This is a genomic window from Alteromonas aestuariivivens (assembly GCF_003367475.1).
Taxonomy (GTDB): domain Bacteria; phylum Pseudomonadota; class Gammaproteobacteria; order Enterobacterales; family Alteromonadaceae; genus Alteromonas; species Alteromonas aestuariivivens.
In genome coordinates this window covers 1-57,671 of the sequence record NZ_QRHA01000009.1, presented here as the reverse complement: position 1 = coordinate 57,671, position 57,671 = coordinate 1, and the positions used below count along the sequence as shown (strand labels likewise).

51 protein-coding genes and 4 tRNA genes (1 of these 55 running past the window's edge) are annotated in these 57,671 nt (G+C 51.8%); 24 read left to right on the top strand and 31 right to left on the bottom strand.

Going from position 1 to position 57,671, the window contains the following annotated elements; translation table 11 throughout:
• A protein-coding gene (locus DXV75_RS12920) for a GntP family permease (protein ID WP_115593840.1) crosses the window boundary here: on the bottom strand, nt 1-1,063 show its 5' portion. It extends 233 nt beyond the left edge of the window; only the first 1,063 of its 1,296 coding nucleotides appear in the window; it begins with the start codon at nt 1,061-1,063; its stop codon lies off the left edge, out of view.
• 216 nt (nt 1,064-1,279) lie between these two features.
• Here DXV75_RS12920 and DXV75_RS12915 point away from each other — a divergent pair, with 216 nt between their 5' ends.
• On the top strand, nt 1,280-3,577 hold the full coding sequence (locus tag DXV75_RS12915) for a TonB-dependent receptor (RefSeq protein WP_115593839.1): 2,298 nt from the start codon (nt 1,280-1,282) through the stop codon (nt 3,575-3,577).
• A 207-nt stretch (nt 3,578-3,784) separates the two neighbouring features.
• On the opposite strand, the gene DXV75_RS12910 is transcribed toward DXV75_RS12915, so the two are convergent.
• Nucleotides 3,785-4,969, bottom strand: coding sequence for an FG-GAP repeat domain-containing protein (locus tag DXV75_RS12910; RefSeq protein ID WP_181898421.1), 1,185 nt, complete (start codon nt 4,967-4,969; stop codon nt 3,785-3,787).
• A 416-nt stretch (nt 4,970-5,385) separates the two neighbouring features.
• Between DXV75_RS12910 and DXV75_RS12905 the strand changes: the two genes are divergently transcribed.
• Nucleotides 5,386-6,033 (top strand): response regulator, encoded by a 648-nt coding sequence (locus tag DXV75_RS12905; protein ID WP_115593837.1) that lies wholly within the window; start codon nt 5,386-5,388, stop codon nt 6,031-6,033.
• Between the two features lie 170 nt (nt 6,034-6,203).
• Nucleotides 6,204-7,235, top strand: coding sequence for a DUF2860 family protein (locus tag DXV75_RS12900; RefSeq protein ID WP_115593836.1), 1,032 nt, complete (start codon nt 6,204-6,206; stop codon nt 7,233-7,235).
• Nucleotides 7,236-7,266: 31 nt separating this feature from the next.
• Here DXV75_RS12900 and DXV75_RS12895 read toward each other — a convergent pair whose 3' ends face one another.
• Both DXV75_RS12895 and DXV75_RS12890 read right to left on the bottom strand, forming a co-directional pair.
• The gene (locus DXV75_RS12895; protein WP_115593835.1) at nt 7,267-7,701 is read right to left on the bottom strand and encodes a hypothetical protein; all 435 of its coding nucleotides are present in this window, start codon (nt 7,699-7,701) and stop codon (nt 7,267-7,269) included.
• Between the two features lie 435 nt (nt 7,702-8,136).
• Nucleotides 8,137-11,508 carry a PAS domain-containing hybrid sensor histidine kinase/response regulator gene (locus DXV75_RS12890; protein WP_115593834.1) on the bottom strand — a complete coding sequence of 1,124 codons (3,372 nt, stop codon included), beginning with the start codon at nt 11,506-11,508 and terminating at the stop codon, nt 8,137-8,139.
• Nucleotides 11,509-11,754: 246 nt separating this feature from the next.
• Between DXV75_RS12890 and grpE the strand changes: the two genes are divergently transcribed.
• The 4 genes from grpE (at nt 11,755) to DXV75_RS12870 (ending at nt 16,363) form a co-directional block, all read left to right on the top strand.
• Nucleotides 11,755-12,381 carry a nucleotide exchange factor GrpE gene (gene grpE / locus DXV75_RS12885; protein WP_115593833.1) on the top strand — a complete coding sequence of 209 codons (627 nt, stop codon included), beginning with the start codon at nt 11,755-11,757 and terminating at the stop codon, nt 12,379-12,381.
• A gap of 99 nt (nt 12,382-12,480) precedes the next feature.
• Nucleotides 12,481-14,406 (top strand): molecular chaperone DnaK, encoded by a 1,926-nt coding sequence (gene dnaK / locus DXV75_RS12880; protein ID WP_115593832.1) that lies wholly within the window; start codon nt 12,481-12,483, stop codon nt 14,404-14,406.
• A gap of 191 nt (nt 14,407-14,597) precedes the next feature.
• Nucleotides 14,598-15,728, top strand: a complete 1,131-nt coding sequence (dnaJ, locus tag DXV75_RS12875; RefSeq protein ID WP_115593831.1) for a molecular chaperone DnaJ — start codon at nt 14,598-14,600, stop codon at nt 15,726-15,728.
• A 155-nt stretch (nt 15,729-15,883) separates the two neighbouring features.
• Nucleotides 15,884-16,363 (top strand): c-type cytochrome, encoded by a 480-nt coding sequence (locus DXV75_RS12870; RefSeq protein WP_115593830.1) that lies wholly within the window; start codon nt 15,884-15,886, stop codon nt 16,361-16,363.
• Here the strand turns inward: DXV75_RS12870 and DXV75_RS12865 are convergent.
• Nucleotides 16,348-17,172: a substrate-binding periplasmic protein gene (locus DXV75_RS12865; RefSeq protein ID WP_115593829.1), complete on the bottom strand. Its 825-nt coding sequence runs from the start codon at nt 17,170-17,172 to the stop codon at nt 16,348-16,350. The two genes, DXV75_RS12870 and DXV75_RS12865, sit on opposite strands and share 16 nt — an antisense overlap.
• 200 nt (nt 17,173-17,372) lie before the next feature.
• On the opposite strand from DXV75_RS12865, the gene DXV75_RS12860 reads away from it, so the two are divergent.
• A complete protein-coding gene (locus DXV75_RS12860) occupies nt 17,373-18,062 on the top strand; it encodes a hypothetical protein (protein WP_115593828.1) in 690 nt (229 codons plus the stop codon).
• A gap of 30 nt (nt 18,063-18,092) precedes the next feature.
• Nucleotides 18,093-20,099: a propionyl-CoA synthetase gene (locus DXV75_RS12855; protein ID WP_115593827.1), complete on the top strand. Its 2,007-nt coding sequence runs from the start codon at nt 18,093-18,095 to the stop codon at nt 20,097-20,099.
• Nucleotides 20,100-20,164: 65 nt separating this feature from the next.
• On the opposite strand, the gene DXV75_RS12850 is transcribed toward DXV75_RS12855, so the two are convergent.
• Entirely contained in the window at nt 20,165-20,845 is a 681-nt protein-coding gene (locus DXV75_RS12850; RefSeq protein WP_115593826.1) for a cytochrome b/b6 domain-containing protein, read from the bottom strand.
• A gap of 189 nt (nt 20,846-21,034) precedes the next feature.
• Between DXV75_RS12850 and dapB the strand changes: the two genes are divergently transcribed.
• From dapB to katG, 6 genes are all read left to right on the top strand, one after another.
• Nucleotides 21,035-21,844, top strand: coding sequence for a 4-hydroxy-tetrahydrodipicolinate reductase (gene dapB, locus DXV75_RS12845; RefSeq protein WP_115593941.1), 810 nt, complete (start codon nt 21,035-21,037; stop codon nt 21,842-21,844).
• Nucleotides 21,845-22,119: 275 nt separating this feature from the next.
• Nucleotides 22,120-23,250, top strand: coding sequence for a glutamine-hydrolyzing carbamoyl-phosphate synthase small subunit (carA, locus tag DXV75_RS12840; RefSeq protein WP_115593940.1), 1,131 nt, complete (start codon nt 22,120-22,122; stop codon nt 23,248-23,250).
• Nucleotides 23,251-23,263: 13 nt separating this feature from the next.
• Nucleotides 23,264-26,488, top strand: a complete 3,225-nt coding sequence (gene carB, locus DXV75_RS12835) for a carbamoyl-phosphate synthase large subunit (RefSeq protein ID WP_115593825.1) — start codon at nt 23,264-23,266, stop codon at nt 26,486-26,488.
• Nucleotides 26,489-26,618: 130 nt separating this feature from the next.
• The gene (gene greA / locus DXV75_RS12830) at nt 26,619-27,095 is read left to right on the top strand and encodes a transcription elongation factor GreA (protein WP_115593824.1); all 477 of its coding nucleotides are present in this window, start codon (nt 26,619-26,621) and stop codon (nt 27,093-27,095) included.
• 132 nt (nt 27,096-27,227) lie between these two features.
• Nucleotides 27,228-27,773, top strand: a complete 546-nt coding sequence (locus DXV75_RS12825) for an NUDIX domain-containing protein (RefSeq protein ID WP_115593823.1) — start codon at nt 27,228-27,230, stop codon at nt 27,771-27,773.
• Nucleotides 27,774-27,936: 163 nt separating this feature from the next.
• A complete protein-coding gene (gene katG / locus DXV75_RS12820; protein WP_115593822.1) occupies nt 27,937-30,117 on the top strand; it encodes a catalase/peroxidase HPI in 2,181 nt (726 codons plus the stop codon).
• Between the two features lie 65 nt (nt 30,118-30,182).
• Here katG and DXV75_RS12815 read toward each other — a convergent pair whose 3' ends face one another.
• From DXV75_RS12815 to miaB, 7 genes are all read right to left on the bottom strand, one after another.
• Nucleotides 30,183-30,626 carry an Hsp20 family protein gene (locus DXV75_RS12815; RefSeq protein WP_115593821.1) on the bottom strand — a complete coding sequence of 148 codons (444 nt, stop codon included), beginning with the start codon at nt 30,624-30,626 and terminating at the stop codon, nt 30,183-30,185.
• 141 nt (nt 30,627-30,767) lie between these two features.
• Nucleotides 30,768-32,042 carry a Xaa-Pro dipeptidase gene (locus DXV75_RS12810; RefSeq protein ID WP_115593820.1) on the bottom strand — a complete coding sequence of 425 codons (1,275 nt, stop codon included), beginning with the start codon at nt 32,040-32,042 and terminating at the stop codon, nt 30,768-30,770.
• 136 nt (nt 32,043-32,178) lie between these two features.
• Entirely contained in the window at nt 32,179-33,711 is a 1,533-nt protein-coding gene (gene lnt, locus DXV75_RS12805) for an apolipoprotein N-acyltransferase (RefSeq protein WP_342767313.1), read from the bottom strand.
• Between the two features lie 6 nt (nt 33,712-33,717).
• Nucleotides 33,718-34,575 (bottom strand): CNNM family magnesium/cobalt transport protein CorC, encoded by an 858-nt coding sequence (gene corC / locus DXV75_RS12800; RefSeq protein WP_115593939.1) that lies wholly within the window; start codon nt 34,573-34,575, stop codon nt 33,718-33,720.
• Nucleotides 34,576-34,608: 33 nt separating this feature from the next.
• Nucleotides 34,609-35,094: an rRNA maturation RNase YbeY gene (gene ybeY / locus DXV75_RS12795; RefSeq protein ID WP_115593818.1), complete on the bottom strand. Its 486-nt coding sequence runs from the start codon at nt 35,092-35,094 to the stop codon at nt 34,609-34,611.
• The gene (locus DXV75_RS12790) at nt 35,091-36,152 is read right to left on the bottom strand and encodes a PhoH family protein (RefSeq protein ID WP_115593817.1); all 1,062 of its coding nucleotides are present in this window, start codon (nt 36,150-36,152) and stop codon (nt 35,091-35,093) included. The genes ybeY and DXV75_RS12790 overlap by 4 nt, the downstream gene beginning before the upstream one ends.
• A gap of 30 nt (nt 36,153-36,182) precedes the next feature.
• On the bottom strand, nt 36,183-37,619 hold the full coding sequence (gene miaB, locus DXV75_RS12785) for a tRNA (N6-isopentenyl adenosine(37)-C2)-methylthiotransferase MiaB (RefSeq protein WP_115593816.1): 1,437 nt from the start codon (nt 37,617-37,619) through the stop codon (nt 36,183-36,185).
• A 369-nt stretch (nt 37,620-37,988) separates the two neighbouring features.
• Between miaB and DXV75_RS12775 the strand changes: the two genes are divergently transcribed.
• The 3 genes from DXV75_RS12775 (at nt 37,989) to DXV75_RS12765 (ending at nt 40,027) form a co-directional block, all read left to right on the top strand.
• Entirely contained in the window at nt 37,989-39,167 is a 1,179-nt protein-coding gene (locus DXV75_RS12775; RefSeq protein WP_115593814.1) for an FAD-dependent oxidoreductase, read from the top strand.
• Nucleotides 39,155-39,334 carry a hypothetical protein gene (locus DXV75_RS12770; RefSeq protein WP_115593813.1) on the top strand — a complete coding sequence of 60 codons (180 nt, stop codon included), beginning with the start codon at nt 39,155-39,157 and terminating at the stop codon, nt 39,332-39,334. The genes DXV75_RS12775 and DXV75_RS12770 overlap by 13 nt, the downstream gene beginning before the upstream one ends.
• Nucleotides 39,335-39,469: 135 nt before the next feature.
• Nucleotides 39,470-40,027: a carboxymuconolactone decarboxylase family protein gene (locus DXV75_RS12765; RefSeq protein WP_115593812.1), complete on the top strand. Its 558-nt coding sequence runs from the start codon at nt 39,470-39,472 to the stop codon at nt 40,025-40,027.
• A 44-nt stretch (nt 40,028-40,071) separates the two neighbouring features.
• Here DXV75_RS12765 and DXV75_RS12760 read toward each other — a convergent pair whose 3' ends face one another.
• The 8 genes from DXV75_RS12760 to DXV75_RS12725 form a co-directional block, all read right to left on the bottom strand.
• On the bottom strand, nt 40,072-41,475 hold the full coding sequence (locus DXV75_RS12760) for an alanine/glycine:cation symporter family protein (protein WP_115593811.1): 1,404 nt from the start codon (nt 41,473-41,475) through the stop codon (nt 40,072-40,074).
• Nucleotides 41,476-41,629: 154 nt separating this feature from the next.
• A tRNA-Gln gene (locus DXV75_RS12755) sits at nt 41,630-41,705 on the bottom strand.
• A gap of 39 nt (nt 41,706-41,744) precedes the next feature.
• Nucleotides 41,745-41,820: transfer RNA gene (locus tag DXV75_RS12750), tRNA-Gln, on the bottom strand.
• Nucleotides 41,821-41,824: 4 nt separating this feature from the next.
• A tRNA-Leu gene (locus DXV75_RS12745) sits at nt 41,825-41,909 on the bottom strand.
• Between the two features lie 41 nt (nt 41,910-41,950).
• Nucleotides 41,951-42,027: transfer RNA gene (locus DXV75_RS12740), tRNA-Met, on the bottom strand.
• 309 nt (nt 42,028-42,336) lie between these two features.
• Nucleotides 42,337-43,428 carry a redox-regulated ATPase YchF gene (ychF, locus tag DXV75_RS12735; protein ID WP_115593810.1) on the bottom strand — a complete coding sequence of 364 codons (1,092 nt, stop codon included), beginning with the start codon at nt 43,426-43,428 and terminating at the stop codon, nt 42,337-42,339.
• A 32-nt stretch (nt 43,429-43,460) separates the two neighbouring features.
• A complete protein-coding gene (pth, locus tag DXV75_RS12730; protein WP_115593809.1) occupies nt 43,461-44,048 on the bottom strand; it encodes an aminoacyl-tRNA hydrolase in 588 nt (195 codons plus the stop codon).
• Nucleotides 44,049-44,053: 5 nt separating this feature from the next.
• On the bottom strand, nt 44,054-44,689 hold the full coding sequence (locus DXV75_RS12725; RefSeq protein WP_115593808.1) for a 50S ribosomal protein L25/general stress protein Ctc: 636 nt from the start codon (nt 44,687-44,689) through the stop codon (nt 44,054-44,056).
• 57 nt (nt 44,690-44,746) lie between these two features.
• Here DXV75_RS12725 and DXV75_RS12720 point away from each other — a divergent pair, with 57 nt between their 5' ends.
• The gene (locus tag DXV75_RS12720; protein WP_115593807.1) at nt 44,747-45,160 is read left to right on the top strand and encodes a DUF3604 domain-containing protein; all 414 of its coding nucleotides are present in this window, start codon (nt 44,747-44,749) and stop codon (nt 45,158-45,160) included.
• Nucleotides 45,161-45,211: 51 nt separating this feature from the next.
• On the opposite strand, the gene DXV75_RS12715 is transcribed toward DXV75_RS12720, so the two are convergent.
• The 4 genes from DXV75_RS12715 to DXV75_RS12700 all read right to left on the bottom strand — a co-directional run bounded on the left by DXV75_RS12715 (nt 45,212) and on the right by DXV75_RS12700 (nt 50,134).
• The gene (locus DXV75_RS12715) at nt 45,212-46,096 is read right to left on the bottom strand and encodes a 5'-methylthioadenosine/S-adenosylhomocysteine nucleosidase (protein ID WP_115593938.1); all 885 of its coding nucleotides are present in this window, start codon (nt 46,094-46,096) and stop codon (nt 45,212-45,214) included.
• Nucleotides 46,097-46,151: 55 nt separating this feature from the next.
• Complete coding sequence (locus tag DXV75_RS12710; RefSeq protein ID WP_115593806.1) at nt 46,152-46,562, bottom strand: VOC family protein; 411 nt, start codon at nt 46,560-46,562, stop codon at nt 46,152-46,154.
• Nucleotides 46,563-46,690: 128 nt separating this feature from the next.
• The gene (locus DXV75_RS12705; RefSeq protein ID WP_115593805.1) at nt 46,691-47,983 is read right to left on the bottom strand and encodes an NAD(P)/FAD-dependent oxidoreductase; all 1,293 of its coding nucleotides are present in this window, start codon (nt 47,981-47,983) and stop codon (nt 46,691-46,693) included.
• A gap of 81 nt (nt 47,984-48,064) precedes the next feature.
• Nucleotides 48,065-50,134 carry a TonB-dependent receptor gene (locus DXV75_RS12700; RefSeq protein ID WP_425451711.1) on the bottom strand — a complete coding sequence of 690 codons (2,070 nt, stop codon included), beginning with the start codon at nt 50,132-50,134 and terminating at the stop codon, nt 48,065-48,067.
• 240 nt (nt 50,135-50,374) lie between these two features.
• On the opposite strand from DXV75_RS12700, the gene DXV75_RS12695 reads away from it, so the two are divergent.
• The gene (locus DXV75_RS12695; protein ID WP_115593804.1) at nt 50,375-51,493 is read left to right on the top strand and encodes a TonB-dependent receptor; all 1,119 of its coding nucleotides are present in this window, start codon (nt 50,375-50,377) and stop codon (nt 51,491-51,493) included.
• A 4-nt stretch (nt 51,494-51,497) separates the two neighbouring features.
• Nucleotides 51,498-52,301 carry a substrate-binding periplasmic protein gene (locus tag DXV75_RS12690; RefSeq protein WP_115593803.1) on the top strand — a complete coding sequence of 268 codons (804 nt, stop codon included), beginning with the start codon at nt 51,498-51,500 and terminating at the stop codon, nt 52,299-52,301.
• Between the two features lie 31 nt (nt 52,302-52,332).
• Here DXV75_RS12690 and DXV75_RS12685 read toward each other — a convergent pair whose 3' ends face one another.
• The 3 genes from DXV75_RS12685 to DXV75_RS12675 all read right to left on the bottom strand — a co-directional run bounded on the left by DXV75_RS12685 (nt 52,333) and on the right by DXV75_RS12675 (nt 54,170).
• Entirely contained in the window at nt 52,333-52,740 is a 408-nt protein-coding gene (locus DXV75_RS12685) for an MAPEG family protein (protein ID WP_115593802.1), read from the bottom strand.
• 298 nt (nt 52,741-53,038) lie between these two features.
• Nucleotides 53,039-53,653 (bottom strand): class I SAM-dependent methyltransferase, encoded by a 615-nt coding sequence (locus tag DXV75_RS12680; RefSeq protein WP_115593801.1) that lies wholly within the window; start codon nt 53,651-53,653, stop codon nt 53,039-53,041.
• 55 nt (nt 53,654-53,708) lie between these two features.
• Complete coding sequence (locus DXV75_RS12675) at nt 53,709-54,170, bottom strand: GNAT family N-acetyltransferase (protein WP_220272531.1); 462 nt, start codon at nt 54,168-54,170, stop codon at nt 53,709-53,711.
• 180 nt (nt 54,171-54,350) lie between these two features.
• Here DXV75_RS12675 and DXV75_RS12670 point away from each other — a divergent pair, with 180 nt between their 5' ends.
• The gene (locus DXV75_RS12670) at nt 54,351-55,793 is read left to right on the top strand and encodes a BNR-4 repeat-containing protein (protein ID WP_245953209.1); all 1,443 of its coding nucleotides are present in this window, start codon (nt 54,351-54,353) and stop codon (nt 55,791-55,793) included.
• Between the two features lie 34 nt (nt 55,794-55,827).
• Here the strand turns inward: DXV75_RS12670 and DXV75_RS17175 are convergent, their stop codons facing one another.
• Together DXV75_RS17175 and DXV75_RS12660 are read right to left on the bottom strand one after the other, a co-directional pair.
• Nucleotides 55,828-56,142, bottom strand: coding sequence for a DUF6122 family protein (locus DXV75_RS17175; protein ID WP_115593799.1), 315 nt, complete (start codon nt 56,140-56,142; stop codon nt 55,828-55,830).
• A 102-nt stretch (nt 56,143-56,244) separates the two neighbouring features.
• Nucleotides 56,245-56,562, bottom strand: coding sequence for an antibiotic biosynthesis monooxygenase family protein (locus DXV75_RS12660; RefSeq protein ID WP_115593798.1), 318 nt, complete (start codon nt 56,560-56,562; stop codon nt 56,245-56,247).
• Nucleotides 56,563-56,712: 150 nt separating this feature from the next.
• Here DXV75_RS12660 and DXV75_RS12655 point away from each other — a divergent pair, with 150 nt between their 5' ends.
• Together DXV75_RS12655 and DXV75_RS12650 are read left to right on the top strand one after the other, a co-directional pair.
• Complete coding sequence (locus DXV75_RS12655; protein WP_115593797.1) at nt 56,713-56,997, top strand: type II toxin-antitoxin system RelB/DinJ family antitoxin; 285 nt, start codon at nt 56,713-56,715, stop codon at nt 56,995-56,997.
• Nucleotides 56,994-57,275, top strand: coding sequence for a type II toxin-antitoxin system RelE/ParE family toxin (locus DXV75_RS12650; RefSeq protein WP_115593796.1), 282 nt, complete (start codon nt 56,994-56,996; stop codon nt 57,273-57,275). Before DXV75_RS12655 ends, DXV75_RS12650 begins: the two co-directional genes overlap by 4 nt.
• Before the next feature lie 308 nt (nt 57,276-57,583).
• Here DXV75_RS12650 and DXV75_RS12645 read toward each other — a convergent pair.
• On the bottom strand, nt 57,584-57,671 hold an 88-nt coding region (locus DXV75_RS12645; protein ID WP_147291831.1), incomplete at its 5' end, for an integrase core domain-containing protein.

The following is a 57,671-nucleotide window of genomic DNA, read 5'->3' as shown; positions in this document are numbered from 1 at the left end:
GTGGCAGAACAATGGCCTGGCCTCCGGAGGCCGAACCGGTCAGCCCGGCAATTACGCTTACGGCGATGGCGGCGCCTATGAGTTCGTTACCGGGGATCTGGGTCATGAGTGCTACGGTTTGGCTGAAGGCTTCGGTATTTTTGGCAATGGCACCAAAACCCACGACGGCTGCGGTATTGCCGATGGCGACCAGTGCGCCTGTGGTTCCTTGGTTAATGGCCTTGGGCAGATTGTGGAAGTGGCGAAAGTTAATCACCATCAGTGTCAGCACACCCCCGGTGAGAGCCACAATCAGCGCCAGTTGGGCCAAGGCATCGTGCAGCAGGAACGACAGTACCAGCACAACCAGTAGTGGGATGATACCCGTGATGGGATTGGGGTAGTCCCGCTCCGGTATGATCGGGTCCTCGCCTCTCGCTTCAAACCGTTCGCCGTTGGCAACCGCCCGCCCAATCATTTTTTTCAGCCACCAGTAGCCAAAACACGCCATAAATACGGCCACCACCAGGCTGACTTCCCAGGCCGCAAACGGCGAAGTTCCCAGGTATTTGATTGGGATCCAGTTCTGAATTTCAGGTGAACCGGCAGAGGTCATGGTGAAGGTTACCGAACCAAAAGCCAGGGTGGCAGGAATGAACCGGCGCGGCAGATTGGCGTCTTTAAACAGGCTCAGTGCCATGGGGTACACTGAAAAGGCCACCACAAAAAGACTGACGCCGCCGTACGTTAATATGGCGCAGGCCAGTACCACTGCCAGTACGGCATGACGAAAGCCCAGTTTGTCGACTATCCAGCGCGCAACCGAATCAGCCGCACCGGTGTCTTCCATGAATTTTCCGAACAGCGCGCCAAGCAGGAACATGAAAAACCAGGCCGAAATGAAACCTGAAAATCCGCTCATATAGGTGCTGACAAAGTTAGTGTCGCCGACGAACACTGGCATGCCGCCAGACAGGGCAACCAGCAAGGCGCACAGGGGCGCGGCAATAAACAGGTTCATTCCCCGGATGGTAAGTACAATCAGCAGCGTTAAGCCACCAACCAGACCAATCAAACTTAACATAATGGTTTTCCTTTAAAAAATCTGTGACCGCAGATCTTCAGGAATGACAGGCATTGTGGCTGGCGGGGAGGAGCTTTCCCATAGTACCTTAGTACGTAGCACTATGGTGCTACGTACTAAGGTACTACATACGAAGTTTCCCATCTGGCCTAGAGTACGTTGTGACCGCAACCCTTCAGAAAGAAACGTTACTATTTACAAGAAAAGGGACAACTTATGTCACACTCTACGAGATACGCACGCGGATTCCATCATACCCTTTGCGCGGCCGCCGTTGCGGCCGGGCTGGGTACCTCAACTGCCTTTGCCCAGGCCACTGCAGAAGGCACCGACGCCAATGCGGAGCAGTCCAAATCCAAACTGGAACGCATTGAAGTTACAGCCCGTAAAACCCAGGAAAATCTTCAGGAAGTACCCGTAGCCATTACTTCTATCGGCGCTATGGAACTGCAGGAAAAAGGTATCAGCGTACTGACCGAAGTACAGCAGTTCTCGCCAAATACCACGTTGCAGACCAGCAGGGGTACCAACTCTACTCTGACCGCATTTATTCGTGGTGTGGGTCAGCAGGATCCACTCTGGGGTTATGAGCCCGGCGTTGGTATTTATATTGATGATGTGTATATGGCCCGTCCCCAGGGCGCGGTGCTGGATTTGCTTGATGTAGAGCGTATTGAAGTGCTGCGCGGCCCGCAGGGTACACTTTACGGTAAGAATACCATTGGTGGTGCGGTTAAGTACGTAACCAAGGAAATGTCAGGTGGCACCGAATTTAACCTTGAAGGTACTGTTGGCAGTTACAGTCAGCGTGACGTGAAAGTCACCGGTCAGTTACCGCTTATTGACGACAAACTGTATCTGGGATTCGGATTCGGTGATTTCAATCGCGACGGATTCGGTGAATTTCTGGTCGCGCCGGAAGGTCAGGATCGAGAAAACTATAATAAAGATCTGACCGCTGCACGGGTAACCCTGGAATATCACCCTACCGATAACCTGTTCATGCGCCTGAACTGGGATAAAACAGAAGATGATTCCAACGCCAAAGGGGGCTACCGCCTGGTGCCCAGCCTGTTGACTGATGCGCCGGTGCCAGACAATGTTTATGATTCATACACCAGCCTGCCGACCTGGAACAAGGTGGAACTGGAAGGCCTCAGCCTGATGATCAATTGGGATGTAACCGATGCATTGTCTTTGAAATATATCGGTGCCTCCCGCGAAAGCTATTCACCCACCAATATCGACTTCGACAATACCGGTAACAACCTGTTCGACGTACCGGCAGTTTACGATGACGAAAATACCAGCCATGAACTGCAGGCCAATTATTTGGGAGACAGTTACACTGTCACCGGTGGTTTGTATGCCTATGACAGCGAATCCTGTGGTCAGTTTGACGCCATACTCGGTGGCCTGGGCCTGACGCTGGAAACGTCAGGTTGTAATAACAGTAGCTCTTATGCCGCCTACGTGCAGAGCAGTTTTGACCTGACGGAAAAACTGTCGATGACACTGGGTGCCCGTTATACTGACGAAGAAAAACAAGCCAGCGTATTCTACGGCTTCTTGCTGGGTTCTGTGTATCCCTATAGCAACTGGGTAGACGGCTATGATCGGGGCGCAGACGTGGGTGTGCCCATGAGCCTGGGAACCGATACCGATGGTGACGGGGTACTGGATGCACCAAAAACAGCCGACTGGAGCCGCTTTACTCCGCGGGTTGGGCTAGAGTACCAGATGGATCGCGATACTTTGCTGTTTGCCAGCTACTCGCAGGGCTTCAAGTCGGGTACGTTTAACCCCCGAGCCAGCACTAATGAACGAGCAGCGGATCCGGAAATTGCTGATTCCATCGAATTTGGTATCAAAAAAGATTGGGGCGATTCAGTGCGTACCAACGTGACGCTGTTCTGGCTTGACCACAAAGATCGTCAGTACATCGTGGTTGAGGCCGATCCGAATGACCCTACCGTACTGGGTCAGAATCTGGGGAACGCTGCGAAATCTGAGAACAAAGGTATCGAAGCGGAAATTACCTGGGCTGCCACTGATAACCTGACACTGGATATGGCGTTTGGCTATCTGGATGCGGACCTGGAGCAGGATGAGAATATTACGGTGCCATTGGTTGGCCTGTCCAACACCCCGGACTATACCCTGGCGCTGTCAGCGAACTACCAGTTGGATACCGACTTCGGACCAGTGGCGTTTAACGGAGGCTATTACTACCGTGACGATTACCTCCTGTTTGAAGATAACGCAGTACTGGAGCAGGACGGTTACGGAATGGTTAACCTGAGTGTGACCTGGGAGAGTGTGAACGGCCAGTGGTATGGTGGCCTGCATGCCAAGAACCTGACCGATGAAGAGTACATGGTCGGCGGCTATTCCTTTATTGGTGGTATTGCCGATGACGGTTCTTACCTGCCGGGCTTTGGTGGCGACACCACATTGGTTGGCTACTATGGTGACCCCAGAACCGTGCACCTGACCCTGGGCTACCGTTTTTAACAATAATTAAGCTCACGAAAATGCCAAAAGCCGGTTTGCGTTCAGCGAACCGGCTTTTTTCGTTGTGACGGAAAGTATCACGTGGGGCCTTTTCGGTTAAAGCTACAGAGCAAAAACAAAGCATAAAAAATCCGATGCTCCTGTGAACATCGGATTTCAGTGTTACCGGCCTTCAGGCAGGCAACGATAGTTTCAGGGCGTTACGGATTACTGAAAGTTGCCCACACTGTCGTTGTACCAGACCAGGTCGCGGCTGGCATCGTCAACAACAATGTCAATATCACCGTCGGAATCAAAATCCACCAGCCTGATCCAGTCGAACCATTCGTCACCGTCATTACGCCCGGTTACCAGGCGCATGTCAGATTCGTCTTTGAACTTACGGCCACCTTCGTTGATCAGTAGTTGAAGATAATAGCCCTGATAAAAATCGACACTTCCTGTACGGTCACCGGTTCGGTTGAGCACTATATCCAGGTCGCCATCTCCATCGAGATCTGCCACATCGATGTCCAGTACCGTTCCGTGCAGAGGTGTGGCCGGTAATACGGTCGCGTTTGACGAGCGATAGATACCGGAACTGTCGCCCCAAATCACCTGGCTGGCAAATCCGTCCTGTTCATGCCCGGCTGCCAGAATGTCCACATAGCCATCGCCATCCACATCCAGCAATTCGGTAGTAAACCAGTTGTAGTCATTCAACCCCTTTAACACGGAGGTATTTTTGGTGAAGTTGCCTTTGCCGTCATTGTAAAACACTGCCGGTGTATTATTGTCTGCTACCAAAATATCCAAATCGCCATCGTTATCCAGATCGGCCGAGGCCGCAGCGTGGTGGAAGCCAACGTAATCACTGAATCCTGTGCCCAGGGTATACCCTTGGGAGCCACTGAGGATCACATAGGGAGCCTCGCCGGGAAAGGGCTCTCGGTCATAACCGTGGCCCACCACAAAAATATCCATGGCACCATCACCATTAAAGTCGCCAGTCAGCGCTTTGCGGGCATGAACCTGGCCGGGCGGGTTACCGCCAAAAAAGCTTTCGTCCAGGGTAAAATCACCGTTGCCGTCATTCAGGTATAGTTCTGACGCAGTTACATTTTCAGAGCTGTCACCCGAGTTAATGAAAACATCGGTGTCACCGTCCTGATCAAAGTCCGCATAACTCACGGCGTGAACAAAATTGCCCCAGGTTTCAGTGCTGATGGTGCGCTTGGCAATATACAGGTCACTGGATTGCAGGGCGTGTGAAGATGTTTCGTTAACCGAGCGATTGGGCGTGATCCCGCCGGATGTAGAACCGGGGTTTGAACCAGAGTCCGACTCAGAGCCCGAACCGCCACAGCCGCTCAGTAAAGCGATGGAAAGAAGTGAAAGAGTAAATAGTCTCATGCGACATCCATAATTCTGCATAATCAAAGGTTTAGTGTGCGCATTTTTTAACCACCCCTCAACCTAGATGCCGCGCTGCGAGACCCGCGCGTTGTTTAGTGAGCGCGCTGAGACAGTCTGATTGGGCAGTGGGTAATGGGGCTGAAGCCCTGAGCAATAAAGGGCTTGGGTGAAACTGCGCATAAATGCGGGAGTGCGGGAGTTAGTTATTGGTTGATATTCATGGGTATGAATGATTGTAACTGTGTTGATGGTCTTTCTGGCTGATTTTTGGGTATTAACCAGATCAAATGCGCGTTAGCCCTTATCGGGTCACCAGGTTGTTAATTTTTTGTTTTTACCCCTTGACCAAACTGGCCAGATTGGCGACATTGACCCACCCGTTGTAATCAGTCAGTTCCAGAACCCCAATAACTATGCAGTCAAAAGTTCTTATCGCCGACGATCATCCCTTGTTTCGCGCCGCAATGCGCCAGGCTTTGAGCGAACTGGTTGGCAATGCCATTCTTGAGGCTTCCAGTTATGAAGAGGCCCGCAGTTGTCTGGAACAGCATGACGACATCGATTTGGTCTTTCTCGACATCAGAATGCCCGGGAATGAAGGGCTGACCGGGTTAGGTGAAATCCGCAGCCGCTTTCCCGACGTGCTGGTGGTGATGGTATCCGCCGAAGACGCGCCAGCACTGATAAGCAGGGCGATGGATTTGGGTTGCAGTGGGTTCATCCCTAAATCGACTCCGCTGCCGGTCATTCTTGAGGCAGTGCAGAAGGTACTGGATGGCGACCGATGGCTACCGGATGATTATGATGCCGCTGCCGGCGGCGTGCAGGACGAGCAGCAACAGGCGTTTGCAGAAGGTTTGGCACAGCTGACGCCGCATCAGTTTAACGTACTCAAAATGCTGGCTGACGGTTTGCTGAATAAGCAGATTGCCTATGAACTCGATATTTCCGAATCCACCGTTAAACAGCACGTATCGGCTGTGCTCAAGAAGCTGCAGGTCAATAATCGAACGCAGGCCGGGATCATATTTCGCCAAATGATGGATGTCGGGCAGCCTTAAAGTAACTTTTTTGCATGGATTGAATGCTGAATTTCAGGCCGCTCCTGAAACCGATGTACCGTTAAAAATATTTCAAGGCATTTCTAAAAAATATGTAATGCCAATAATTATGCCTAATCTGCTAATGTTATTAGGATTTTCCCTGGTTAGATTGACGGAGTACTCTCAAAATGTTCCTAACGGCAATGCGGTTGCTGGTGTGTGGTTTCGCTTTAACGTCTGTGTGTTACGCTCAGGATGCCAGCAAGATCCCAGAGCAGGGTGGCTGGTCGGGCCGAATTGGCGGTGGCATGTCGTATCAGAGCTACAGTTCCAATGTGATTGCCGGTTCCGGGTTCGACACCATCAGCGACCAGACTATAACCAGTCTGGAACAGAAGCCTGATGCTCAACAGGAGTTTTCGGGTAACCCCTTTTTTGACATCCGCTACACCTTTGAAAAGGCGAGAGGTCAGGCTTATATAGGTTTCCTCATACAGGATGCCGTGCGGCTTGATTTTGCCCAGTCACTGGGTTATCGCCAGCAGGTTGATGGCGTGGGTATCCTGTCGGGTGCCTACGTGTTTTCCGCTTTCCCGAATAAAATCTATCAGGATACTTACCTGGTAGGGCAGCCCAGGCAGGACACTGATCGTAAGTCCCGGGGCTTTCGTATCGGTTGGCAGTCGGTGTTTGAATCGCCATTCAGCATGAATTACACCTTTCGTACCATCCATATTGATGAAGACTCAAATGGCCAGAGCGCATTTGAGACTGGCGTGATTTCCGCACAGCAGCAGGCGTTGCTGGCAAGGGAGGGCCGCACGCACAGACTGGAGCTGCAGTACGATTTGATTTTGGGGCGGGGAAAAATCCTTAGCCCCACTTTGCTTTACCGCAAACGGGATCTGGATGGCAATGCCATGGCGGGAGAGTCTTATGGTGCCCAGCTCAGCTATGCACTGTTTGCACCCAAATGGAGTGCCATTCTGAATGGTTACTACGGTAAGCGCACCTACAATGCAGCCAACCCTCTGTTTGATGATCAGTTTGCCGATGCCAACGAATACAGTCTCAACGCCAATCTGGTGTTTCGCCAGCCTTTCAACTGGCAAAACTGGAGCACTATTGTGTCTGCCTCCTTGCTGCGGTCCGATTCAGAACTGAGCTTTTTTGATATGGATGCCCAGTCAATCGGTCTGAACTTGCTGTACAGCTTTTAGGCACTCCGCGCAGGTCATTCTGAAAAAAACGTTACAGGCAGTGGCCGGTGAGGCGAATGCGGTTTGAATCCCAAATTACCGAATCCAGCTTGTGACCACTGTCACACAGTGCTTCCTCGGCCAGCCTGGCGTTCAGGGCTTCCACTGCCTTGTCTTCCAAAGCGAGTTTTTGTTCGTTGGAAATGCCGTAGCCAGGGTTTGGTCGGTAGCCTTCCTGAACCGGGCTTCGCTGGCTGCCTCGATTGCCCCGTTCACGTACCCTTGGCTCCCGCATGGTATCGGGTGTGGGAGGGAGGGATACCCAACCAAAGCCAAATGCAAATTCCGTCTCCCCCTGGTCATTAATCCGGTGGGCAAAGCGTTGCTGATATTCCATTTGTGGTGGCTCTGGAGCGGAGGCGCAACCAAAAGTCAGTGCGGCCACTAAGCCTGTAATAAATAACCCGGGATGCTGGCTCAGTTTCATTGCATACTACCTTGATTTTTGCTGTAACCGTTCGAAATATTGACACCAACCTAGGGCCTGTTGATCTTTGTTGTTCGAAATTTGTTCTCTCTGAGTGGTTTCAGGGCATCGCGAGAGTCATGAAGCTTAGTCAGCTAAGTAAATGGCGAACAACGCAGCCCTGGGAGCACTCAGAGTGAACCCGAAGGGCAGCGTTTGTCGCGCTTTTCTGCTGCGTTAGAGACTATTCATGTAGGTGACTACACTTCATAGCTTCTGTCTTGCATAAATACACAACAATTCGCTGCAAAATCGAACACCAAAGATCAACAGGCCCAAATGATGCTACTGAGATTTACAATACACAAAAAAGTGCTGTTATTCAGTTAACACGAACAAATTTGTTTGTGTTCGATGCCAGTGAAGGTTTTATAACCGCCTGTGCCCGGCCTAATCTTATGTAGCCTGTTTTTTTATGAGTCGTTTTAACATTAATGGTTTAACCGGTTTTGGCAGATACAGCAGATTGGCAGCCTGTGCCTGCTCCCGTATGTCTTCACTGCGATTGGCGGTAACCAGTATACCGGGTACATTCCTTTGCCAACCTTGGCGAAGTTTTATTACTGCATCTATGCCATTCTGGCCATGATCCAGATGATAATCAGCCAGAATCAAATCCGGCGCATCGGGGCACAGGACGCCGGCCTCAGAGGCTGATGTCGCGGAGATGACCTGCGCACCCCACTGTGACAGCAAGGTGGTCATTGCCAGGGTTACCTGAGGATCGTTTTCCACCAATAAAATCCGCTTGCTGTCCAGCACCCGCTGATTGGGCTCTGCGCTTGAGGGCGGGCGGGCCGAAGCGGCGATCACTGCCTGGCTGGTGTCGTGGCAGCGTGGCAGTGTTACTTTGAACACCGTGCCTTGGTTAACTTGCGAGGACAACCCCACAGGGTGGTCGAGCAGTTTACTGATCCGCTCTACTATGGTCAGACCCAGGCCGAGCCCCTGATTGCTTTGCCTGGGGTCAAGCTGATGAAATTCATTAAAAATATCACTCTGCTGATGAGCGGCAATACCCGGGCCCGTATCAACCACCCACAGTTCAATCCGATTTACTCCGCGTCGGCGGGCACCCACAAGTACACCACCATCGTGGGTATATCGAATGGCGTTGGAAAGCAGATTCTGGGCAATTCTGCGCAGCAGCTTTTTGTCAGAGTGCACAACCATGTGGGTTTTCACGTAGCGCAGGCGCAGTGCCTTTTGTTCTGCAATTACCGAGAATTCCTTAACCAGAGGCGCCAGAACATCATCCAGGCAAAAGTTTGCAGGCTGGGGAACCAGTACACCTGAGTCCAGTTTGGTCATGTCCAGTAACATTGACAGTAAAGATTCAGCACTGGCCAGTGAATTTACCAGCCCGGAGGTGATCCCGTGCAGTTCTGAATTTGCATTTTTTTGCTCCAGCATGGCAGCAAACAGGGTAGCGGCATTGAATGGCTGCATCAGATCATGGCCGGCAGCGGCCAGAAACTTGGTTTTACTCTCATTGGCCCGGTCTGCTTCCAGCTTCGCCTGGTGCAGTTCTTCGGTGCGCCTTTGAACCCGTTCTTCCAATTCGGTTTTGGCCCGTTTGAGTTCATCCTGAATGGCAATGTGCTCGGTAATATCACTGTAGGTTGTCACATAGCCACCGCCTGGCAGGGGGCTGCCGCTGAGTTCAATTACCCGGTCATCGGTTTGTTTACGCACATATTTATAACGGCTGCCCTGCTGCATATATTGCACCCGCTTATTGATTTCCTGCTCAAAGTCCTGCTTGTTGCCCATCAGGCCACGCTGGGCGTTATAGTGCAACAGAGACTGAATCGACATTCCCACCTTCAGAAAGCCTCTGGGGTAATCGAAAAGCTCGACATAGCGTTCGTTCCAGGCCAGCAGGTTAAGGTGTTGGTCCAGTACACTGATCCCTTGCTGAATATTCTGTACTGACGACTGCAAAACCTCATGGTTAAACTGGAATGACTGGGAAGCTTCTTCCACCCAGTCCACCAGTTCTGGCAGTGTGTCCTGGCCCGGTTCTGAAATGGCGGTAAGCAGAATTCGGGCGCTGGGGCTGCCGACCTGGGCGGCAAGCAAATTTTCCACCCGGCTCAGCAGTGCGTGGCTGGCAAATCCTTTGCCATTATGGTGCTGAACGGACAGTTGATTGATCAGCGCCTGATGCACTTTCGGCTCAAGTACCCTGGCCGTCAGTTTGGTCAGTTCACTAACCCGAACGACGAGTTCCGGGGGGCTTTGTGGATTGTCCTGGTCACTTTCAGCAGAGGAAGATTGAGGCGCGGGCAGGAATAAGCTCACCAGCAGGAACATGCCACAGTTGGCCGCCAGGCTTATGACAAAGCCAAGTCCTAGGTCGCCGTCACTGGGGGCCGGATTGAAATAGTAGCTCGACATCAGGCTGGGGTAGAGCAGCCAGATAACCCAGCAAACAAAGCCGGCCGTTAATCCTGCCTGGGCCGCCAGCTTGTGGCTGCGTCGCCAGTAAAGCCCGAACAGCAGGATAGGGAACATCTGTGCCAGTAACGCAATGGCAATGATGCCGCTTTTTACCAGCGGGGCAGATTGGCTGACATTCAGGTGATACCAATAGGCTACCGATAACACTACCAGTACGGTAAGGCGACGGATGGTAAGAATACGGCTGGCCTGCATTGCTGTGCCTGACTGGTGTTTGAGCCGTATTTTGAGCCACAGAGGGGTTACCAGGTTGTTGGCAATCATGATCCCCAGCGCGAGGGTGGCCACAATCACCATGCTGGTGGTGGCTGAAAGGCCGCCAATAAATGCCGCCAGGGAAACAGACATATTGTTGGCGTAGAGAGGCAGGGCCAGGACAAAGGCGTCAGAACTCACTTTACTGGTATCCAGCAGAATGTTGCCTGCCAGCGCAATGGGTAACACAAACACTGTCATACCCAACAGATACAGCGGCAACAGCCAGCGTGCGGTGCGCAGTTCACTTTCTCCGTTAAGCTCGACAAAGTTCATGTGAAACTGGCGGGGCAAAACGAACAGTGAACACACCCCAAGCAATACATGGCTGGCATACACCCAGGGAGCGGCATCGGCACTGAGCAACTTCTGACCTTCAGGGTGCGCCCCGGCTTTCACAATCAAATCAGTCACACCGTCAAACAGGCCGTAGCAAACAAACAGCCCAACTGTGACAAGTCCAAACAGCTTGATCAGGGACTCAAAGGCGATGGTCAGCAGCAGCCCGGGATGCTTGTCGGTGAGGTTAAGTGTTCGGGTACCAAACAAAATAGCAAACAGTGCCATCAGCGCGGTCACATACAAGCCCACTGTGCCGGTGCCAGCGTCGGTGCCCGGAGAAATCAGGTTGATGCTTTCGGTAATGGCGTCAAGCTGCAGGGCAATGTACGGGGTAACGCCGATAAAGCAAAGCACGGTGATGAGGGCAGCCAAAATGTGTGAGTTGCGGTAACGCAGACCGATGAAGTCGGCCAGTGAGCTGATATTGTGTTGCTGACACAGACGGGCAATTTTAATCATCACCGGAAATGCGACTGCCATCGCCAATATGATGCCGGCATAGGTGGGGACTGCGGCCCAGCCATATTGTGAGGCCTGGGTGGTGGTACCAAAAAACGCCCAGGATGTGCAGTGCACCCCAAGCCCGAGACTGTAAAGTACCGGGTGTTGCTGATTGTCCCTGAGGTGTTTGTCACCCCAAAATGCGAGTAAAAACAGTAATACCAGGTAGGCCAGTACGACCCCACCTACAGTCCAGATGGTTAACATTGGGTGAAATTATTGGTTCTTTTATGTTGCGACACTAACGTAATCCGTCTGATTTCGCCAGAGCCCTGTGCAAACACATAAAAAATGTGTGGCTACTCTTGAAGCCGGTCAAAGCACCCCCATTAATAGCCCCAGTCGAACGGATCATGCTCAGCCGGAACGTTGAACCCCGGGCTGAACAAGCCATTCGTTTATCAGATTAATTACCGATAATTGCCCGAAATATCGCAGAGTTTGGAGGACGGCATGAGCGAAGAGCGCGACGTGCAGGCGCAACAAAAAGATCAGCAAACCGAGGCTGTGGAAGAGCAGGTGCAGGCAGAAGTTGAAGAACAGGCCGAAGGTCAGGCAGACGTTCAGGACGAGACTGCGCAAAGAATTTACGAACTGGAAAAGGCGTTGTCAGAAGCACAGGCAACCATCAGTGATCAGAAAGACACTGTCTTGCGTGCCCGTGCCGACTCAGACAATGCCCGTCGTCGTGCTGAAGCAGAAGTGGAAAAGGCGCGTAAATTTGCCCTCGAACGCTTTGCCGGAGAGTTGTTGCCGGTCATTGACAACCTGGAACGTGCCCTGGATGTTGGGGATGCCAGCAACGAAGTAGTCAAGCCTCTCCTGGAAGGGGTTGAGATGACGCTGAAATCTTTTGTCAACACTATTGAAAAGTTCGGCATGAAGCCCATTGATCCTCAAGGTGAAAGCTTTAACCCGGAATTGCATCAGGCGATGTCTATGCAGGAAAGTGCAGAGCATCAGCCAAACACTGTCATGGCGGTCATGCAAAAAGGCTATGAGCTCAACGGCCGTTTATTGCGCCCGGCAATGGTAATGGTTTCCCGTGCCCCCGCTGAAGGCGTGGACACCAAGGCGTAATGGCCAACAGCAGAATATTTTTCTGAAAACTATTGAAATAGCTGGGTAATAACCCCACTAAATTTGCAGAATTAAAGATTACTTATTTGGAGACACAAAATGGGTAGAATCATTGGTATCGACTTAGGTACAACGAATTCATGTGTCGCAGTTCTTGACGGCGACAAACCTCGCGTAATTGAAAACGCTGAAGGCGATCGTACCACGCCTTCCATCATTGCTTACACCAACGATGGTGAAACCCTGGTAGGGCAGTCTGCCAAACGCCAGGCTGTGACCAACCCGGAAAACACCCTGTTTGCCATCAAGCGTTTGATTGGCCGCCGCTGGGAAGACAAAGAAGTTCAGCGCGATATCGACATCATGCCTTACAAAATTGTCAAGGCCGATAATGGTGATGCGTGGGTAGAAGCCAAAGGCAACAAAATGGCTCCGCCGCAGATTTCTGCTGAAGTTCTGAAAAAGATGAAGAAGACAGCCGAAGACTATCTGGGCGAAGAAGTGACCGCTGCGGTTATTACCGTACCGGCTTATTTTAACGACTCCCAGCGTCAGGCTACTAAAGACGCCGGCCGTATTGCTGGTCTGGAAGTGAAGCGTATCATCAACGAGCCGACTGCTGCTGCACTGGCTTACGGTATGGACAGGAAGAAAGGCGACAACGTGGTTGCCGTGTACGACCTGGGTGGCGGTACCTTCGACATCTCCATCATCGAAATTGACGAAGTAGACGGTGAGCATACCTTCGAAGTACTGGCGACCAATGGTGACACTCACCTGGGTGGTGAAGACTTTGATAACCGCATCATCAACTACCTGGTCGATGAGTTCAAGAAAGACCAGGGCATTGACCTGCGTAAAGATCCGCTGGCCATGCAGCGTCTGAAAGAAGCCGGTGAGAAAGCCAAGATTGAACTGTCTTCCTCACAGCAGACTGAAGTTAACCTGCCGTATATCACGGCGGACGCTTCCGGTCCTAAGCACCTTGCAATCAAGGTTACCCGCGCCAAGCTGGAATCTCTGGTTGAAGACATGGTGAAAAACTCACTGGAGCCGGTGAAGCAGGCTCTGGCCGATGCAGACCTTTCAGTGAGTGACATTCACGACATTATTCTGGTGGGTGGACAAACCCGTATGCCACTGGTTCAGAAGTACGTGACCGAGTTTTTTGGCAAAGAACCTCGTAAAGACGTAAACCCGGATGAAGCGGTTGCCGTAGGTGCTGCAATCCAGGGTGGTGTTCTGGCCGGTGACGTTAAAGATGTACTGCTGCTGGACGTAACGCCTCTGTCGCTGGGTATTGAAACCATGGGCGGCGTGATGACTGTGCTGATTGAGAAGAACACCACGATTCCGACCAAGAAGTCGCAAACCTTCTCTACAGCAGAAGACAATCAGTCTGCGGTAACCGTGCACGTGCTGCAGGGTGAGCGTAAACAGGCGCACGGCAACAAGTCTCTTGGCCAGTTTAACCTGGAAGGTATTCGTCCGGCTTCCCGCGGTGTACCGCAAATCGAAGTAACCTTCGATATTGATGCTGACGGTATCCTGCACGTATCAGCCAAAGACAAAGACACTGGCAAAGAGCAGAAGATCACCATCAAGGCGTCTTCCGGTCTGAGCGAGGAAGAAGTCGAAAAAATGGTCGCGGATGCGGAAGCGAATAAAGATGCCGACAAGAAGTTTGAAGAGCTGATTCAGGCGCGTAACCAGGCTGATGGCATGATCCACGCTACCCGCAAACAGCTGGAAGAAGTGGGAGAAGCTCTGAGCGCTGACGACAAAGCGCCCATCGAAGCTGCAGTATCTGCCTTGGAAGCGGCTGTGAAAGGCGAAGACAAAGCGGAAATCGAAGCCAAGACCCAGGAGTTGATCCAGGCATCCGGTAAACTGATGGAAGCTGCACAGGCCAAAGCATCTCAGTCTGGTGGTGACGCCGGGGCTGAAGCTCAGGGCAGCGCCAAAGCTGATGACGACGTTGTTGACGCTGAATTCGAAGAAGTGAAAGACGACGACAAAAAATAAGCTGTGGTCGATGAATCGGTCCGGATTCAAGTAACTCCGGGCCGAAAATTTTCGAAATGTCAGACAGTGCAGGCGCAGCAGGAAACCTTGTTGCGCCTTTGTTGTGTTAAAAAAGGCACAGCGACAATCAAATAGCCAGGTGTTCGGTAACAGCCGGGCACAGGAAGTAACGGGTAGGAAAATCAAACGATATGTCGAAACGTGACTACTACGAAGTGCTGGGGGTAGAGAAAAGTGCCGGCGAACGCGAAATTAAAAAGGCGTACAAAAAGCTGGCCATGAAGTATCACCCGGATCGCACCCAGGGCGATAAAGCGCTGGAAGAAAAATTTAAAGAAATCCAGGAAGCCTACGAAGTGCTGACGGATCAGCAGAAACGTGCCGCTTATGACCAGTACGGTCATGCGGGGGTTGATCCTAACCGTGGTGGAGCCGGATTCGGTGGTGGCGCAGATTTCGGCGATATTTTCGGTGACGTATTCGGTGACATATTTGGTGGTGGTCGTGGGCGTCAGTCCCGGGCGAGACAAGGCTCGGACCTGAGGTACAACCTGGAACTGAGCCTGGAAGAGGCGGTCCGCGGCAAAGAAGTGGAAATTCGTGTACCAACACTGGTGGAGTGTGAACCCTGTCACGGTTCCGGTGCCAAGAAAGGTTCTTCGCCTACTACTTGCCCAACTTGTCACGGCAACGGCCAGGTGCAGATGCGCCAGGGCTTTTTTGCGGTTCAGCAAACGTGCCCGACCTGTTCGGGTAAAGGAAAGATTATCAGCGATCCCTGCACCAGCTGTCGTGGCCAGGGGCGGGTTGAGAAGACCAAAACCCTGTCGGTTAAAATACCGGCCGGTGTGGATACCGGTGATCGCATTCGTTTGAGCGGAGAAGGTGAAGCGGGTGAAAACGGTGCACCAGCGGGTGATCTGTACGTTCAGGTTCACGTGCGGGAACACAAGATTTTCACTCGTGACAGCAATAACCTTTATTGCGAAGTGCCGCTGAGTTTCAGCACCGCAGCCCTGGGAGGGGAATTGCAGGTACCCACTCTCGATGGCAAGGTGAAGCTGAAAATCAGCCCGGAAACTCAAACCGGCCGCATGTTCCGTTTACGTGGCAAGGGTGTGAAGTCGGTGCGTAGCGGTGCCGTGGGCGACCTGTTGTGTAAAGTGGTGGTTGAGACTCCGGTTAATCTTTCTGCCCGTCAAAAGGAATTGCTCAAAGAATTTGAGGATTCAATGGGCGGCAGTGATAAAGCCAAACATCGCCCCAAAGAACAGGGCTTCTTTGATGGCGTGAAGAAGTTCTTTGATGATCTGACCAATTAATGCGCCTAACAATACGGCTGAATTACGGTAACTGAGCCCTCCTTTTGGAGGGCTTGTCGTATCAGGAGCCTGAAAAAGATGCGATGAGTTCGAAAGTATGGGTAAACTGGATGCGCCCATCATGCGTACAAGCCCATTTACAAGGAGAATCAAAAATGCAAAAACGGGTTAAAACGATGCTTTCGGTGATTGCCGCTACCACGGTTGTGGCCAGTACCGCCACTGTGGCAGTTGAAGCCAGTTCGCAAAAGCAGGCCGAAGCCGCCGTTGAATACCGTGAGTCCCTGTTCCATTTGCTCAAAAGCAACATGGGCCCTCTGGGAGCCATGGCAAAAGGCAGACTGGCGTACGATGCGCAGGTGATGAAGACCAACGGCATGCGCATTGAGCAGTTGGCCGATATGATGTCTGACTATCTGAGCATCGATACCCGTAAATTCGATGTTCACACGGAAGCAAAGGACTCCATTTGGGAGGACTTCTCCAGGTTTGAAAGCAAAATAGGGGAACTGAAAAAAGCGGCTTCGGCTTTACAGGTCGCAGCTTCCAGCGGAGATGAGAGCCTTTATCGAGGTGCGATCAGCAATGTCGGAGCAGCCTGTAAAGGTTGCCATGACGATTATAAAGAAGACTGATTCGATTCTTCTGACGCCAGTGGCTCCGTTAGTGCCGGGGCCATGGTGGATTCAAAACTGCACTGTGGGGTAAGCGGAAACCCGGGCAGTGGCGAAAATTTTTCCAGCCATTTATTTTTCTCATCCGTCAGACGGGTTTCTTTTAGTAATCGGTCAAACCTGTTTTTTAACGCCGCCAAATCAGGGCGTAATACCACGTAGAGCAGCACGGAACTGGTGGGGGAAGGAGACTGATAAACAGGCTTGTCGCAAACCGACTGTTTTGATGAAAAAATCTGAATCGCACTGTAATCATTCATCACCGCATAATCGCAGCGTTGGTGCAGCAGCATGCTGGCAATTCGCTGCTGGTTACTGGAGTCGACCCGTTGTAACCGTTTTTGGGCAAACAATTCGGTCAGGCCGGTATAAATAAATTTATCATGCGTGCAGATTAATGCGTTGTTGAGATCTGACAGCGAAAAATCGTCGCTGAAAGGAGTCAGGCTGTAAAGGTACGTTTGGTGTGCCAGCAAAGGAAGGCTGTAAATAAAGGATTGTTCTGTCCTGAGCCATTTGGGGTGCGCAAGCAGCATGTCTGCCTGCCCGTTTTCGAGCCACACTTCGCTGCGTACCTGGTTGGAATCGACAAACCGTACTTTTACGCCATCGGATATTTCCAGTGATTTGAACAATTCGGGTACCAGACCCCGGTATTGCTTTTGTTCGCTGTCGTAAAACAGGTAGGGAAAAGACCCTGGGGCATTAACCGCAAAACGGTATTCAGGTTGATCCAGGGGCGCCTCCTGTGCATAAACGGCCGAACCCATCAGCCCAGTTACCACGACTAAAACAATAATAAATGGCAAAATGCCCCCAATGTCCCAGGTTATACAACCCGATAGTAACGCTTTTACGTCGAACGATACAAATACTATGGTCTTACCTTTGCCTAAGTTTGAGCAGAGCCTGAATGATTGACTATAGTTGATTTACCCTCCCTGAGTCAGGCCGGCAACGGTTTGCTACCATGCCCGACCACAATCCCTCTTTGCAGCTGGCACCGTTTGCGCTGTTGACGACGTTTCTGCCCATGCTAACCATTCATTTGTGTGCGTGGCTTGCTGGTTGGCAGGGAATTCTGGAATGGTGTAATCCTTATGGCCCCGGCTGTTTCAGTATCAGCGCCACAGGCCGGGACGGGGTGGCCTATTTTATCTTTAAGGGGGGCATGGTTTCCGCGATGGTACTGCTGACGGTATTCTGGTGGCTCAACGAACACTGGCTGAAAACATTGCAACTGCCGCATCGCGGGCATCTGGGGTATTTGGGCGCGATTGCGGCGCTTGCAATGGTAGCCTACACCCTGAGTCTTGGTCACAGCGGCGACTGGTTCTATCTGGTTCGCCGCAGTGGAGTCATTTTGTACCTGGGGCTTACCTTTATTATCGAAGCAACTGTTGCCGCCACCCTCTGCAATCACCCAAATCCCAGGGTTAGTAAAATTTCGCTCTTTCTGCTTAGATTCAGCATTGTGATTCTTGCACTGGCCATGATTTCATTACTGGCTGATGCCTGGCTGGGGCCTGATTACGAGTACTGGGAAAATGCCGTGGAATGGTGGCTGGTGGGGCTACTTAACCTTCATGCCATTGTACTGGCAGTAGTCTGGCGGCAGCATGGGCTGCAGTTCCTGCTTCAGCCTGGAAACGGCCGATAAAGCGAAGACCTGTATGCTGACTAATTTTGCATGGCATATAAGCCTGAAGTCTTATCTCAGTGTGCTCCCGATTTGATTTATTGTAGTTCGCAGATCCCTGTTGAAGCTACCTGTCTGAACGTGAGACAGAATATAGTGAGCCTGGTTATGACCTATGAGCAAGAATATCGTCAATCAATCGAAGCACCGGAAAATTTCTGGACCGACAAAGCCCGGGCTCTGCCCTGGTATCGCTTTCCTGAAACGCCACTCAGGCAGGATGAAAACGGAATTTTCCTATGGTTTTCTGATGGTGAGATGAATACGGCATATATGGCTCTGGATCATCACATTGAGCAGGGGCGTGGTGAGCAGCTTGCACTCATCTACGACTCTCCGGTCAGTAACACCAGACAGAAATACACCTACCTCGAACTTCGCGCACTGGTCGCGACCTTTGCCGGAGTGTTAAAAAGCAAGGGGGTTGAGAAAGGCGATCGGGTTGTTATTTATATGCCGATGATACCCCAGGCGGTCATTGCCATGCTGGCCGTTGCGCGTTTAGGGGCTGTGCATTCGGTGGTGTTTGGCGGCTTTGCGCCAAATGAACTGGCAGTGCGTATTGATGATGCAAAACCCAAAGTGGTGGTGTTTGCGTCCTGCGGCATTGAAGTGTCCAGAATCATCGAATACAAACCGCTGGTGGACAGAGCTCTCTCATTATCGAGCCACAAACCCGGTAGTTGTATTGTTTATCAGCGCGAACAGCTTCGTGTTGCCCTTGAATCGGAGCGCGACAGTGACTGGGATGAGTTGATGGAAAAGGCAACTCCGGCGGCCTGTGTTGCGGTGAAAGGTTCAGATCCTCTTTATATTCTGTATACCTCCGGCACCACCGGCAAGCCGAAGGGGGTAGTCAGGGAAAATGGCGGGCATGCTGTAGCGTTAAAATATTCCATGCAGGCTGTTTACAACATGCAGCCTGGCGACGTGTTCTGGGCTGCTTCGGATGTTGGGTGGGTCGTGGGCCATTCATATATCGTATACGGCCCATTGCTGCATGGATGCACTACGGTGGTATACGAAGGCAAGCCAGTGCGTACACCTGATGCCGGTGCATTCTGGCGAATGGTGGAAGAATATCAAATCCGGGCTCTGTTCGCGGCCCCAACGGCATTTCGGGCAATTCGCAAAGAAGATCCGGAAGGTGAGAAAATCCTCAATTACGATCTCTCTTCACTGCAGACACTGTTTATGGCCGGTGAACGACTCGACCCGCCCACCTATCAGTGGGCCAGGGAAAAGGCAGGTGTTCCTGTGGTGGATCACTGGTGGCAGACGGAAACCGGCTGGGCCATTTGTGCCAACCTGATGGGCATTGAACCCAAACCCGCCAAACCCGGGTCTTCAACGGTGCCGGTACCCGGTTTCAATGTGCAGGTGTTGAATGAAACCGGAGAGCCTGTCAGGGCGGGAATGCAGGGTGTGATTGCCCTCAAACTGCCGTTGCCGCCTGGTTGTCTGCCCAGCATATGGGGGGACTTTGAGCGTTTCAGGGCTGGGTACCTTGCCCAGTTTCCGGGTTATTATTGCTCGGGAGACGGTGGCTACATTGATGAAGACGGTTACGTATTCATAATGGGGCGCACCGATGATGTGATTAATGTTGCCGGGCACCGGCTTTCAACCGGTGAAATGGAGGAAGTGCTGGCATCACACCCGGCGGTGGCCGAGTGCAGCGTGATTGCGGTAAAGGACAGCGTAAAGGGTCAGGTTCCGGTTGGGCTGGTGTTGCTCAAAGATGGAATTGAGATAGATGAAGACCGTCTGCAAACACAGTTAGTGAGTTTAGTGCGGCAATCCATTGGGCCCATTGCGTGCTTTCAGAGGGCCATTGTAGTCAGCAGACTGCCAAAGACCCGATCAGGTAAAATTTTACGTAAATTGCTCAGGCAGATCGCTGACAATCAATCGGTATCCGTGCCTTCCACCATCGATGATCCAGCCAGCGTGGCGGAAATCGAAGCCATCATGCAGGCGAAGGGCTTGGTTGGGTAGAGGCAGTGGATCAATAAAAATACGCTGCCTTCAGGATTAGCATTCAACCACTTGCCTGGCATATTTCAATAGAACCCATCGTCAGCAGGGAGCGGGGGGGCGACCACAACAAGGTAAAAAATTGCTGCAGCGCTCAAGGCGGCGAGTATGAGCGCCAGCAGAAGTTTTGAAGAAGGGATGCCGGGTTCCGGAGTGGCCTTTTTTCCATGTACCATCGATGATGCCAAGGGTTGCTTTTTTACCAGAGTGTAAAAAATGATTGCAGCAACATGCAGGGCAATCACCAGTAAAAGCAGGTTAAACAGTTGATGGTGAATGCTGTTCATCAGTTTTTGGGTGGTTTCGCTGACCGCGTGGAAGTATGGGCCATCCATAAATACATCGTCACTCAAAAACAGCCCGCTAATGGCCTGTGTGGTGACGATGGACAGCATCAGCACTACCACCCAGCCGCCCACCGGATTGTGCCCGGTGTAGGGAGTAGACTCGGCGCTAAACAGGGTTTTCGTGTAATGAAGTACGGCACCAGGGCCCTTTAAGAAGTTACTGAATCTGGCGTGCTGTGGGCCGATGAACCCCCACAATAAGCGAAACAACATTAATCCCAGCGTGAAATAACCAAGGTAGAAATGCCATTGCATGGCGTCTTTCAGAATTTCAGCAGTCACGTATTGTCCCAGCAAACTGACCACCAATAGCCAGTGAAACAGGCGGATAGGTAAATCCCAGATTAATTGCTTCTTCATATGCAGCATCCATAACTTCAGCGGAGTCGAATGTTTAAAGTGTGCAACAGTCTAACCAGGGAAACAAGACGGTTGACAGGCCACAGAGCTGACAGCGTGAGATTACAGGCCGAATTCCCGGATCAAGGGTTTTCAAGCCCGCAGGCATCAGGCACAATGCGGGCAAATTTAATACAGGTTGTTAGTAACATGAATGTTGGGATTTTTGGCGCCAACGGGCGCATGGGAAGAGTGCTGATTGAAGCCTTGCAGGAAAATGACAGCAGCGAGTTGACCCTTGCGACCGTACGTTCCGATTCTGCCTGGGTGGGCATGAATGTGGGCGAACTGGCTGGGATAGGCAAACTGCCGGTCTCATGTGTTGGTGTGGATGCAGCGGATGCGGCGTCAGTGGAAGTAATGATTGATTTCACTTTACCAGCGGCATTTGAAGACAACCTGGCCTGGTGTGTGGCCAATCAAAAGCCGATGGTCATAGGTACAACGGGACTTTCCGACGCTCAACTCAGCGCGCTGAATGAAGCTGCTACTCAAATCCCCATCGTGTTTGCTGCCAACTACAGTGTCGGTGTGAACGTCATGCTGGCCTTGGTGCGCCAGGCCGCCCGGGCACTGGGGCAGACTGCCGACATTGAAATTACCGAGGCCCATCACCGGTTCAAGCAGGATGCGCCATCCGGAACTGCACTGGCCATTGGTCAGTCGATTGCCGATGAACTTGGCCGCGATCTAAAAGAATGCGCAGTTTTTGGCCGTGAAGGCAAAGAACCGCCCAGAGACCACAAAACCATCGGTTTTGCCACCGTCAGAGGGGGCGATATTGTTGGTGAACACACTGCTCTGTTTGCTGATATCGGAGAAAGACTGGAAGTAACTCATAAGGCCTCCAGCCGTTTAACCTTTGCCCGGGGTGCCGTAAGAGCCGCTAACTGGTTGAAAGACAAAGCACCGGGCCTGTATTCCATGAGTGATGTAATTGGCCTGGAGAATATGCAGTAATTCAGATAATTGCTGTTTTCTTCGGCTTCACATACAAATTAGTCTGAAGTAGGTATTTTATTAATTTTTCTAAAATCCGGTTAGACCTTTAAAGGGATTTAATATATACTCATCGGAATTTGCCAAAATTCCGCGCCATTAAGCTACACGGCGCTATTTTATTAGCTGCAAAGATTTGTAAACGGGAAGTAAATTGCACATTACCTCCCGTTTTTTGTGGGGTTTTAACAGGCATTCTGTTGAAGCACTCGGTTACCCTTAGTCTGGAGGTTGACTTGGCTAATTCTGCCCTTTTGGTGTTAGAGGACGGTTCTGTTTTTAAAGGCACTGCGATTGGTGCTCAAGGTATTTCGGTTGGGGAAGTTGTTTTTAATACTTCTATGACTGGCTACCAGGAAATCCTCACTGACCCATCTTACGCTGAACAAATCATCACTTTAACTTATCCCCATATCGGTAATACCGGTACGAATGAAGAAGACGTTGAATCGGATACAATCTGGTCCAAAGGTCTCGTCATCAGAGATTTGCCCCTGGTGGCAAGTAACTTCCGAAATCAGCAATCACTGTCTGATTACCTGAAAGCCAAGAACGTAGTCGGCATTGCTGACATTGATACCCGTCGTCTGACCCGCATTTTGCGTGACAAAGGCGCTCAGAACGGCTGCATTATCTGTACCGATGATCTGAATGAAACCCTGGCGCTGGAAAAAGCCCGCGAGTTTCCTGGCCTGAAAGGCATGGATCTGGCTAAAGTAGTGTGTACCAAGGAAGTGCAGAGTTGGGATGCCAGCGTGTGGGCGCTGGGCGAAGGCTATCAGGCTGCCGGTGAAAGCAAATACCATGTGGTGGCTTACGATTTTGGTGTTAAGCACAACATTCTGCGTATGCTGGTGGAGCGTGGCTGCAAGATTACCCTGGTACCGGCACAAACGCCTGCTGAGGAAGTTCTGGCAATGAACCCTGACGGGGTGTTCCTGTCCAACGGCCCGGGCGACCCGGAGCCTTGTGACTATGCCATTGAAGCGATCAAAACCATCGTTGAAACCAACATTCCGGTGTTCGGAATTTGTCTGGGTCACCAGTTGCTGGCCCTGGCCAGTGGTGCGAAAACAGTAAAAATGAAATTTGGTCATCACGGGGCCAACCACCCGGTAAAAGACCTGAAAAAAGGCGTGGTGATGATCACCAGCCAGAACCACGGTTTTGCCGTGGACGAAACCAGCTTGCCGGACAATCTGGAAGTGACGCACATTTCCCTGTTCGACAAATCCCTGCAGGGCATTCATCGCACGGACAAACCTGCATTCAGTTTCCAGGGTCACCCTGAGGCAAGTCCGGGACCGCACGAGGCGGCCGCACTTTTTGATCATTTTATCGAACTTATCGAACAGTCAAAGCAGTAGGAATTCGCCCGCTATGCCAAAACGTACCGACCTAAAAAGTATTCTTATCCTGGGTGCTGGCCCCATCGTCATCGGCCAGGCCTGTGAATTTGACTATTCCGGGGCACAGGCGTGTAAAGCGCTGCGTGAAGAGGGTTACCGGGTTATTCTGGTGAACTCCAACCCCGCTACCATCATGACCGACCCGGAAATGGCCGATGCCACCTACATCGAACCCATTCACTGGGAAGTGGTGCGCAAAATCATTGAAAAGGAACGCCCGGACGCCATTCTGCCTACCATGGGTGGCCAGACAGCTCTGAACTGTGCGCTGGATCTGAACCGTGAAGGGGTGCTGGAAGAATTCAATGTTGAGCTTATCGGCGCCACTGCTGACGCCATCGACAAGGCGGAAGACCGTGAGCGTTTCGACAAGGCGATGAAATCCATTGGTCTGGAATGCCCCCGTGCTGAAATCGCTCACAGCATGGAACAGGCCCATGATGTGCTCAGCCGCATCGGCTTCCCCTGCATTATCCGTCCGTCCTTTACCATGGGCGGCTCCGGCGGCGGAATTGCTTACAACATTGATGAATTTAATGAAATCTGCCATCGCGGTCTGGACTTGTCGCCCACCAATGAACTGCTCATCGACGAATCCCTGATTGGTTGGAAAGAGTACGAAATGGAAGTGGTGCGCGATAAGGCGGACAACTGCATTATCGTGTGTACCATTGAAAACTTCGACCCCATGGGTGTGCATACCGGGGACTCCATCACTGTCGCGCCAGCCCAGACTCTGACCGACAAGGAATTCCAGATAATGCGTAATGCGGCTATGGCTGTGCTGCGTGAAATCGGCGTGGAGACCGGCGGCTCCAACGTTCAGTTTGGTGTCGACCCAAATACCGGCCGTATGGTCATCATTGAAATGAACCCACGGGTATCCCGTTCTTCAGCGCTGGCCTCAAAGGCAACCGGTTTCCCGATTGCCAAAGTGGCGGCCAAACTGGCGGTGGGTTACACCCTGGATGAACTGGCGAACGACATTACCGGTGGCCTGACCCCGGCATCGTTTGAGCCGTCCATCGATTATGTGGTGACCAAAATTCCGCGTTTTAACTTCGAGAAATTTGCCGGAGCCAACGACCGCCTGACCACTCAGATGAAGTCGGTGGGTGAGGTAATGGCGATTGGCCGTAACCAGCAGGAATCCTTACAAAAAGCCCTGCGTGGGCTGGAAGTTGGGGCCAATGGCCTGAACCCGATTGTGAGCGCTGATGATCCGGATGCCCGCAAGAAAATTGTGCGCGAACTGCGTGAACCGGGTGCCGAACGTATCTGGTACATTGCTGATGCGTTCCGTTTCGGAATGAGTGTTGATGAGGTGTTCAACCTGACCAACGTTGACCGTTGGTATCTGGTGCAACTGCAGGAACTGGTTAATCTGGAAAGCGAAGTTGCCGAAAAAGGTCTCAACGGCATCGACGCGGACTTTTTGCGCAAGCTGAAGCGCAAAGGCTTCTCTGACGAGCGCCTGGCTGAACTGACCAACGTGGCTGAAAGCGACATCCGCGATGTGCGCCGAGGTTTCGATATCCATCCGGTGTATAAGCGGGTAGATACCTGTGCGGCGGAATTCTCCACCAGCACGGCGTATATGTACTCCACGTACGACGAGGAGTGTGAAGCCAACCCGTCCGATAAAGACAAGATCATGGTACTGGGCGGTGGCCCGAACCGTATCGGTCAGGGCATTGAGTTTGATTACTGCTGTGTTCACGCGGCATTGTCAATGCGAGAAGACGGTTACGAAACCATTATGGTTAACTGTAACCCGGAAACCGTTTCCACCGATTATGATACTTCCGACCGCCTTTACTTCGAACCGGTTACACTGGAAGACGTACTGGAAATCGTCGCTAAAGAAAAGCCTAAGGGTGTAATAGTGCAGTACGGCGGCCAGACTCCGCTGAAACTGGCCCGTGCGCTGGAAGCCAATGGGGTACCGATTATTGGTACTTCACCGGATGCCATTGACCGTGCCGAAGACCGTGAGCGCTTTCAGCAGATGGTCAACAAGCTGGGCCTTAAGCAACCGGCCAACGCCACCGTTACCAACCTGGAACAGGCTCTGGCCAAAGCCGCGGAAATCGGTTTTCCGCTGGTGGTTCGCCCGTCTTACGTACTGGGCGGCCGGGCGATGGAAATCGTCTACGACCTCAACGATCTCAAGCGCTACCTGAACGAAGCGGTTAAGGTTTCCAACGAAGCGCCGGTACTGCTGGACCGCTTCCTGGATGATGCCATTGAAGTGGACATTGATACCATCTGTGACGGTACCGATGTGGTGATTGGCGGTATTATGGAACACATTGAGCAAGCCGGTGTGCACTCTGGTGATTCTGCCTGTTCACTGCCACCTCATTCACTGTCCAAGGAAATCCAGGACACCATGCGTGAGCAGGTTCGTGCCATGGCACTGGAACTGGGGGTTATCGGCCTGATGAATACCCAGTTTGCGATTAAGGACGGTGAGGTGTACCTGATTGAGGTGAACCCTCGCGCTGCCCGTACCGTGCCGTTTGTGTCCAAGGCGACCGGCGTGCCTTTGGCGAAAATTGCTGCCCGTGTTATGGCGGGTGTCAGTCTGAAAGAACAGGGTGTGACCGAAGAGGTGATCCCGCCGTTCTACTCGGTGAAGGAAGTGGTTCTGCCGTTTGCCAAGTTCCAGGGCGTTGATCCGCTGCTGGGGCCGGAAATGCGCTCAACCGGTGAGGTTATGGGTGTGGGTGATACCTTTGAAGAAGCCTATGCCAAAGCCAACCTGGGTGCTGGTGCGCCGCTGCCCAAGTCGGGTAAAGCGTTGCTGTCGGTGCGTCAGAATGACAAGGCTAAAATCATTGAGCTGGCCAAGCTGCTGGTTGAAAATGGTTTTACCATTGAGTCAACCCGCGGCACGGCGACGACCTTGTACGACGCCGGTATTATGAGTTCCGTGGTCAATAAACTGTCTGAAGGCCGTCCTAACATTGTGGATGCCATCAAAAACGGTGAGTATGACTACATCATCAATACTACCGAAGGGCGTCAGGCGATTACCGATTCAGTCTACATCCGTCGCGAAGCGTTGTTGAATAAGGTTACCTATACCACCACCATGAACGCTGCGTTTGCAACCGTGCGCGCAAAATCTGCGGACGACCGCAATAAAGTTGCCTCGGTTCAGGAGTTGCACGCCCGTATCAATCAGGGATGACAAGGCACCGCTAAAGCGGTATCCTGTTTTGACAGTTAAGTGTAGTGCGCCGTTCAGGCGCACTTTTTTTAGCTTATTTTCAATTGTTGAAACCAGGATCAACAGACCCTAAGTAAGTGAGAATAATTCCATGAGTCAGTACCCAATGACCGCTCGTGGCGCGGAGCTATTGCGCAAAGAGTTGAATGAGCTGAAGTCGGTGACCCGCCCCAGGATCATTGAAGCCATCGCTGAAGCACGCGAACACGGTGATTTGAAAGAAAATGCCGAATATCACGCTGCCCGGGAGCAGCAAAGCTTTTGTGAAGGCCGGATCCAGGATATTGAAGGCAAGTTGTCTAATGCCCAGATCATTGATGTAACCAAAATGGAAAACAATGGCAAAGTGATTTTTGGTGCCACAGTAACCATTCTGAACCTCGACACTGAGAAAGAAATCACGTATCGCATCGTGGGCGACGACGAAGCCGACATCAAAAGCAATCTGATTTCGGTTAATTCCCCCATAGCCCGCGGGTTGATTGGTAAGGAACTGGACGACGTTGTAAACATTCAGACCCCTTCCGGAACCGTCGAATTTGAAATCATTGAGGTGGAATACCTCTGATTGCCGTACGGGTGCGTCTCATGCACCCGTTTTGCGTTTTAGGCTCGCGGTAACTGCCGTTCGTGAACCCCGGGGCAAACTCGAAATTCTGAAGCGTTTCTCAAGACCGATTGTAAACAGGGAGAGTCAACCGTGTCATCATCAGAAATTAAAACCACTCATTCAAAAGTTGTCTACCAGAACCGATGGCTGACGCTGCGCGAAGACGGAATTGAGCGTGACAGCGGTGCAACCGGTATTTATACCGTGGTGGACAAACCGGATTTTGTTGTGGTGATCCCGCTGGATGGAGAAACGGTGTATCTGGTGGAACAGTTTCGTTACCCGGTGGGGGAGCGGCAGATGGAGTTTCCCCAGGGTGCCTGGGAAGACAATCCTGATGCCGACCCGCTGGAACTGGCCAAAGGTGAATTGCAGGAAGAAACCGGATTTCTGGCCAGTGAATGGCACTATGTCGGGTTCCAGTATCTGGCCTATGGCTTTTGCAAGCAGGGCTACCATATCTACGTCGCCAAGGGCCTGACCATGACCCAAACCAGCCTTGAACCGGAGGAGGAAGGCCTGGTCACCAAATCCATGCCGCTTGCAGATTTTGAGAACCTGATCTTAAGTGGTGACATCAAGGACGCCACAACCTGCAATGCCTTTGGTCTGGCGCGGCTGAAAAAGCTTATCTGACAGCCCTCACACCGAATGCCACAGACCGTGAAAGCCAGCGCGAAGCAGTCTGGCTAATACTTCCCTCAGATTACCGATCGTCAAACCCGGGCCTTCGCTTCTTCAGCCCTGCAATATCTGAACTATAGTTATTTCAGGTTTTGTACGTTAACGGAGGCATACCATGTCGGAAAGCAAGTGCCCGTTTCACGCCACCCCTGGGGGTGGCACTCAGAATAAAGACTGGTGGCCTAACCGGTTGCGTCTGGACTTACTTAATCAGTTTTCGGAAAAGTCCAATCCGATGGGTAAGAACTTCAATTACAAAGATGCGTTCAATAGCCTGGACCTGGCAGCGGTAAAACTTGACCTGCACACCCTGATGACAGACTCGAAAGCATGGTGGCCAGCCGATTTTGGTCATTACGGGCCACTGTTTATTCGTATGGCCTGGCACAGCGCAGGCACCTATCGGGTAGGTGATGGCCGGGGTGGTGCTGGCTCCGGTCAGCAGCGTTTCGCTCCTCTCAACAGCTGGCCAGATAACGTTAACCTGGATAAGGCCCGGCGCCTGCTATGGCCAGTAAAACAGAAATACGGTGAGAAAATTTCCTGGGCAGACTTAATGATTTTGGCCGGCAATGTGGCGCTGGAATCCATGGGGTTCGAAACCTTTGGGTTTGCAGGTGGCCGCGAAGATGTGTGGGAGCCAGAAGACGATGTCTATTGGGGCGCGGAAACTGAATGGCTGGCCGGTGATAAACGTTACAGTGGTAAACGTTCATTGGAAAATCCTCTGGCGGCGGTTCAAATGGGTCTGATTTATGTTAATCCCGAAGGGCCGGATGGAAAGCCGGACCCGGTTGCGGCAGCAGAGGACATTCGCGAAACCTTTGCCCGAATGGCAATGAACGATGAGGAAACTGTGGCTTTAATTGCGGGCGGCCATACTTTTGGTAAAACCCACGGTGCTGCAAAGGATGAGCACTTAGGGCCAGACCCGGAAGCCGCCGGCCTGGCTCAGCAGGGGCTGGGGTGGCTCAATCGTTTCGGTACAGGCAAAGCGGGCGATGCCATCACCAGCGGTCTGGAAGTAACCTGGACACAAACTCCAACCCAGTGGAGTCATTACTTTTTTCAGAATTTGTTTGGTTATGAGTGGGAGTTGAGCCAAAGTCCGGCCGGAGCTTACCAGTGGCAACCAAAAAATGGCGCCGGGCAAGGCGAAATCCCCGATGCCCATGACGACAGCAAGCGGCGTGTACCCACCATGCTTACGACTGACCTGTCACTGCGTTTTGATCCTGAATATGAAAAAATCTCCCGTCGGTTTTTGAATAATCCGGACGAGTTTTCCAGTGCCTTCGCCCGGGCCTGGTTCAAACTGACCCATCGCGACATGGGCCCGGTAGCCCGCTATTTAGGGCCTGAAGTCCCTAAAGAGGAGCTGATTTGGCAGGATCCCATACCACAGGTGAATCATGAATTGATCAGCGATGCAGACATTATCCAGCTAAAAAGCCAGATCCTTGATACAGGCCTGACCGTCGGGGAACTGGTGTCGGTAGCCTGGGCTTCCGCTTCCACATTCCGTGGTTCAGACAAACGAGGGGGGGCCAACGGCGCAAGAGTTCGGCTGGAACCGCAAAGAAGCTGGCCGGTAAACAACCCGCCGCAGTTGCAGAAAGTCCTCACAATTATGGAAGGAATAAAAGCGGACTTTGATGCCCGTCAAAGTGGCGATAAACAGGTTTCGATGGCAGATTTGATTGTTCTTGGTGGCTGCGCGGCGGTTGAAAAGGCGGCCAAAGCGGCAGGGTATAAGGGAGATGTACCCTTTTCACCGGGCCGGATGGATGCCAGTGCCGAACAGACCGATGTGGACTCGTTTGCGCCACTGGAGCCAATGGCCGATGGCTTCCGTAATTACATTGCAGACGGAGTGGAGTTGCCACCCGAAGCCATGTTGGTTGACCGGGCTCAGTTGTTGACTTTGACTGCACCAGAGTTGACGGTATTGCTCGGCGGAATGCGGGTACTGCAAACCAATTTTGATGGTTCGGACCATGGGGTTTATACCAGCCGGCCCGGGGTGTTGAGCAATGACTTCTTTGTCAATCAGCTCGATATGGGCGTGGAGTGGCAGCCAACTTCAGACAAAGAAATAATCTTTGAGGGTTTCGAGCGAGGCACAGCCAGCGTTAAGTGGACTGGTACCAGGGTGGACCTTTTGTTTGGTTCCAATTCCATTTTACGGTCGCTTGCAGAAGTGTATGCCAGTGATTCGGCAGAGAAAAAATTTGTTGAGGACTTCGTGTCTGCCTGGCACAAGGTAATGAACCTGGATCGTTTCGATCTGGATTAAGTTTTATCGCAAATCGGCGCCCTTTCAGGCGCCGAATCTGTCCAGGGAAAGGGGGAGTCCGGGAGTTACTGGTTTTCGAACAGTTTGCTGCCAATTTCGATTTTACGCGGCTTCTTCGCTTCTGGAATTACCCGCTCCAAATCAATGTGTAATAGGCCGTTTTCCAGGTCAGCTGCAAGAACTTTTACGTGGTCGCCAAGCTGAAATTTACGTTCGAAGTTACGTTCGGAAATCCCTTTATGCAGGAATTTTCGATCAGCGTTGTCGTTATCCGTTTGTTTATTGCCACTGATGGTCAGCGTGTTATCCGCCACTTCGATGGATACATCGTCTTTGCCAAACCCGGCAATTGCCATGGTAATGCGATACTTGTCATCTGCCAGCAACTCAATGTTGTAGGGCGGGTATCCACTTTGTTTTTCGGCACGGGTGGCGGCATCGATCAAAGAAGCCAGGTGATCAGAACCAATAAAGGAACGGTAAAGGGGAGAAAGGTCAATAGAACGCATGGTCATATCCTCACTAAAGCAATATGTTAATTTGTGTTGCCCCGATATTCGGCGGCGGTGGTTACCGGCCTTTTACTAAAGCGCCGGTAACCATTAAGTAGGGGCCGGAAAAATCTTTTCAAGCCCGGTTTGAAAAAAATGTTACATTGCCAGCGATTTTACAATTTGACCGTCTTTCATTACCAGGCCTACGTTTTCCATCAATGACATATCATCCATTGGGTTACCTGGTACTGCTATAATGTCGGCCAGTTTGCCCGGTGCAATGCTACCCAGCGATTCCTGTTGCTTGAGCAGGGTGGCCGGGTTGATGGTAGCGGCCTGAATGGCCTGCATTGGCGTCATACCAAATTTCACCATACGGGCAAATTGCTTGGGGTTGTCACCGTGAGGGTATACACCGGCATCGGACCCGAACACCATGTTCACGCCAGCTTCAACCGCCTTTTTAAAGTTTTCACGCTGGCGCTGACCAACAATGCGTTCCTTGGCCAGGCTCTCTTCCAGAATCCCTGCTTTAGCACCTTCGTTCAGAATGAATTCTGTGACGTAAATGTCCATTGAAAAATAGGTGCCGTGTTTGACCGCCAGTTCAATGGCCTCGTCATCCAGCAGGCTTACATGCTCGACTGAATCAACACCGGCACGTATGGCATCTTTGATACCAGATGTTCCGTGCGCGTGAGTGGCTACGGTCAGGCCCCGCAAGTGAGCTTCCTCAATCAGTGCCTGCATTTCTTCGAAAGAATATTGCTGGGCGCCCACCTTGGTACCTTTTGACAACACACCACCGGTAGCACAGAACTTGATCACAGTGGCACCGTACTTGATATTTCGGCGCACTGCCTTGCGCACTTCCCAGGGGCCGTCAGCAACACCTTCGCTGTAAGCATCGTATTCATACGGCAGCAGGTTATTGTCACAATGGCCGCCGCTTACGCCAAGAGCGGGCCCTGCCACAAACATACGGGGCCCCACGATATCGCCGTCATTGATGGCGTCCCGCAACGCTACATCGGCAAATCCGGGAGCACCGACATTGCGTACTGTTGTGAAACCGGCCATGACGGTTTTTTCCGCCTGGGCTACACCGGTGATGGCTGCGCGTGGCAGGGAAACAGCCAGGGCTTTGTATCCGTGATCACTGGCGTCACTGGTCAGGTGAACGTGCATGTCCATCAGGCCAGGCATCAGGGTGTAATCGCCCAGGGCGATCACGGTGGCACCTTCGGGAATACTGATGGAACGCTCAGTACCAACAGCTTTAATAACGTTGTTTTCAACGATAATGGCTGCTTTTTCGATGATTTTTCCCTTGTCTACATCAACCATTCTGTCGGCGGTTAATACCGTTGTACTGGCCATGGCCTGGGTTAAGGCCCCACATAGGAGCAGGGCAACGAGTTTTTTCATCATGATTCCTCAGCTTTTTATGTTTGTTTTACGGAAAGACACAGGGCGGTAATGTATCAATCTGCATTTGTACCTGTACAGACATATTGCGGCAAACGGGCCGATGGGTAAGATTGAGTGTTGTGGTTGTAGTGTCTCGCTATTCAGCTTGGGTGGCTTTTCCACTTTTGCTGAGCGGGTTGTGCTCAAGCAGCATAGCACACAGAAACAGGCTGAGTGTCAGTAGGAGTGTGGCAAGCATGCCCCAGTTTCTGAAAGGAGTATGGCCCAGGGTGGATGTGAGCGGAGCACTCAGTGTTGCAGCCTCAAACTGGGGCAGGCGGGCAATAATATCTCCCCGCGCGTCAATAAAGGCACTGATACCGTTGTTGGTTGCCCGAATGACAGGTTTACCCAATTCCTTGGCCCGCATGCGGGCAATCTGCAGATGTTGCGCCGGTCCGTGGGAGTGACCAAACCAGGCATCGTTGCTGACGGTTATGATCATGTCAGTATCGTCATGCACGTTGGCCGCCAGCTGGCCCGGAAAAGCAATTTCAAAGCAAATGGCCGGAGCCAGCCGAATGCCGTTCGCCAGCAGGTTTGTTTGCTGGAAGTCGCCGCGGGAAAAGGATGACATTGGCAGATCAAAGAGCGGCGCCAGCGGCCTCAGCCAGTCCTCAAATGGCACAAATTCGCCAATGGGCAGCAAATGATGTTTGGCGTATCGGTTGTTGTGAAAGTAATGGTAACCAGGGTGGGGGTTATCGGGGCTTTGTTTGCCGAGCACCAGCAGATTGTTCCATACTTCACGGCTTTCCATGTTGTAATTGACAATTCCGCTGATGAGGGCGCTGTTGTGTTCAACGGCTTCCTGGTCCAGTGATCGCAGAAATTCCTGCGCCAGTGGTTCAACCCTGGGGATAGCTGCTTCAGGCCACACGATCAAATCGGAAGACCACAGTGGTTGGGTCAGCCTGCGGTATTTCTCCATCGTCGGGCCATCCTGCTCCGGGACCCAGCGCAGTGACTGTGCAATGTTGCCTTGTACCATGGCGACTTCATGCGTATCGGCAGCCTGCGTCCAGTTGCGCTGGTTTGCCACCCAGCCGCTGCTGAAGCAGATTGTGAACAGGGCTGCGACAGCTACCGGCTTTTGTCTCAATGGCCAGCAGGCCAACGCGGCCGACAACGCTATAATCAGCGCGGTTATGCCGCTTTCTCCGATTAGTGGTGCCCAGCCGCCCAGCGGGCTATCAATTTGGCTGTAACCCAGCGAAAGCCAGGGGAATCCGCTGAGCATCCAGCTTCTTAGCCATTCCGTTACAAACCATAAAAATGGCAGTGCGAGAGGCCACAGGCGGGGAGGGAATGCCCGCTTAAGACAATAAAACGCAATTGCCGGGTACAAGGCCAGATAACCACACAGCAACAGCATGAGCCCAACTGACGCTATCAGCGGTAAACCACCAAAGTCTGCAATACTGACATGTACCCAACTGATGCCCGCGCCAAACCAGCCTAAACCAAACAGCCATCCCAGCCGAAAGCCCTGATGCGGAATGCCCGCCAACTGTCGCAGTGCCACTGCCGTGGCCAGAAAAGTGACCGGCCAGGCATTAAACGGGGCGTAAGCGAATGTCAGGCTGACCCCGCTGAGCAGAGCCAGCAGGTAAGGTTTTAATGGGCTCAGCGTTGGTTACTCCAGCGAGGGGATGGTGACCTTGAGTTGCACCAACCGACGTTTGTCAGAGTTGGTGATCTTAAAGTGAATGTCACCGATGGTTATCTCATCGTTGGTGGCAGGCATATGCCCGAATGCCTTAAGCACAATGCCGCCAATGGTGTCGGCTTCTTCTTCACTGAAACGGGTTTCGAAGAATTCATTGAACTCGTCCACCGGCGTCAGGGCTTTGACCGAATAGGTAGATTTATTGAGAGGACGAATGTCGTCGGTGCCGTCCTCTTCAAGGTCGTATTCGTCCTCGATTTCACCCACAATCAGTTCGAGGATGTCTTCGATAGTAACCAGGCCTGATACGCCACCGTATTCGTCCACAACAATTGCCATGTGGTAACGTTGCTGACGAAACTCTTTGAGCAGAACGTCTACCCGTTTGCTTTCAGGTACAATGACGGCAGGGCGAAGCACTTCGCGCAGCTGGAATTCTTCCTGGGTATTAAACATGTAGCGAAGCAGATCTTTTGCCAGCAAGATCCCTTCGATGTGATCTTTGTCTTCACTGATCACCGGGAAGCGGGAATGCGCCGATTCAAGCATGACCGGCAAAAACTCTTCCACGTTCTGGTTGATGTCGATGGTGGTCATCTGGGCGCGGGGGATCATGATGTCTCTTACCCGCATTTCGTTTACCCCAATTACCCCTTCAATCATTTCACGGGTCTGGGGATCGATCACTTCGCGTAATTCCGCCTCGGTGATCACTTCAACGAGTTCTTCCTTACTTTTCGGTTCTCCGGAGAATGTCAGTTTCAGTTTGTCCAACCAACTTTTGCCCGAAGAACCGTTGGTAGAGTGGGGGTTATCGTCGCTCATAATGTCCATTTGTATTTAACTTCAATTGCAAACTTAATGCTCTTGATAAGGGTCGTCAATGTCTAATTGAGATAAAATCTGTATTTCAAGCGCTTCCATCTCCTCGGCTTCGTCCTGTTCGATGTGGTCGAAACCCAGTAAATGCAGCATTCCGTGCACCACCATATGGGCATAGTGGTGGGGTGTGGGTTTGCTCTGTTCGAGGGCTTCACGAGCGATAACCGGAGCACAGATCACAAGATCCCCCAACAGGTTCAGTTCGATGCCCGGGGGGCACTCGAACGGGAACGAAAGCACATTGGTGGGCTTGTTCCTGTCACGGTACTGATGGTTGAGTTCCTGGGACTCGGCTTCGCCGACAAAGCGGACAGTGAGTTCGCCCTCGTCAATATGCTGTGTGCTCAGAACGCAATCTGCCCAGATTTGCAGTTGTTCCGCAGAGGGAATGGCATCTGCGATAGCCTGCTCAGTTTCATTGCTGGCTTCATAGGCCAACTGCACATCCACCAGGGCTGTCACGAGGGATCGGTTTCCTGGTTGTTGCCAGCGTTACCTTGCTGTTGCTGCGCTTCGGCTTTTTTGGCCGCGCGGATTTTTTCCTGTTCCGCGTCAAAGGCCTCATACGCCTGGACAATCCGTGCTACCACAGGATGGCGAACTACGTCGTTGGCATTGAAGAAATTGAACGAAATGTCCGGTACGTCTTTGAGTACTTCAATAGTGTGGCGAAGACCTGAGCGCACCCCACGGGGTAAATCCACCTGGGTAATGTCGCCGGTGATCACCGCTTTTGAATTGAAACCAATTCGGGTCAGGAACATTTTCATTTGTTCCACGGTAGTGTTCTGGCTTTCATCCAGAATGATAAAGGCATCATTGAGGGTTCTGCCGCGCATATAAGCCAGCGGAGCTACTTCGATGACGTTGCGCTCAATCAGCTTTTCTACCTTTTCAAAACCGAGCATTTCAAACAGCGCGTCGTAAAGGGGGCGCAGATACGGGTCGACCTTTTGAGCCAGATCGCCAGGCAAAAAGCCCAGTTTTTCACCCGCTTCCACGGCCGGACGGGTAAGCAGAATCCGGCGTATTTCCTGACGTTCCAACGCATCCACCGCGCAGGCTACCGCCAGATAGGTTTTACCGGTGCCGGCAGGGCCGATACCAAAACTGATGTCGTGGTTGACAATGTTCGCGACGTACTGAGCCTGACTGGGATTGCGGGGTTTGATTACACCGCGCTTGGTGCGAATGTTAACTTCTTTGCCGTAATCGGGAGACTCGCTGCGTTCCAGGCATTTAGCTTCCTGAATGGCGAGGTGTACCTGTTCCGCCGCCAGTTCCGGGATCACTCCTTTCACCGGCTGGGTTTCAATATACAGCAGCTTGAGTAATTCGCTGGCACCGTTGGCCTGTTGTGGCTCACCCATCACTTTAAAGTGATTGTTGCGGTAAGAGATTTCTACCCCGAGACGGCGCTCAATGTGTTTGATATTGTCATCAAACGGCCCGCAAAGCGCGGATAAACGGCGATTGTCTTCGGGTTCCAGAGCGAATTCGTTACTGACCATTGTACTCAAGTTACTGTATACCTCTTGTGTTTGGGTTGATTACGGCGCTGGAACAAACTGGCCGACACCAAGTTCATCCGGCTGATTGCTACTGCGTTTGGCCATAATGGATTGGGGCGAAACTGCCACACGCAAGCCCATGTCTTTTTCACGTTGTACCACGGTTCCGCGCAGAGAGTTGGCAAACACGTCGGTAATTTCGACATCAACAAACTCACCAATCATATCTGGCGTGCCTTCAAAGTTCACAACCCGGTTATTTTCGGTGCGGCCTGACAATTCCATCACATTCTTCTTCGATGGGCCTTCCACCAGAATACGTTGCCTCGTGCCCAGCATGTTGCGGGCAATACGCAGTGCCTGTTGATTGATGCGTTGTTGCAATACATACAGGCGCTGCTTCTTGGCTTCTTCACTGACATCGTCAACGGCATCGGCCGCCGGCGTGCCGGGGCGGGCACTGTAAATAAAGCTGAAGCTGAGGTCGTAGTCTACGGCCTGGATCAAATCCATGGTTGCCTCAAAATCTTCATCGGTTTCACCGGGGAAGCCAACAATGAAGTCCGAGGACATGCTGATATTGGGGCGCACTTTACGTAGTTTGCGAATTTTGGATTTGTATTCCAGCGCGGTATGGCCACGTTTCATCAAATTCAAAATGCGATCGGAACCGCTCTGTACCGGCAGGTGCAAATGGTCAACCAACTCCGGTATATTGGCGTAGGCCTCAATAATGTCGTCGGTAAATTCCACTGGGTGCGAGGTGGTATAGCGAATGCGGTCAATGCCATCGATTGCCGCAACCAGTTCCAGCAGCTCGGCAAAGCGGCATATTGTGCCGTCGTGATGCTCACCGCGAAACGCATTCACGTTCTGGCCCAGCAGGTTAACTTCACGTACACCCTGTTCGGCCAGCTGGGCAACTTCCAGCAGCACGTCGTCTACCGGGCGGCTGACTTCTTCACCGCGGGTATAAGGCACAACACAGAAACTGCAATATTTGGAGCAGCCTTCCATGATGGAAACAAAGGCGGTAGGGCCTTCGGCACGGGGCTCGGGCAAACGATCAAATTTTTCAATTTCCGGAAAGCTGACGTCCACCACCGATTTGCTGCCGCTTTTAAGCTGATCGAGCATTTCCGGCAAGCGGTGCAGGGTTTGCGGGCCGAACACCAAATCGACAAAAGGCGCACGCTGGCGAATGTGATCGCCTTCCTGTGAGGCCACGCAGCCACCCACGCCAATGACCAGATCAGGTTTGTGCTGCTTGAGGGTTTTCCAGCGGCCCAACTGGTGAAATACTTTTTCCTGTGCCTTCTCACGAATGGAACAGGTATTCAGCAGGATCACATCGGCGTCTTCGGCTTCCTCAGCCAGGGTGAACCCATGGGTCGAATCCAGCAGGTCGGCCATTTTTTCCGAGTCGTACTCGTTCATTTGGCAACCCCAGGTTTTGATGTACAGCTTCTTTGTCATAGTAATAACAAACTAACTCAAGTTGGTACCAGCTGATTCCTGTTAATTGCGCGAAACGGCTTGCCATCGTGCATCGAATGGATGCGCTGCAAGCCGCTGCGTATGTCGGGGCAGACCGATAGGCGGGTCTCGCCGACGTCCCTCACTGGCAGATGTTCAAAATAGCCGCGTATTTTACCTTTTCTGGTGGGCTTTGCCCAGCGATTCATGGCCGAAAGCCGGCCTGAAAACGTAAATGTCGCCTTGCGCAAACTTGGTCTGGATCATGACAAGGCTGGCAAAATTGGGTCATAATGCTGCTATTGGTATCGGGCTCCGACGGCACCACCTGGCACGCCAGGAGACCGACGGCATGTCCAGGGAGACAGCATGTTTGATTTTTGTATAGTCGGCGCCGGTATGGTCGGTTCGAGTCTGGCGTTGGGATTGGTGCAGCAGGGGTACCAGGTTGCGTTGATTGAGGCTGAACCTCCCGTACCTTTCGAACCTCAACAACCGCCGGATTTGCGGGTTTCTGCTATCAGTATGGCGTCAGTGGATTTGCTCAGTGCGCTGGGCGCCTGGCCGCATATTATGGCAATGCGAACCCGTGCCTATTCCCGCTTATCTGTGTGGGAAGGGCAAAACAGCCGCGCCGATTTCTGTGCCGATGAAGTGGGAATGGCCAGGTTGGGCTATTTTGTGGAGAACCGCCTGTTGCAACTGGGTTGTCACCAGGCGCTTGCCGGTTATAAAAATCTTACCTGGTTCCGGCAGAGTCAGATACAGTACTTGAATCCACAGGTTAACCAGGGTAACCGGGTTGGGTTGAGCGATGGCGAAATCGAGGCCCGGTGGGTGATCGGGGCCGACGGCGCACGCTCAAAGGTTCGCCAACTTTCGAACATAGGCACTTCGGGCTGGCAATACGGCCAGCAGGCAATGGGCATCACGGTGGGATTCGACTCTCCGGTGGCGGACTGGACCTGGCAGCAGTTTTTGCCTTCCGGCCCTCGCGCGCTGTTGCCCATGCACGACAATTTCGCTTCACTGATATGGTACGACGCCGCGGCCCGAATTAAGGCCCTGAGTATGCTTTCAAGCGATAAACTGAAAAGTGAAATTGTCAGAGAGTTCCCGCCGCTGGAAGGGGACTTTGAGGTGCTGGGCAAAGCCGCGTTTGCGCTCACTCGCTCTCATGCCAGCCGTTATGTGGTACCCGGTACCATTCTGATCGGTGATGCAGCCCACACCATCAACCCATTAGCAGGTCAGGGCGTGAATCTCGGGTTCCGGGATGTGGAAGCCTTGCTTTCGGCCACGGCCAGTGCCCCGGATTTGCTTAGCGACGATTTTTTTGACCTGCTGAAAGAAAAATATGAGAAACCGCGCAGACGCGACAATCTGTTGATGATGAGTGCGATGGACGGTTTTTACTGGCTGTTTGGTAATGAGCACCGGCCGCTTACGTGGTTGAGGAAGGGGCTGCTCAAAATGGCACAACACGGTGGACCGGCCAAACGTAAGGTTTTGAAATACGCAATGGGGATGGATAAATGGAAGTTCTGATTTTACTCGCCGTACTGTTCGGCGCATTGTTTGTGATAGTGCCTCTGATAGAGCGGTCGAAGCTCAGGATCAGCAATCAGGACGCAGCCAAATGGGCACGATGGATATGGCCGCTGGTGATGATTGCTCTGATTATCCAATTAATTATGATGATTATGCGGGGGTAGGGCTTGTCCATGTGGGACTTGGTGACACCTACTTGTCCTGGGTGCCGCCATCATGCCAAGGGCATCAATTGGATTTGAATCTGGCTCAGGTAAACCTATCTTTAAAACCGGATATCAACCGATTTGGAAAGCCTCATGATCGATTTTACCTACCACACCAAGGAATCCGCCCCTGAAGACGCCAAACCCTTATTGCAAAAGTCACTGGATTCAATTGGGATGATCCCGAATCTGCACGCCGTTATGGCTGAGGCACCGACCCTGTTAAATGGTTATCGGCAATTACACCAACTGGCGCAGCAAACCTCATTTAATGCCGATGAACTGACAGTGGTATGGCAAACCATTAACGTTGAGCATGCCTGCCACTACTGTGTTCCCGCCCATACAGCAATTGCGAAGTCGATGAAGGTGTCTGACACACTGATCGAAGCATTGCGCAACGATATGGACGATTTAGGCGATGAAAAGCTGTCAGTGCTGAAAGCCACTACCCTGGCGATGGTGCGGGAACGGGGTAACGTTGACAAGGCCACCGTGCAGCAATTTTTCGAGGCAGGCTATGGGCGGCAACAGTTACTGGAAATTGTGTTGATACTGGCGCAAAAAGTGATGAGCAATTATGTTAATCATCTGGCTGAAACTGAAGTGGATGCGCCGTTTCAGAAATTCGTCTGGCACAAGAAGCAATGAAAAAGGGCGTCCATGGTGACGCCCTTCAGTCTGCAGAGTGCTGTTTACCAGATGCCCTTTTCGGTCGAACCCTGAATCTCACAATCGCCGCTCTGATACTCAGGCCGTTCACCGCGATCCCGCTTGGCAAAATAGTCTTTGCTGATGGCGACAATGGTTGGCGTGAGCCACACAATCGCAATGATGTTGATGACCGTCATTAATCCCAATGCCATATCGGCCATGGCCCACACAGTAGGCAAAGCTGCCATGGACCCCCAGAAGATCATGGCCAGATACCCAATGGTGTAGGCTGCCCGCCCGGGGCGATTGTCCAGTTTGAACATATGCAGGTTACTCTCACCGTAGGCGTAATTGGCCACTACTGAGGTAAACGCAAACAGGCAAATCACCGCCGCGACAAAGTCGGTTCCCCCTTCGCCCAGGTGGGCGGTCATGGCGCTTTGGGTTAAGCGAATACCTTCCATTTGGTCAGAGGAGGAGCCGCCGGCCAGCAGGATAATAAAGGCTGTTGAGGTGCAAAGTACCATGGTATCCATAAATACTCCGAGCATTTGCAGGTAGCCCTGGGTGACCGGGTGATTCGGATCCGGTGCGGCACTGGCAGCCGCGTGCGGCACACTGCCTGAACCGGCTTCGTTGGAATACAGACCGCGCTGAATGCCGTTTTTGATGGCTGCGCCCAGCGCTCCGGCTCCGGCTTCCTGCAAGCCGAAGGCGGAGGTGATGATGTCGTACAATACGCCGGGCAGGTCGGTAATGTTCATCAGGGTGATCACCAGTGCAACGGCTACGTAACCAATGCCCATAAACGGCATGACCCACTCGGCAAAGCGGGCAATGCCGCGCAGGCCGCCAACCACAATCAGCGCGGCCAGCACAATGATTACAATGCCGGTGTACTCATGGGGAAAGCCGTAGGAGTTGTTGAGGGCATCGGTAATGGTATTGGCCTGCACTGCGCTGAACACAAATCCGTAACCGAAGAACAGGCACAGGGAAAAGGCCACCGCCAGCCAGGTTTTGTTTAAACCCTGTTTGATGTAGTAGGCCGGGCCACCACGAAATTCACCGTTATCGTCCCTTACTTTGTAGACCTGGCCGAGCACACTTTCGGCAAACCCGGTTGCCATGCCTAGCATGGCGATGACCCACATCCAGAAGATGGAACCGGCACCGCCCAGGGAAATCGCAACCGCTACTCCGGCCAGGTTTCCGGTGCCGACCCGGGCCGATAAACTGGTACACAATGCCTGAAAGGAGCTGATGCCGTCTTTAGTAGCTCCGGTGCTGCCTTTGAGCAGGCCAAACATGTGAGTGAAGTGGCGGATCTGCAATCCGCCCAGACGGTAGGTAAACCAGAAGCCACAACCCAGCAGCATAAAAATGAGGACTTGTCCGTCACCCCATAAAACATTATTGACCGCCGCAACGATGTCGTTCAACACGAGTTCTTCCTTTTATTCATTGTTGTTATTGGATTTAAGTAAGTCTGCCGAGGTTTACACACTGTGTAAAGGGAAAACACCAACGGCTCAGGGGAAGGCGACAGGCAGGGCAGAAAACAAAAAAGCCGCTCGGTGAGCGGCTTCTTGTGAAGGATGGCTGGGGTAGCTGGACTCGAACCAACGAATGGCGGGATCAAAACCCGCTGCCTTACCAACTTGGCTATACCCCAAGCGATAACCCCGCAGCGTTGCGTGATTATTCAAAAAAATGGCTGGGGTAGCTGGACTCGAACCAACGAATGGCGGGATCAAAACCCGCTGCCTTACCAACTTGGCTATACCCCAATCATGGTGCGGAAGGAGAGACTTGAACTCTCACGCCGTGAAGCACTGGAACCTAAATCCAGCGTGTCTACCAATTCCACCACTTCCGCATGTTCACACATTAAAAAACCCATCTCTGGGTTGTGTGAATTGGTGGCTACGGCGGGACTCGAACCTGCGACCCCATCATTATGAGTGATGTGCTCTAACCAGCTGAGCTACGTAGCCTCCGATTGGTACTCCCTGAGGAGTGGCGCGTATTATGCGGATATGACCTTGGGTCGTCAACCCCTTTTTTGACAACTTTGTTCAACTGCCTAGATTGTGAGCTTTGTGGCTGAAAAAACCATCATGATGGTGTTTTAATGGCCGTTTGTTAGCAATTCAGCACAGTAATAGTTGGGTTTTGGGTGGGTAACAATTGGGGCAGCAAACAGCGTCGCATGGAAAATATTTAGATTTTTTATGCTTTCAATTTTTAACAGCCAAAAAAAGCCCCGGCATGTAGCCAGGGCTTGGATCCGTAACAAGTCTGGTTTAGACGTTAAAGCGGAAGTGGATCACATCGCCGTCTTTGACAATGTAGTCTTTCCCTTCCAGGCGCCACTTACCGGCATCCTTGGCACCCTGTTCGCCATTAAACTCAACAAAGTGGTCGAAGCCGATGACTTCGGCGCGGATAAAGCCTTTTTCGAAATCAGTGTGAATTTTACCGGCCGCCTGTGGTGCAGTAGAGCCTTCCGGATAAGTCCAGGCGCGCACTTCTTTAACGCCCGCGGTGAAATAGGTTTGCAGGGTCAGCAGGTTGTAACCGGCACGGATCACCCGGTTCAGGCCGGGCTCTTCCAGCCCCATGTCCTGCATGAACTCTTCTTTTTCCTCGTCGTCCAGTTCCGCAATTTCTGATTCGATGGCAGCACATACGGCTACAACAACCGCGTTTTCACCCGCAGCAATGGCTTTTACCTGGTCGAGGTACGGGTTGTTTTCAAAGCCGTCTTCGTTCACGTTGGCAATGTACATGGTGGGCTTAAGGGTAAGCATGTTCATGTAGCTGATGGCCGCCAGTTCTTCTTTGCTCAGTTCCAACGAGCGCAGCAGATTGCCTTCGTCCAGGTGGGGTTTGATTTTTTCCAGTACCTTGAGTTCGAATTTGGCATCGGCGTCACCGCCTTTGGCGCGCTTGGCCACGCGTAACAGAGCTTTCTCGGTGGTTTCCAAATCAGCCAGCGCCAGCTCGGTGTTAATGACGTCAATGTCGTCCTGCGGGCTGACTTTACCGGCTACGTGAACAATGTTGTCGTTTTCAAAACAGCGCACGACGTGGCCGATGGCATCGGTTTCACGGATGTTGGCCAGGAACTTGTTGCCCAGGCCTTCACCTTTGGAAGCCCCTTCCACCAAACCGGCAATATCCACAAATTCCATTGTAGTAGGCACAACCCGCTGAGGGTTAACAATCTGAGCCAGCTTGTCCAAACGGGGATCCGGCACCGGAACCACACCGGTGTTCGGCTCGATAGTACAGAACGGGAAGTTGGCCGCTTCAATACCGGCTTTGGTCAGTGCGTTAAATAGGGTGGACTTGCCTACATTGGGCAGCCCCACAATGCCACATTTAAAACCCATGATGACGGGATCCTTTCAGTTTGGTTGTTCGGTTACGCTTCGGCTTTGAATGAATGCAGCCGGTGTTGCGCTTGTGTTATGTCGCTGCTGAGCAGAATTTCAGTGCAGCGGACCGCTTCGTCGATTGCACTGTCAATGGCCTGTTTTTCGGCCGCTGAGGGTTTGCCCAGCACGTGACCGGTTACCCGGCTCTTGTGGCCCGGATGCCCGATGCCAATGCGCAAGCGCAGAAAATCTTTATTGTTGCCCAGTCGGGCTACCGTGTCACGAACGCCATTCTGGCTGGAACTGCCGCCAACCTTAAATTTGGCTACCCCAGGTGGTAAATCCAGTTCATCGAAAGCCACCAGGATCTGTTCCGGTTCAATGCGGTAAAAATTGGCGATGGCTGCTACGGCCTGGCCGCTGCGATTCATGAAAGTAGTGGGGTAGAGCAAGCGTACATCTCGGCTTGCAATGGTCACCCGAGCGGTCTTGCCAAAAAACTTGGATTCCGGCTGTAGCTGGGTGTGGTAGGCGTCGGCGAGTTGCTCGAGATACCAAGCGCCGGCGTTGTGTCTGGTGTGTTCGTATTCGGGGCCTGGATTACCCAGGCCCACAATCAGGCGAATATCAGCCAAGCAGATTATTCCGCTGCGCTGTCTTCACTTTCTGCTGCATCAGCTTCAGGTGCTTTAGGCGCAGGCTTGATAGTTACAACCGCCAGGTTGTGATCTTCATCGCCCTTGGCCAGCTCTACTGAAGAAACACCAGCAGGCAGAGTCAGGTCAGACAGGTGAACAGTGTTACCCATTTCAACGCCGCTCATGTCTACTTCGATGAATTCAGGCAGATCTTTTGGCAAACAGGTGATTTCAACATCAGTCACGTGATGCTCAGCTACACCACCGTCGTTCTTCAGTGCTTTACACTTGTCTTCGTTAACGAAGTGCAGAGGAACGTTAGTGTGGATTTCCTGACCGGCGATAACGCGCTGGAAATCGATGTGAGTGATTTTTGGCTTGTATGGGTGACGCTGCATGTCTTTAACCAGCGCTTCAACCTGCTTACCACCGATGTTCAGAGTCAGAACGTGAGAGTAGAAAGCTTCGAAGTCGGCTGCGTTGATCACTTTGTTGTGCTCAAGAGTCAGTGCTACTGGCGCTTCTTCGCCACCGTACAGGATAGCAGGTACTTTGTCAGCGTGACGAAGGCGGCGGCTCGCACCTTTCCCCAGGTCAGTACGGACTTCTGCATCCAGATTAAAAATTGCTTCAGACATTGGATGTCTCCGGTATAAATAATTAATAAATGTGGGTTTTTGCGACCAAAACCCACGATGAATCGGCCAGAAAAAGGCGTTTCAGACCTGCCCCGAAAATCAAGGGCGGCGAATTCTACCACTGGAGAGCCGCAGATACAAACCTCAAACCGCAGGTTGGCGTGCTCTGGGCGGAGTTACAGCGAAGTTGTGGGGGAATTGGTGTTCTCACCGGGCATCGGTGCGACGGTGGATTTGCAAACCTGTGAGTTCAGCAAAGACAGAGGGGCGGCTACCCTGGCGACCACCTGGGAAGATACGGATTTTTCTGCCAATGAAAGCGCGTTTTATTATGTCAGAGTGCTGGAAAATCCGGTGTGCCGCTGGAGCATGTACGATGCGAAAAGAGCCGTAGTGGAGCATCCGGCTGATTTGCCAGCGACCATCAAGGAGCGGGTTTGGAGTTCACCCATCTGGCACGGAGGTTCGTAAATATTTCCAGGGGGGCATTTCGCCCCCTCGATTCATTGCAAAGGTTTATCTTTACTCTGATTTATCAGGTTGCTTCGACAGTGAATCGATGTACCGGGTGACCATATCCTTCACGAAGGCCTGGCAATCTTTGGCGGTAGATGGGTCGTAGTGGCCCTGATTGGTGGCATTGTTAGACAGCACCCGCACGCCAAGAAACGGCGTTTGATACGCGTGGGCAATCATGGCCGCGGATGCGGTTTCCATTTCTTCCACACTGGTGCCCAGGTGAGTGTGCAGCCATTCAATTCGGTCCAGCTCATTGTTCCAGAAGTTGCCGCTGGCGATGGTACCTTCCACTACCTTGCCGCGCTGATAGGTCGGTGCAATGGCTTTGGCGGCCTGCATCAAGGCTTCGTTGCCGAGATAATAGCGAATTTTTTCGGCATCAATGGCACTTTTGCCTTCTCCCGCGCTGCCGGATGACGCCATTAAATCCATCGGGATCCAGCTGAAAGGATCACTGCCTTCGCCACGGGCTTTTTTTGGGGTTTTGAAGTTGCTGGCGTTTACCGCACGTTTGCCCAGCACAATGTCACCGACCTGCAGTTTAGGATCGTGCCCGCCAGATGTGCCCTGGTTGATGATGGCCAGCGGTTTGTAGCGCTCTATGCCAATGGCCGTAGCGGCGGCGGTATTTTCCAGCCCCTTACCGGTTTGGGCAACAACAATCGGGTAGCCATCAAGCTCGCCCAGGTAAAAGGTGGCATTACCGGATTTTTCCACCCGCACGTCAGTCAGCAGGCTGGCAAAATATTCTGCCTCAATAGGCATTGGGCCCTGGATCATGATGGGCAGTTTAGGCTCAGCCGAAGGCGGCACCGACACACTTTTCATACCTTGTGCAGCGGCTAACGGGCTAAACAAAAGCAAACAAAACAGCAGATTTTTCAACATGTATTCAACCTTGGTATTGTTGTTGATAGTGGTAATAATTGTTTTATCGTGCCGGTCAAGGCAGGGTGGCGGGTTCAATCAGATCCCATTTGTTCCCGCATAAGTCACGAAATATGGCGACGGTGCCGTAAGGTTCCTGGCGGGGAGGCTCGTCAAACTCTACGCCCCGGGTGCGCATGTACTCGTAGTCTGCGGTAAAGTTGCGGCTGTGAAGGATGGCAAAAACGCCGTCGCCAGCCTGTTTGCCGAGCGCCGTTCGCTGAGCCGCGGAAGTGGCTTTTGTTAACACCAGTGCCGTGCCCTCAGTTCCCGATGGTATTAACCGTACCCAGCGCGCGCCGTTACCCAGGTCCTGGTCTTCCAGCAGTTCAAAACGCAGTACTTGGGTAAAAAAAGCGATGGCAGCATCATAGTCTTCAACCAGTAAGGTGACACTGCTGATGGTGCAGGGATTGGGATTATTCATTGGCGATCTCTATATGGGATTGCAGGGAAACTAGCACAGTGGGGGGCACTCACGCAAAAGCGGCGATGCAGTTGGCAGGCGTTGTGTGCCCGCAGAGCGGGCACCACGTTATTACTTCACCGGCAAGCTCAATGCAGTTTCAGTTTGGGGCCGACCAGATTGCTGACCTTACGTGTGAGTAACGTCAGCGTGCCTTTCAGCCAACCGTGTATGGCAAACTGGTGCATGTTGTACAGCGACAGGTATACCAGCCTGGCCAGACGGCCCTCAATGAACATGCTGCTGTTTGACAGTGATCCCATCAGGCTGCCCACAGTACTGTACTTGCTCAGGTGTACCAGTGAACCGTAATCCTGATACTTGAACGTTTTCAGTGGCTTGCCGTTGAAGGTGTTTATAATGTTGGTGGCAGCCGTTGAAGCCATCTGGTGTGCAGATTGAGCCCTCGGCGGCACCCAGTTACCGTTAGGCTGCTGAATGCCACAGCAGTCACCAATCACGTAAATGGTTGAATCATGCGTACTCTGCAACTGTGGCGTAACCAGGATCTGATTAATACGGTTGGTTTCAAACATGCCCAGCTCAGTGAGGAAATCCGGTGCTTTTACGCCGGCGGCCCACACCATCAGGTCGGCTTCTATCAAGGTATCCTGTTTGGTTACAAACCCCTGCTTTTCAGCCCGGGCAACCATGGTGTTTTCCATTACCTTAATGCCCAGCTTATTGAGAGCGTAACGGGCGGCATCGGCGATACGCTCCGGCAGTGCAGGTAAAATGCGCTCTCCGGCTTCGATGATGGAGACTTTCAGCCGTTGCGGCGACATATCCGGCATCCCGTAGGCTCTGGCCAGGTTGGCAATGTGGTGTAACTGGGCTGCCAGTTCGGTACCGGTAGCACCGCCGCCGACAATGGCAACATGAAGGTGGGATTGGGCATTGCCAGACTGGTTAATGCGCAACAACTGGTTCAACAGGGCCTTGTGAAAGCGCTCGGCCTGGGCCAGCGAATCGAGCAGATAACAATGCTCTTTTACACCGGGTGTGCCGAAATCGTTACTTGCACTGCCGATGGCCAGTACCAGGAAATCGTAGTCAATTTCCCGCTCTGGCAGGATTTGCTGCCCTTCGTCGTCCAGCAGCGGGTCGAGCACGATGCATCGGCGCTGGGCATCAATGTGGCGCATGTTGCCCAACTGGAACTGATAACGGTGGCTGACCGCATGCATGCGATAGTCCACACCGTCGGAGTTTTTGTCGATAACCCCGGCAGCCACCTCGTGGAGTAAGGGCTTCCACAGGTGGGTTTTGCTGCGATCTACCAGGATCACCTCTGCCTGTTTTTTACGCCCCAGTGTTTTACTCAGGCGGGTCACCAATTCCAATCCACCGGCTCCTCCGCCGACGACGACTATTTTCTTCATGGTTTATCCTTAAATCTAAGTTGTGAAATTGGTTCCAGTGTTTACCGATGGCGCTGGTGATGCGGTTAATGCAATTCGGGATCACCATTGGTAATTTGCGCTTACCAGCAGATTACGGGGGCGGCCCGGAAAATACCGGTCGCCGCCGAAGGCGGTGTAATCTGCCCGTTCCGCGTACGCCTCATCGGTTAGATTGTTGATTCGCGCAATTAGGCTCAGCCCGTCGCTGAGCCGCCATGCTGCTCTGAGTGCCAGCAAATCATGGCCTTCGTATTCATGCAGATTTTGTGGTTCGGTATAATAGCGGCCAACGTGCTGCCATTCCAGCTCGAGTCTGGTGTTGTGGGTGAGTTTCCAACCGAGCCGGACATTCGCCAGTGAACGGGGCGCGGTATCAATGTCATTGCCGGTAATAACCGTGTCTGCTCGCATAGGTTCATGCTGGTAGGTGTGCTGCGCCAGCGTAGCGGCCATAGCCAGATCAAGCTGCTTGGTAAGGGGCGTTTGCAGCTCAAGCTCTGCACCGATGTGTCGGGTTCTGCCGTTGTCCACATTGAAAAAATCTGCATCGCGGTAAATAACATGCTTTTTTTCCATCCGGTACAGGGCAACGGCAATACGCAACTGCCGGTACTGGCCTTGCAGACCAAGCTCCACATTCTGCGCCTGTTCAGACTCTAGATCGGCTACCTGTTGCTCCCGTTGCAGGCGGTACAGTTCGGTAGCCTGAGGTGCCCGGTAGCCTTTGGAAAGGTTCAGGTAGGCAGAAAGTTGCGGGGCAAACCGGTAGCTGATGCCAAGCTTCGGTGAGGCATTACTGAATCGGTGTTCCGCACTGGGCGGGCGGGCGTATCGACATCCATCAAACCCGCACTCCGTGCCGTCGTCGCGGGTGCGCCCATCCAGCATGCGGTTGGTGTAGTCGTAGTGCATACGCTCATAGCGCAGGCCCAGTGTGGCGAGCCAGTTGTTCCGCTGCCATTGCAGTTCAGCAAACGGTGCGTAAAGGCTGGCATTGACAGTAAAATCATAATGCTTGCCTTGTGGCACGGTTTCAGCCAAATACGCCGAGCCTTCGGTTGGTTCATTCTGAAATTGCAGCAAGGCACCCTGGGTGTATTCAGCGTCCACTCCCAGGCTGACATGCATATCGCCAGTTAACGGGCGTTTCCACAAAGATTGCACCCCAAGCCCTTGCTGACGGTTGTATTCATAAGGCAAGCCCGGCAGAAAGTGCATGCGAAAATCCATATTCTGGTCGCGCAGGTAAGGGGTGATTGTCAGATTGCCATTGGCCACCGCTGCATCAAAACGGCTCCACAGCCGTGCTGCCCGGGCGTGCCGATAGGCATCCGGGTCGCTGTTGGAACGGGCCAGTTGCTCGTCTTTATAACTTTCAAACCCTTCGATGTAACCTGCTGTATGCTGGTTGAGGTGTGAGTAGGTGAAGCCGGTGGTCACCGAGACGAGATGGCCATCGTAGCGGTGGCGCAGATTGATTTTTTGCAGGTCAACACTTTCGCCCTGCCGGTAGCCGTTATCTCGTGTCACACTGGCGTTGAGCCCGATGCCTTGCTCACCCCAGTCTTTGCCGGCCCTGAAGCGGGCGCGCTGATAGCCGAAGGAGCCGGTGTCCACACCCGCAAGGCCTGTGCCTGTGGTGGTGTCCGGCGTGATCACATTGATCACGCCGTGCACGGCATTGGAACCGTAGAGTACAGAGCCTGGGCCTTTGAGGACTTCCAGTCGCGCCGCCATTTCGCTGTGGGCCTCAAACAGTTCGTTGACGTTGCAAAAGCCCGCTGCCCGCAGAGGAATGCCATCTTCAGCGGTAAGCAGCCCCCCACAGGCACCGGCACCGGTAAAAACCGGGGAGCGCAGTGCCGGTAGATATTCCTGTCCGTTGCCCTTTTGCAATCCGGCGCCGGCAACCAGTTTCAGCGCCTCTTCAATGTGGGTTGTGCCAAGCAGGCTCAAGGTGTCATCTGAGAGTGTGCTGATCGCCAGAGGAAGAGCGGCTTCTGGTGAAGTACCGCGGCTGGCGGTGGTAGTAATGCGTTCGATGTCTGACGGTAGCTGTGCCAGCGCCACGAGCGGAGCCGATAAGGTCAGGTACAACAGGAATTGAATCGGTAAACCGTGCAACTTCAGAAGGCCCTAGTTAAATATGAAAATACTTTTGTAGCGGCATGGTAAGGGGCTTTGTTGTGTTTGAAAAGCGGTTGGCAGGCTTTTTCTGATGAATTCGCTTTTGTTTACTGGGGCCGCCCGATGTGCTGAAAGTTTTCTATACTAAGTGCATTGAGTTCAAACTAATTGTATGGGTTGTGGCGTTATGCTTCGGGATTTAAGCATTGAATTATTGTTTTGTTGCCGGTGTGTCTTTCAGTAATGAGGGGTATCAGAACTCAAATCTTACTGGCTCTTTGCTGCGTAAGCCTGCATTTTGGCTTGCAGGCGGACGAATTGCCGGTTGACCTTGGAGGCCACATTCGGCTTAACTACAGCCATCAGGACTGGCAGGAACCGGAGTTTCGTGACGGTTTGGGCTTCGAGTCGCTGCGCTTGAATTTGTCCGGAGAACTGCAGCAGTTCAGTTATAAAGCCGAGTATCGCTGGTATGAAAGCGGTGATTTCAACACGGTACGTTATGCTGACCTTTCCTATTCAATTGATCCTCAACTCACCCTCACCGCAGGGATAACAAAAGTGCCCTTTGGGCAACTCCCGTTCGCATCCAACAGCTTTTGGTTCTCGGTGAACTATTACCTTGGTTTTGAGGACGACTATGACGCCGGTCTGGTGCTCGATTACCGCACCGGCAACTGGGAGTGGCAGGCGGGCTATTTTATCAATGATGAATACAATGATGCGGGCAAGTTTGGCCGTTATTCGTTTGACGTAGCCGACGATGGTGAGTTTCGCAACAAGGAAGACGGCCAGTACAACATTCGGGTCAGCTACACCGGTAACCTGATACGCAGAGCAACTACAACCCTTGGGGCTTCGTATCAGTACGGTGAAATTCTCAATCTGGATACCCGAGATGACGGTAGCCTGAATGCGTATGCGCTGCATTTACGCCACATTCAGGGGAATGTGAAACTGGAACTTGAATACGTGGATTTCGACTACGACCTTGCTGCTCCTGAAGGCCAGGCCATCGATCGCGTGGCAATTTCCGGGTTCGAGTATCCGTATTTGCTGGTTAGCGAAGGCCAGACATATCTGGCTAATCTGGTGTATTCTCTGCCTTTTGAATTCAGCTCGCTTACGGATTTCAAGTGTTATACCGAATACAGTAAAGTCGATTCGGATCTGGCTTCTGCGCGGGTGTCCTCCCAGTGGGTAAATGGTTGCAGCTTTGGCTGGGGTAAGCTTTACACTTATATAGACAGTATTCAGGGCCGCAACATGTGGTTTTCCGGCGGGCCCGGAGTGGGTTTGGATCTCGGGGGGCGGCAGCACCGTACTCACCGTCTGAATATCAGTTTGGGGGTGTATTTTTAAACTCATGATCATACGACTGTGCCAATTACTGCTATTGATTGTGCTGCTGATACCGGGAGCGATCCAGGCTCATGCGTGGTTAACACTGAAAATCGCCACTACCGAATACCCGCCGTACGCTTCCGCCGATATGCAGCATAACGGTTATATTAACCATATTATTGCCCAAGCCTTGCTCGAGACCGGCGTTGAGGTGGAGTTTGTTGTTCTGCCCTGGGAGCAGGCTGTTGCTGAAACCTTGGCCGGAAAATACGATGCGTTGTCTTACGGATACTATGTTCGTGCCAGAGAAGATGCGTTTTGGCACAGTGACCCGGTGACAACCGAAAATCTGGTGTTCTATGCCTCCGCTCAAACAGGATTACGCAAATGGGGCCAGTTTGACGACCTTGAGCGCTACAGAATGGGAGTGACAGGTGGGTATTTGTATACTGACGAACTGGCAGACTACATAGCCATCGGGCAAAAAGTGATATCCGCAAAGTCCGACCTGAAGAATCTGCAGGCGCTGGTTGCAGGCAGTATTGATGTATTTCCGGTGGACGAGCTAACGGGTTGGTACTTACTGCAACGTGACTTTACCGACAGCGAGCGTGAACAGATAGTGTTGCTGGCGCCTATTATTTCGACCGTAACCACGCATCTACTGGTGCCCAAAGGAAGCAGACAAAGTCAGTTGACTCTTTCATTGTTCAACCACGGGCTTCGGGAACTGACCTTGCAGGGTAAAATGAGCCGCTTCAAGCGTTTGTTGAAAGAGGGGTTTTACCAGCACCCGCAAAAACCGGTGAATTACGACCGGCGCTGAGGATGCACTTTTGCCGGGACAGTTGCACTGTTTATCCCATCCAGTGGCCTGTTGTCACAGCGAGATAGAAAATATAAATACAGGTTACCCAACCGGCTACAAATGCCAGTGTTCGCAAGGTAGCCAGATTGGCAAGGTAGAGCGCTGCGTGAAGTATTCTGGCTGTCAGAAACACGTATCCCGCCATGGTCAGTGTGTTCAAATCCACGTTGCCTGCTATCGCAATCACCAGAACTGCAGTCAACATCGCCAGTGCCTCCCAGGCGTTTTTGTGCGCGGCTATTGCCCGGGCACCGGCGCCGGTTAGCATTGCCTGTTGCATGCGTGGATGATGGTTGTCGAATTTGCCGAATTCCTTAACCCGAAAATAAGCGCCAATTGGGGCGAGAACGTAGGGCAACAAGGCGGTGATAAACAGCACAATGATTATCGGGGGCATGGAAGTCTCCTGTCGGTTGGTCTGATGCGGTAATTTAATGCCGGTTCAGTAATTGGCACAATGTTCTAGGGCTGTGTCGTTCGCCATTTACTTAGCTGACTAAGCTTCATGACTCTCGCCTTGCCCTGAAACTACTCAGAGAACAAATTTGAACAGCAAAGATCAACCGGCCCTAATTTGCAGTGTAGCAGTTGGTTCAGGTATGGGCGCTTGAATGCTTCCATAACCCGATCAATCTCTTTCAGTACTATTTTCATCACGCAACGGCGGAGGTTACAAGTGCTTTTGCCCGCCAGGCTCAGCATTTTTTCAGCATGCAATACAGAAATTTCTGTTCATTACCACCGGGTGTGATGTGCGTTTCACTCTCTTGGGTGACGAGTTCAAATTTTGAACCAAATTCCGCCTGTAACTGTGCGGCGTGGTATCGCACAACAGGCAAACCACTGCATGTGGTTGGCCCATCATGGGCAAACGTGGCCATCACCACCCAACCTCCCGGTTTAACCGCTTTCAGTACCCGTCCAACATAAGCAGAGCGTTCGGCTGGTGTGGTCAGAAAATGAAAAGCGGCTCTGTCGTGCCATACGTCATATATCTCATCAGGCAAATTGGCGTGCAGGATATCCGCCGCAATCCATTGCACGCTGACTGGGCTGTCGGGCAATCGTGCCTGGGATTCAACCAGGGACTGTTCGGACAGATCCAACACAGTAATGTTGCTGTAACCAAGCTCCAGCAGGTTGCCCACCAACGGTGAAGCGCCACCACCTACGTCAATAATCTTTGCGTCGAACGAAAGACCGGCTTGCTGAATAAGATGAACGGAGAGTAGGGCGCTTTCCTGAAACCAGCTCACCTTATCCGCGTTTTTGGTGGTGTACACCTGTTCCCAATGTTGTTTTGCTTTCACTGCTTTCCTGTTCGAAGTTGTGGGGACGGTGAAATTGAAGTCTGTATGGCTTGTATCATACTTTCCGGCGCATGAAACAGCTATTTGGGTCCGGCTGGTAATCGCTGAACGGCCCACACAGCTCAAAACCAAATTTTGTGTATAACTGCCGGGCTGCAGCAAAATAATCCTGGGTGCCGGTCTCCAGCCACAGGGATTCATACCCTTGTTCTTTTGCCTGATTCACGATGAAACTGAGCAGTCGGGATGCCACACCCTGGTTTCTGAAACCGTGGGCGGTGCGCATGGACTTGAGCTCGGCCTGAGTGCTATTCAGTTTTTTAAGTGCGACACAACCCGCCAGCATATGGCCCTGCCAGGCACTGAAAAAGGTGATGTTCGGGGCTTTCAAAGCAGGAATATCCAGAGCGTGGACACTTTCCGGCGGAGAAGTGGCGTACATGTCACTGAGATGCTCTCGTAGCAGACCAATGACACAATCGTCGCTTAAATCGTCCTGTTTAATCAGCACTTTTATTGGGGACTCTCGCTCAGCGGCTTAACGGTGGTCCAGCTTAAACGTTTTGAAGGATTGTGTTAATTGTCTTTTTGGATCAAAATCAATCTAAATGAGTCAAAAACGTGTTTTGCTTCTGCTTGCTGCGACCTTAGCTCTTACAGGCAGTAACGACGCAGAATATTGGGGAGTTGGGTTGTCGTGCTGAGATTGGATGAATTACAAAGGATTGGGATCGTTGCTGTATTTTGCCTGGTTGTAAGTATTTGCAGAGCAGGCGAGAGTGAGCAGGTGGATTATTTCGCCGACAATGCTTTGGGAAACCCGTTGGCGCTGGTGCAGCACCCGGCCGGAATTCACAGTAATGGCGTTACGTATATCGCGTATCAGGGGCCGCTGGAAGACCCTTATATAGTTGCGTACAACCACAAAACACAGCAATGGCAGGGGCCTGTAAAAGCGGGTACCAGTGATCTTGGCAAGAATCTTCATATTAAGCCCAAAACGGACAATCATGGCAAACCCACCCTGTTGATCGATGATTTGGGTTACATACATGTCTTTTTTGGTGGCCATGGTGCTGGCAGTAAATACGGCAATAACCCTTTGGGCCGGGGTGGTGTAGGGCGCAATAAACATGTGGTTTCAGTAAAGCCACACGATATTTCCGAATGGCAGGAACTGGACAACATATCGGTGTTTGGTACCTACAATCAAGCGGTTAAAATGGACAATGGTGATATTTATCTCATCTACCGCCACGGAGCCCACCGAAGTGATTGGGTATATCAAAAGTCTGTTGACCACGGGCGTACCTTTGCAGAACCGGTATCTTTTTTGAAACATCAGCAGCGAACCGATTTACCTGCAACAGACAGTTGGTATGTTTGGGCAACCCGGGGCAAAAATGATGACATCATTTTTGCCTACGATTATCACCTTTGCTGGTTACAGGGCGAAGGGCCGCGTGGGCGTGGCCATGTTACCGAACGCCATGATCTGTATTACATGGTATTCAACACCCAGTCCAATTCCTGGCGTAACATTCACAACCAGTCGTTAGCCATACCTCTTACCCGTGAACTGGCCGATAAACAGACCCGTGTGGTGGAAACGCCGGAAGACCACTGGACTTTCATGGGTTCGGCTCACTTGGATGGGCAAGGTTACCCTCATATTGCGCTCAATTCAGGTAGAGACACAGGCGTTAATACCGGTGGCCCGAAACAAACCTTGTATTACCGTTGGGATGGCACGCAGTGGCTGGGAGGAAAGCCGGTACATTCAGAATCATTGCGCAACAATACGGATACCCGGGGGGATTTTGCAGTGACTTCTTCTAACGAAGTGACGTTTGCCTTAGGGTATGAAGAGCAGGGGAGTAGCATAATTGGCTACCTTCAAAGTAAAGATGGCGGCACTACGTTCAATCGAACCAAAAGTTTGCTAACAAGCAAAAATGCCGAGTGGGCTCTGACCGCCCTGATTGACAATGCCCACCCTGAAGCCCGCCTTATTGTCGCGGAAAAACTACCCGGTAACCAGTGGCACAAAATATACCTCGTTGGTGATAACGGCCCTGTACCAAGAGCCAGGTCAGAAGCCGATGTGTTGACACCTGATGACACACGGGTTTTGCAGTAGGTTGTATGTAAACGTCAGGCCTTAGGTTGCAATTTTAGTTAGACCAAGCACCATTCGTAGTTTGGCAATCTATTGAATCTAATGCCATATGTAAAGACAGGCCCAAACCCACTAATCTGCTTTTTGGGAAAAAAATTAGTAGAAGATACAGTAGGATAAACCAGAATTGATGAAGGGGATGAAAGCCTATGCTGCAACGGTTAGGATCATAAATAGGGTTTGCCATTAAATGGTCTAAATCTACCAGCATTGTTGATATGAGAATCAGGTATGCCTGTTTCCAATTATTTCGATAGAAGGCCGCCACCAATATCAAGGGGGCGATAAAATGCAGAGCGATGTGAAACATGTATTTTCTTAAAACTTATTGCCCAGAAACTAGCTACAATGCGAAGCAGCCATCTGTTTGTTGTTGGTGCCCCAGTGTACAGCACTTGTCTTTAAATGTTCGTTACATGCCATAGTCTCGTTCTACTTTTACAATACGCACCTTAAACGATTCGTACCATAACTTATGGCCATTTCTTTGAGCCTGTAAATGTTCTGTATTGGCTTTCCAGTTTTTAATAGATTCCAGATCAGCCCAATATGAAACGGTAATGCCAATGTTCTCTCTGGCCGATTCTGCACCCAAATATCCAGGCTGTTGCTCAGCGAGCTCAATCATTCTGTTTGCAGTTTTGCTATATCCATTATCGCAGGCTGTTCGAACGGAAGTGAAAATAACGGCATAATATGGAGGCTTTGGAGTACTAGCTATATTGGACATCAACAAAACTCCTTGGCATATAACGCCCATCTCGAAGCGGCCATGTGCGTTTTTGTTCCAGCGAGCACCGCGAGTGTTAATGCGTTTGTTAGTTGCCGTAAACTCAATGCGTGTGCTAACGTTTGTGTGTACACGCATAAGGAGTTTACCATGGATACTCGCATACAATTTAGAGTTGATGAAGAAACTAAACACTTGGCTCAGGCAATGGCTGAAAGCCAAGGGCGTACCTTAAGCGACGCATGCAGAGAGCTTACTGAAGAACTTGCTGAACAGCAACGCAAAGTAATTATGCATGATCAGTGGCTTACAGAACAGGTCAATGCAGCGTTTGATAAACTAGAAGGTGGCCAGAGTGAGTTTGTCAACCATGAAGAGGCCAAGTTGGACATGGAAGCTCGAAAAATGAAAATCAGGAATAAAGCCAAAAAATGATCGTTTGGGAAATAAGTTCGCTGAACGATCGTGAGGCTATTTTCGAATTTTTGTACGAATTTAACCCATTAGCAGCAGAAAAAACTGATGCAGTAATTGAGGGAAAAGTCGAAAACTTGAATCAACAACCTCTAATGGGAGTTGAGAGAGAAGGTATACCGGGAAGGTTGTTAATAATCCCTGAGGTCTCAATGATAGTTTCATATTTCATAAAAGACGAAATAATTCACATTCTTCGAGTTTTACACCAAATGCAAAAATTTCCTGTAGACAACTAACAGCCGCTTACCGAGCAAAACTGGAAAACTCTAATTTAGAGCTGTCTCATTAAAGGGGAGGTTTACACCAGCGAAGCGTGTTTATGGGATTGTTAGCTGCCACCTGCCGCCATAACTATAGCCCCCAAAAAGACCGCTGGTACCGTAACTACTGAGTCTATAACTATAGTTGCTGGTGTTGCTGCTATTTTTCCAGCAGTTTCGGTAAAAGTTGACGGCTGTGCTACTGCAATCTGGCGACGTTTTTCAAGCTTTTCCAAAGGTAATATGGTAATCCTCCCATTTTTAACTGACGCTAAAAGTAGAAGTTATGCTGCCATCAAAGGTGGTTTTCCACCGTTGGCTTTGTGTGGTCGTTCGTGATTGTAAAACCACAGCCACTTCGTTGCATAGTCC

Coding starts and splice junctions, on each gene's coding strand:
- DXV75_RS17175 (WP_115593799.1), bottom strand. CDS start 56,142: ATGTTTCACATCGCTCTGCATTTTATCGCCCCCTTGATATTGGTGGCG.
- DXV75_RS12915 (WP_115593839.1), top strand. CDS start 1,280: ATGTCACACTCTACGAGATACGCACGCGGATTCCATCATACCCTTTGC.
- DXV75_RS12650 (WP_115593796.1), top strand. CDS start 56,994: ATGATCGTTTGGGAAATAAGTTCGCTGAACGATCGTGAGGCTATTTTC.
- greA (WP_115593824.1), top strand. CDS start 26,619: ATGAGTCAGTACCCAATGACCGCTCGTGGCGCGGAGCTATTGCGCAAA.
- DXV75_RS12720 (WP_115593807.1), top strand. CDS start 44,747: ATGAATCGGCCAGAAAAAGGCGTTTCAGACCTGCCCCGAAAATCAAGG.
- DXV75_RS12770 (WP_115593813.1), top strand. CDS start 39,155: ATGGAAGTTCTGATTTTACTCGCCGTACTGTTCGGCGCATTGTTTGTG.
- ychF (WP_115593810.1), bottom strand. CDS start 43,428: ATGGGTTTTAAATGTGGCATTGTGGGGCTGCCCAATGTAGGCAAGTCC.
- DXV75_RS12810 (WP_115593820.1), bottom strand. CDS start 32,042: ATGATGAAAAAACTCGTTGCCCTGCTCCTATGTGGGGCCTTAACCCAG.
- DXV75_RS12660 (WP_115593798.1), bottom strand. CDS start 56,562: ATGTCCAATATAGCTAGTACTCCAAAGCCTCCATATTATGCCGTTATT.
- DXV75_RS12685 (WP_115593802.1), bottom strand. CDS start 52,740: ATGCCCCCGATAATCATTGTGCTGTTTATCACCGCCTTGTTGCCCTAC.
- DXV75_RS12895 (WP_115593835.1), bottom strand. CDS start 7,701: ATGAAACTGAGCCAGCATCCCGGGTTATTTATTACAGGCTTAGTGGCC.
- DXV75_RS12815 (WP_115593821.1), bottom strand. CDS start 30,626: ATGCGTTCTATTGACCTTTCTCCCCTTTACCGTTCCTTTATTGGTTCT.
- DXV75_RS12705 (WP_115593805.1), bottom strand. CDS start 47,983: ATGAAGAAAATAGTCGTCGTCGGCGGAGGAGCCGGTGGATTGGAATTG.
- DXV75_RS12690 (WP_115593803.1), top strand. CDS start 51,498: ATGATCATACGACTGTGCCAATTACTGCTATTGATTGTGCTGCTGATA.
- katG (WP_115593822.1), top strand. CDS start 27,937: ATGTCGGAAAGCAAGTGCCCGTTTCACGCCACCCCTGGGGGTGGCACT.
- DXV75_RS12855 (WP_115593827.1), top strand. CDS start 18,093: ATGGCATATAAGCCTGAAGTCTTATCTCAGTGTGCTCCCGATTTGATT.
- DXV75_RS12725 (WP_115593808.1), bottom strand. CDS start 44,689: ATGTCTGAAGCAATTTTTAATCTGGATGCAGAAGTCCGTACTGACCTG.
- dnaK (WP_115593832.1), top strand. CDS start 12,481: ATGGGTAGAATCATTGGTATCGACTTAGGTACAACGAATTCATGTGTC.
- DXV75_RS12655 (WP_115593797.1), top strand. CDS start 56,713: ATGGATACTCGCATACAATTTAGAGTTGATGAAGAAACTAAACACTTG.
- DXV75_RS12850 (WP_115593826.1), bottom strand. CDS start 20,845: ATGAAGAAGCAATTAATCTGGGATTTACCTATCCGCCTGTTTCACTGG.
- DXV75_RS12890 (WP_115593834.1), bottom strand. CDS start 11,508: ATGTTAACCATCTGGACTGTAGGTGGGGTCGTACTGGCCTACCTGGTA.
- DXV75_RS12860 (WP_115593828.1), top strand. CDS start 17,373: ATGCCCGACCACAATCCCTCTTTGCAGCTGGCACCGTTTGCGCTGTTG.
- grpE (WP_115593833.1), top strand. CDS start 11,755: ATGAGCGAAGAGCGCGACGTGCAGGCGCAACAAAAAGATCAGCAAACC.
- miaB (WP_115593816.1), bottom strand. CDS start 37,619: ATGACAAAGAAGCTGTACATCAAAACCTGGGGTTGCCAAATGAACGAG.
- DXV75_RS12910 (WP_181898421.1), bottom strand. CDS start 4,969: ATGAGACTATTTACTCTTTCACTTCTTTCCATCGCTTTACTGAGCGGC.
- DXV75_RS12775 (WP_115593814.1), top strand. CDS start 37,989: ATGTTTGATTTTTGTATAGTCGGCGCCGGTATGGTCGGTTCGAGTCTG.
- DXV75_RS12905 (WP_115593837.1), top strand. CDS start 5,386: ATGCAGTCAAAAGTTCTTATCGCCGACGATCATCCCTTGTTTCGCGCC.
- DXV75_RS12765 (WP_115593812.1), top strand. CDS start 39,470: ATGATCGATTTTACCTACCACACCAAGGAATCCGCCCCTGAAGACGCC.
- DXV75_RS12710 (WP_115593806.1), bottom strand. CDS start 46,562: ATGAATAATCCCAATCCCTGCACCATCAGCAGTGTCACCTTACTGGTT.
- DXV75_RS12870 (WP_115593830.1), top strand. CDS start 15,884: ATGCAAAAACGGGTTAAAACGATGCTTTCGGTGATTGCCGCTACCACG.
- dapB (WP_115593941.1), top strand. CDS start 21,035: ATGAATGTTGGGATTTTTGGCGCCAACGGGCGCATGGGAAGAGTGCTG.
- DXV75_RS12715 (WP_115593938.1), bottom strand. CDS start 46,096: ATGTTGAAAAATCTGCTGTTTTGTTTGCTTTTGTTTAGCCCGTTAGCC.
- corC (WP_115593939.1), bottom strand. CDS start 34,575: ATGAGCGACGATAACCCCCACTCTACCAACGGTTCTTCGGGCAAAAGT.
- DXV75_RS12695 (WP_115593804.1), top strand. CDS start 50,375: ATGAGGGGTATCAGAACTCAAATCTTACTGGCTCTTTGCTGCGTAAGC.
- carB (WP_115593825.1), top strand. CDS start 23,264: ATGCCAAAACGTACCGACCTAAAAAGTATTCTTATCCTGGGTGCTGGC.
- dnaJ (WP_115593831.1), top strand. CDS start 14,598: ATGTCGAAACGTGACTACTACGAAGTGCTGGGGGTAGAGAAAAGTGCC.
- DXV75_RS12900 (WP_115593836.1), top strand. CDS start 6,204: ATGTTCCTAACGGCAATGCGGTTGCTGGTGTGTGGTTTCGCTTTAACG.
- DXV75_RS12865 (WP_115593829.1), bottom strand. CDS start 17,172: ATGGGTTCGGCCGTTTATGCACAGGAGGCGCCCCTGGATCAACCTGAA.